Source organism: Levilactobacillus huananensis (assembly GCF_003946145.1).
Lineage (GTDB): Bacteria > Bacillota > Bacilli > Lactobacillales > Lactobacillaceae > Levilactobacillus > Levilactobacillus huananensis.
The window spans coordinates 1-57671 of the sequence record NZ_RHOC01000004.1; the positions used below are offsets into that span (position 1 = coordinate 1).

At 48.1% G+C, this 57671-nt stretch carries 51 protein-coding genes and 1 pseudogene (1 of these 52 running past the window's edge); 6 read left to right on the forward strand and 46 right to left on the reverse strand.

Annotation, left to right across the window (positions count from 1 at the left end; genetic code table 11):
* Positions 1–113 precede the first annotated feature (113 nt).
* The 6 genes from EKM71_RS04510 to EKM71_RS04535 form a co-directional block, all read right to left on the reverse strand.
* Positions 114–386 (reverse strand): DUF3781 domain-containing protein, encoded by a 273-nt coding sequence (locus tag EKM71_RS04510; protein WP_125573467.1) that lies wholly within the window; start codon positions 384–386, stop codon positions 114–116.
* Complete coding sequence (locus EKM71_RS04515; RefSeq protein WP_125573468.1) at positions 370–621, reverse strand: hypothetical protein; 252 nt, start codon at positions 619–621, stop codon at positions 370–372. The genes EKM71_RS04510 and EKM71_RS04515 overlap by 17 nt, the downstream gene beginning before the upstream one ends.
* Before the next feature lie 123 nt (positions 622–744).
* On the reverse strand, positions 745–1437 hold the full coding sequence (locus EKM71_RS04520) for a 2,3-diphosphoglycerate-dependent phosphoglycerate mutase (protein ID WP_125573469.1): 693 nt from the start codon (positions 1435–1437) through the stop codon (positions 745–747).
* Positions 1438–1624: 187 nt separating this feature from the next.
* Positions 1625–2731 (reverse strand): AI-2E family transporter, encoded by a 1107-nt coding sequence (locus tag EKM71_RS04525; RefSeq protein WP_125573470.1) that lies wholly within the window; start codon positions 2729–2731, stop codon positions 1625–1627.
* A gap of 190 nt (positions 2732–2921) precedes the next feature.
* Positions 2922–4106: an ROK family protein gene (locus EKM71_RS04530; RefSeq protein WP_125573471.1), complete on the reverse strand. Its 1185-nt coding sequence runs from the start codon at positions 4104–4106 to the stop codon at positions 2922–2924.
* Positions 4107–4600: 494 nt separating this feature from the next.
* Positions 4601–5476 carry a hypothetical protein gene (locus EKM71_RS04535; protein ID WP_125573472.1) on the reverse strand — a complete coding sequence of 292 codons (876 nt, stop codon included), beginning with the start codon at positions 5474–5476 and terminating at the stop codon, positions 4601–4603.
* Positions 5477–5690: 214 nt separating this feature from the next.
* Here EKM71_RS04535 and EKM71_RS04540 point away from each other — a divergent pair, with 214 nt between their 5' ends.
* Positions 5691–6893: an SAM-dependent methyltransferase gene (locus tag EKM71_RS04540; protein ID WP_125573473.1), complete on the forward strand. Its 1203-nt coding sequence runs from the start codon at positions 5691–5693 to the stop codon at positions 6891–6893.
* A gap of 268 nt (positions 6894–7161) precedes the next feature.
* Here EKM71_RS04540 and EKM71_RS04545 read toward each other — a convergent pair whose 3' ends face one another.
* From EKM71_RS04545 to EKM71_RS04670, 26 genes are all read right to left on the reverse strand, one after another.
* Positions 7162–7506 carry an AzlD domain-containing protein gene (locus EKM71_RS04545; RefSeq protein WP_125573474.1) on the reverse strand — a complete coding sequence of 115 codons (345 nt, stop codon included), beginning with the start codon at positions 7504–7506 and terminating at the stop codon, positions 7162–7164.
* 17 nt (positions 7507–7523) lie between these two features.
* Positions 7524–8276, reverse strand: a complete 753-nt coding sequence (locus EKM71_RS04550; RefSeq protein WP_164504729.1) for an AzlC family ABC transporter permease — start codon at positions 8274–8276, stop codon at positions 7524–7526.
* 261 nt (positions 8277–8537) lie between these two features.
* Positions 8538–9044, reverse strand: a complete 507-nt coding sequence (locus EKM71_RS04555) for a GNAT family N-acetyltransferase (protein ID WP_125573476.1) — start codon at positions 9042–9044, stop codon at positions 8538–8540.
* A 93-nt stretch (positions 9045–9137) separates the two neighbouring features.
* Positions 9138–12077, reverse strand: coding sequence for a YhgE/Pip domain-containing protein (locus EKM71_RS04560; protein ID WP_125573627.1), 2940 nt, complete (start codon positions 12075–12077; stop codon positions 9138–9140).
* A 398-nt stretch (positions 12078–12475) separates the two neighbouring features.
* Positions 12476–13804, reverse strand: a complete 1329-nt coding sequence (locus EKM71_RS04565; RefSeq protein WP_125573477.1) for a D-alanyl-D-alanine carboxypeptidase family protein — start codon at positions 13802–13804, stop codon at positions 12476–12478.
* 52 nt (positions 13805–13856) lie between these two features.
* Entirely contained in the window at positions 13857–15032 is a 1176-nt protein-coding gene (locus EKM71_RS04570) for a sensor histidine kinase (protein WP_125573478.1), read from the reverse strand.
* Positions 15033–15103: 71 nt separating this feature from the next.
* On the reverse strand, positions 15104–15793 hold the full coding sequence (locus EKM71_RS04575) for a response regulator transcription factor (RefSeq protein ID WP_125547110.1): 690 nt from the start codon (positions 15791–15793) through the stop codon (positions 15104–15106).
* A 388-nt stretch (positions 15794–16181) separates the two neighbouring features.
* Entirely contained in the window at positions 16182–17321 is a 1140-nt protein-coding gene (guaB, locus tag EKM71_RS04580) for an IMP dehydrogenase (protein WP_125573479.1), read from the reverse strand.
* A gap of 146 nt (positions 17322–17467) precedes the next feature.
* On the reverse strand, positions 17468–19114 hold the full coding sequence (locus tag EKM71_RS04585) for a teichoic acid glycosyl transferase (protein ID WP_125573480.1): 1647 nt from the start codon (positions 19112–19114) through the stop codon (positions 17468–17470).
* 628 nt (positions 19115–19742) lie between these two features.
* Positions 19743–20387, reverse strand: coding sequence for a hypothetical protein (locus EKM71_RS04590; RefSeq protein WP_125573481.1), 645 nt, complete (start codon positions 20385–20387; stop codon positions 19743–19745).
* 362 nt (positions 20388–20749) lie between these two features.
* On the reverse strand, positions 20750–21475 hold the full coding sequence (locus EKM71_RS04595) for a DUF1129 family protein (RefSeq protein WP_125573482.1): 726 nt from the start codon (positions 21473–21475) through the stop codon (positions 20750–20752).
* A 17-nt stretch (positions 21476–21492) separates the two neighbouring features.
* Positions 21493–22593, reverse strand: coding sequence for a redox-regulated ATPase YchF (ychF, locus tag EKM71_RS04600; protein WP_125573483.1), 1101 nt, complete (start codon positions 22591–22593; stop codon positions 21493–21495).
* 5 nt (positions 22594–22598) lie between these two features.
* A complete protein-coding gene (locus tag EKM71_RS04605; protein ID WP_057877410.1) occupies positions 22599–22805 on the reverse strand; it encodes a DUF951 domain-containing protein in 207 nt (68 codons plus the stop codon).
* 18 nt (positions 22806–22823) lie between these two features.
* On the reverse strand, positions 22824–23708 hold the full coding sequence (locus tag EKM71_RS04610) for a ParB/RepB/Spo0J family partition protein (protein ID WP_125547421.1): 885 nt from the start codon (positions 23706–23708) through the stop codon (positions 22824–22826).
* The gene (locus EKM71_RS04615; RefSeq protein WP_125573484.1) at positions 23698–24465 is read right to left on the reverse strand and encodes a ParA family protein; all 768 of its coding nucleotides are present in this window, start codon (positions 24463–24465) and stop codon (positions 23698–23700) included. The genes EKM71_RS04610 and EKM71_RS04615 overlap by 11 nt, the downstream gene beginning before the upstream one ends.
* 13 nt (positions 24466–24478) lie before the next feature.
* Positions 24479–25309, reverse strand: coding sequence for a nucleoid occlusion protein (noc, locus tag EKM71_RS04620; RefSeq protein WP_125573485.1), 831 nt, complete (start codon positions 25307–25309; stop codon positions 24479–24481).
* A gap of 19 nt (positions 25310–25328) precedes the next feature.
* Positions 25329–26057 (reverse strand): 16S rRNA (guanine(527)-N(7))-methyltransferase RsmG, encoded by a 729-nt coding sequence (gene rsmG, locus EKM71_RS04625; protein WP_125573486.1) that lies wholly within the window; start codon positions 26055–26057, stop codon positions 25329–25331.
* 375 nt (positions 26058–26432) lie between these two features.
* Positions 26433–27314 (reverse strand): metallophosphoesterase family protein, encoded by an 882-nt coding sequence (locus EKM71_RS04630; RefSeq protein WP_125573487.1) that lies wholly within the window; start codon positions 27312–27314, stop codon positions 26433–26435.
* Positions 27315–27948: 634 nt separating this feature from the next.
* A complete protein-coding gene (rihC, locus tag EKM71_RS04635) occupies positions 27949–28863 on the reverse strand; it encodes a ribonucleoside hydrolase RihC (protein ID WP_125573488.1) in 915 nt (304 codons plus the stop codon).
* Positions 28864–28944: 81 nt separating this feature from the next.
* Entirely contained in the window at positions 28945–30258 is a 1314-nt protein-coding gene (locus tag EKM71_RS04640; RefSeq protein ID WP_125573489.1) for an NCS2 family permease, read from the reverse strand.
* A gap of 252 nt (positions 30259–30510) precedes the next feature.
* A complete protein-coding gene (locus tag EKM71_RS04645) occupies positions 30511–31764 on the reverse strand; it encodes a NupC/NupG family nucleoside CNT transporter (RefSeq protein WP_125573490.1) in 1254 nt (417 codons plus the stop codon).
* Between the two features lie 289 nt (positions 31765–32053).
* Entirely contained in the window at positions 32054–32878 is an 825-nt protein-coding gene (locus EKM71_RS04650) for an alkaline phosphatase family protein (protein WP_125573491.1), read from the reverse strand.
* A 1956-nt stretch (positions 32879–34834) separates the two neighbouring features.
* Entirely contained in the window at positions 34835–35476 is a 642-nt protein-coding gene (locus EKM71_RS04655; protein WP_125573492.1) for an SDR family oxidoreductase, read from the reverse strand.
* Between the two features lie 463 nt (positions 35477–35939).
* Positions 35940–37103, reverse strand: coding sequence for a hypothetical protein (locus EKM71_RS04660; protein WP_125573493.1), 1164 nt, complete (start codon positions 37101–37103; stop codon positions 35940–35942).
* Positions 37104–37241: 138 nt separating this feature from the next.
* Positions 37242–37841, reverse strand: coding sequence for a hypothetical protein (locus tag EKM71_RS04665; RefSeq protein ID WP_125573494.1), 600 nt, complete (start codon positions 37839–37841; stop codon positions 37242–37244).
* A gap of 950 nt (positions 37842–38791) precedes the next feature.
* A complete protein-coding gene (locus EKM71_RS04670; protein ID WP_125573495.1) occupies positions 38792–39058 on the reverse strand; it encodes a hypothetical protein in 267 nt (88 codons plus the stop codon).
* A gap of 442 nt (positions 39059–39500) precedes the next feature.
* On the opposite strand from EKM71_RS04670, the gene EKM71_RS04675 reads away from it, so the two are divergent.
* Positions 39501–40094 (forward strand): hypothetical protein, encoded by a 594-nt coding sequence (locus EKM71_RS04675; protein ID WP_125573496.1) that lies wholly within the window; start codon positions 39501–39503, stop codon positions 40092–40094.
* Between the two features lie 136 nt (positions 40095–40230).
* A complete protein-coding gene (locus EKM71_RS04680; protein WP_125573497.1) occupies positions 40231–40494 on the forward strand; it encodes a hypothetical protein in 264 nt (87 codons plus the stop codon).
* Between the two features lie 254 nt (positions 40495–40748).
* On the opposite strand, the gene EKM71_RS04685 is transcribed toward EKM71_RS04680, so the two are convergent.
* A complete protein-coding gene (locus EKM71_RS04685; protein WP_125547434.1) occupies positions 40749–41135 on the reverse strand; it encodes a MarR family winged helix-turn-helix transcriptional regulator in 387 nt (128 codons plus the stop codon).
* 223 nt (positions 41136–41358) lie between these two features.
* The gene (locus EKM71_RS04690; protein WP_164504721.1) at positions 41359–42159 is read right to left on the reverse strand and encodes a hypothetical protein; all 801 of its coding nucleotides are present in this window, start codon (positions 42157–42159) and stop codon (positions 41359–41361) included.
* Between the two features lie 300 nt (positions 42160–42459).
* Between EKM71_RS04690 and EKM71_RS04695 the strand changes: the two genes are divergently transcribed.
* On the forward strand, positions 42460–43113 hold the full coding sequence (locus EKM71_RS04695) for a hypothetical protein (RefSeq protein ID WP_164504722.1): 654 nt from the start codon (positions 42460–42462) through the stop codon (positions 43111–43113).
* A 153-nt stretch (positions 43114–43266) separates the two neighbouring features.
* On the opposite strand, the gene EKM71_RS04700 is transcribed toward EKM71_RS04695, so the two are convergent.
* The 3 genes from EKM71_RS04700 to EKM71_RS04710 form a co-directional block, all read right to left on the reverse strand.
* Positions 43267–44568 (reverse strand): hypothetical protein, encoded by a 1302-nt coding sequence (locus tag EKM71_RS04700; RefSeq protein ID WP_125573500.1) that lies wholly within the window; start codon positions 44566–44568, stop codon positions 43267–43269.
* A 172-nt stretch (positions 44569–44740) separates the two neighbouring features.
* On the reverse strand, positions 44741–46180 hold the full coding sequence (locus EKM71_RS04705; RefSeq protein WP_125573501.1) for an S-layer protein: 1440 nt from the start codon (positions 46178–46180) through the stop codon (positions 44741–44743).
* A gap of 193 nt (positions 46181–46373) precedes the next feature.
* Positions 46374–46904, reverse strand: coding sequence for a hypothetical protein (locus EKM71_RS04710; protein ID WP_125573502.1), 531 nt, complete (start codon positions 46902–46904; stop codon positions 46374–46376).
* A 337-nt stretch (positions 46905–47241) separates the two neighbouring features.
* On the opposite strand from EKM71_RS04710, the gene EKM71_RS04715 reads away from it, so the two are divergent.
* Positions 47242–47451 carry a KTSC domain-containing protein gene (locus EKM71_RS04715; protein ID WP_125573503.1) on the forward strand — a complete coding sequence of 70 codons (210 nt, stop codon included), beginning with the start codon at positions 47242–47244 and terminating at the stop codon, positions 47449–47451.
* Between the two features lie 97 nt (positions 47452–47548).
* Here EKM71_RS04715 and tnpA read toward each other — a convergent pair.
* The 3 genes and pseudogenes from tnpA to EKM71_RS04730 all read right to left on the reverse strand — a co-directional run bounded on the left by tnpA (position 47549) and on the right by EKM71_RS04730 (position 51698).
* Positions 47549–48013 (reverse strand): annotated as a pseudogene (gene tnpA, locus EKM71_RS04720) (IS200/IS605 family transposase).
* Between the two features lie 194 nt (positions 48014–48207).
* Positions 48208–49518 (reverse strand): hypothetical protein, encoded by a 1311-nt coding sequence (locus EKM71_RS04725; RefSeq protein WP_125573504.1) that lies wholly within the window; start codon positions 49516–49518, stop codon positions 48208–48210.
* Positions 49519–50486: 968 nt separating this feature from the next.
* Positions 50487–51698, reverse strand: a complete 1212-nt coding sequence (locus EKM71_RS04730) for an aminotransferase-like domain-containing protein (protein WP_191986180.1) — start codon at positions 51696–51698, stop codon at positions 50487–50489.
* A 205-nt stretch (positions 51699–51903) separates the two neighbouring features.
* Between EKM71_RS04730 and EKM71_RS04735 the strand changes: the two genes are divergently transcribed.
* A complete protein-coding gene (locus EKM71_RS04735; protein ID WP_125573506.1) occupies positions 51904–52824 on the forward strand; it encodes a LysR family transcriptional regulator in 921 nt (306 codons plus the stop codon).
* A gap of 123 nt (positions 52825–52947) precedes the next feature.
* Here the strand turns inward: EKM71_RS04735 and EKM71_RS04740 are convergent, their stop codons facing one another.
* From EKM71_RS04740 to EKM71_RS04765, 6 genes are all read right to left on the reverse strand, one after another.
* A complete protein-coding gene (locus EKM71_RS04740; RefSeq protein ID WP_125573507.1) occupies positions 52948–53217 on the reverse strand; it encodes a hypothetical protein in 270 nt (89 codons plus the stop codon).
* A 491-nt stretch (positions 53218–53708) separates the two neighbouring features.
* Positions 53709–53948, reverse strand: a complete 240-nt coding sequence (locus EKM71_RS04745) for a DUF2922 domain-containing protein (protein WP_125573508.1) — start codon at positions 53946–53948, stop codon at positions 53709–53711.
* Between the two features lie 34 nt (positions 53949–53982).
* Positions 53983–54180 carry a hypothetical protein gene (locus EKM71_RS04750; RefSeq protein ID WP_125573509.1) on the reverse strand — a complete coding sequence of 66 codons (198 nt, stop codon included), beginning with the start codon at positions 54178–54180 and terminating at the stop codon, positions 53983–53985.
* A 104-nt stretch (positions 54181–54284) separates the two neighbouring features.
* A complete protein-coding gene (locus EKM71_RS04755; RefSeq protein WP_225417991.1) occupies positions 54285–54845 on the reverse strand; it encodes a sigma-70 RNA polymerase sigma factor region 4 domain-containing protein in 561 nt (186 codons plus the stop codon).
* 432 nt (positions 54846–55277) lie between these two features.
* The gene (locus EKM71_RS04760) at positions 55278–56228 is read right to left on the reverse strand and encodes a nucleoside hydrolase (RefSeq protein ID WP_125573510.1); all 951 of its coding nucleotides are present in this window, start codon (positions 56226–56228) and stop codon (positions 55278–55280) included.
* A gap of 28 nt (positions 56229–56256) precedes the next feature.
* Positions 56257–57671: the 3' portion of an MFS transporter gene (locus EKM71_RS04765; RefSeq protein WP_225417992.1), read on the reverse strand. The gene runs 25 nt beyond the window's last position; the window shows 1415 of its 1440 coding nt (coding positions 26–1440); its start codon lies beyond the right edge, outside the window — the gene reads right to left on this strand; the stop codon is at positions 56257–56259.

Here is a 57671-nt window from a genome sequence, read left to right on the forward strand (position 1 = left end):
TAGTTCTAGGCATAATAAAGTCCCCTCAAAGTTAACAGATGAATTATACTTTTTCATCTGTCAACCTTAAGGGGACTATAGCACTTCAATTAGGTCTGACAGTATTTTCACTTTTATTCAGTTACGTGGTTCGCAGTAATCAATCGGTAGTTAAATGAATTAATCACTAACTGCACCTGACGAGACGAGTTAGTCACATAGTAGTTCTTCCCCACCTTCTCAACGTCAGTAGCACTATCATCCAACACCGCAGTGACTAATGCTTCTATCTCTGGCTTCGACAGATCAACAGCCAGCTTCTTATTCACCCGCTGATACACCAGCTCGGTATAGCAGACATATTCCTTGATTCGCGCCAACAACTCGCGCCTAACTAGCTTCGTCATCTTCCGTCACAAACGTATGCTTGTCATCCAACACATACTGGAATTCCACAGCGTTCAACATCAAGCTCGCCCGGAATAGTGCTTTGATCCCTTGTTCATTGCTCATCACCACAAAGAATTCCCGATCGGTGCCACTGACCCGTTGGAAGCTGTCATACTCGCCAGTGAAACCTTCTTTGCGAAACAAGCCGATAATCTTCATCATTTCAATCTGGGTTACTTCTTTATCTGCCAAATTCAATCTCTTTTCTCTTATTTAAATTTTCGGTCACTACCGGCCCCTCTAGTGACCGCTAGTGACATTTTTTCCACGAAAAAGCCGCCCCCAAAACGAGGCGGCTCTGACGCAAGCAGGTAGTTACTTACCTAACTTCGTCTTGTTAGTCATGTTCAATTTGTCATCAAAGTCGTAGACAACTGGTTCACCGGTTGCCATTTCGAGGTTCATGATGTCATCGTCGGAGATCCGTTCGATGTACTTGCTTAAGGCACGTAATGAGTTACCGTGAGCGGCGATGATGACGTTCTTGCCGTCAAGCAACTTAGGTGCAATTTGGTCTTCCCAGAATGGCATAACGCGTTCCAGGGTAACCTTCAAGTTTTCCCCACCAGGCACGATGTTAGGGTCCAAGTTAGCGTAACGAGGGTCCTTCACAGCTGAGCCTTCAGCATCTGGGGCCAGAAGTGGTGGTAAAACATCGTAGGAACGACGCCAGATGTGCACTTGATCGTCACCGTACTTTTCAGCGGTTTCCTTCTTGTTCAGGCCTTGTAAAGCACCGTAGTGACGTTCGTTCAAACGCCAAGTCTTGGTTTCTGGAATCCAGAGTTGGTCGGATTCTTCCAAAACGTAGTGTAACGTCTTGATCGCACGCTTCAGAACTGACGTGTAAGCGTAGTCGAAGGTCAAGCCAGATTCCTTGATCTTTTGACCAGCGGCCTTGGCTTCTTCAACACCCTTTTCACTCAAGTCAACATCAACCCAGCCGGTGAACTTGTTAGCTAAGTTCCATTCACTTTGTCCGTGGCGAATCAATACTAATTTTGCCATCACTGATAACCTCTTTCTGTTGTAGAATACCTTGTCATTTTACACCATCTCACCCTAAATTTCAGCTTAATTCTGCCGTTCGAGCCATGTAATCGTTTTCCATTACTCAATTAGCCATTTGCAGGTCCAGCTGCCCGCACTGTTAACTAAAAAATCAGCTTAGCGCTTCGGCTAAACTGACTTTCTTCTATTTCTGATCACTATCACTATCGTTATCTTCATCATCACTTTGACTATAATTACGCCGGATTTCTCGTAATTTCTCCAGTTGTGGGGCCTGATGCAAGCCATGTACCGGCCGAACTCCCAAAATATCCAGGAAGAATGTGAAAATTGGCACCCCAACGATCAAGCCCCAAACGCCGAACAGTGCTTCGCCGGCTAATAAGACCACAAAAGTGTAGAAAATCGGCAATTCTGTACGGCTCGACATGAACTTGGGGTTCAACACATAGGCCTCGAGCGCGTGAACCACAACGATCATCACCAGAATATAGATAACATAGCGGAAACCACCCACGGTATAGCCGAGAATTGTCAACGGAATGACCGACACAATCACGCCGGCCACCGGAATCAAACTCAGGATGAAAATCATAATGGCTAGCGTCGCCAATTGTGGCATCTGCATGATGGCCAAGATAATTGTCGTAATCACCGTGTTGCAGAGCGCGATGAAGAATTGTGCCTCCAACACCACACCGAAAGTGTTAACGAACTTCGTGGCAAAGAAGTTAATATCCTGGAAGAACCACCCATACGTACTCGTGAGGAAACGTTTAGAAAAAGCCGTCATCTGTTTCGACTCAATCGTGAAGAAGAAACTCAGAATCATCGACATAAAGACCGTGAATCCGAACGACCCAATCGTCGACAGATAGGTCAGCACAAGCTTGGCACTGCTCTGAACCTGCGACACGATATTAGAATTACTGATATAGTCAGAGATCCACCGAATAACCTCATTATTCTCATTAGCGGGATTCTCATAGAAGTTAATGAGCCCTTCAATCCCCCGAACTGATGACGTGACAATGGTTGGCAGATAAGCCGTAATCACCCAATACAGGCCACCCAGCACCGCAACATAGGTCACCGTGACAATCAATGCCGGTGGCACCTTCACAAAGCGCCGCACGGCCTTGACCAGTTGCAACACCAAGAAGGTAAAAATGAACGTCAATAGAATCATGTTCATTTCACTTCTGATCAGCCACAGCACAAAGATTAATAGCACCAGGATAACGAAGCGTCGTAGCCGAACATTGTCGATAAATCGTTGCCAAATACTCAAACGTCATTCCCCCCATTTCATCTGCTTTTTATTATACCGCATTGCTTCCAGATCCCTAGCACTTTCCACCAGTTAACGCCGTAGCCTGCCGTGATGGGTCATCATCTACCGGCAACCCCACCGAATTTGAACCACACAAAAGAGCGTGGTTGCAACCACGCTCTTCTGACTTAATTTTAGATTTTTTCGCCTAAGATTCCACACTCTCGAGCACTGCCGAGCGCTCATTGGTGAAGGTTAATTGCAAGTCGTCTAATGCTAAGGCCCGGTGAATAATCGCCGAAGCCCCACCCTTTAAGGACGCCTCACGGGAATTCTTGGTTAACAGGAGTGGCGCCTTCCGCACAATCGCCAATTGGTCGACGTAGTTGCGAACGGTTTCCATTAGTTCTGGCAACAACTCCAGGATTGGAGCATTGACGATAATGGCATCCGGCGCGAACGTATTCGACAAGTTCCCCAGGACCTTGGCGAGATAGTAAGCAAACTCGTCAAGAATCGACAATAATTCTGGCCGGTGACTCAGATAATCACGACGGATCCGGTTCACATCGACCCGATCAATCTTCTGGTAGGCCATAATCCGTTGCAGAACTGTTCCTTCTGCCACATAGTGATTAACTGTCTCTGAATTTCCTTCCTGATAGCGATCGGCCAATGGACAAGTCCCAATATTGCCGGCTTCACCATTGTGTCCGCGATACAGATGGCCTTCGGTGATAATGCCGGCGCTAACTTGGTCTCTAATCGTCACTGAAATCAAATTACGATAAACGCCTTCACCGGAGAAGTCTCGTTCAAAGATTGCCGATTGATTGGCCAAATCTTCCAAAACAACAGGAACTTGGAATTTATCACTAAAGTACTTCGCCAAATCAAAGTTTTTGAAGCCTTTCAAACAAGAATCCAGAATCTGGTTGTCATAAATCGTGCCATCCAAACCAAATGAAATTCCTAACAGTCGCGTGTCACTATTCGCCACTGTCGCCACAATCTTTTCATCAATCATATCCAGAACTGTCGTCAGATCAACGCCTCGCGTTGAAACGCTTGCATAATTCTCCGAGCGCCCATCTAGTTGACTGGTAATCATCGAGAACCGTGACCGCAAAATATTAATGCTGATGACATAACCATACCCCACGTTTAGCAATGCCATGACCGGTTTCCGACCGCCGTTACGCGTGCTGACACCGTGACCAACCTCACGGATCAACCCTTCATGCAGTAACTGACTGTAAATATCAGAGACCGTCACTTTGTTTAAACTCAGGTTACGAGAAATTTGACTACGCGAAATCGGACCAGCGTTGACAATCTGCTGTAAAACTTGTTTTTCATTCGTCGTACGCATGATATGTTTGTTGATAATCATAATTTTCTTGCAACGCCACTCCCCCAATAGCCTTGTGGTGATTTGGGAATCAAATCAGTTCAGGTCGCCCTATCCCCCAAGATCGGTGCTCACCCAGCTATTTTCAGAGGCAGCGTTGCTCTACCCCCCTTGTAGATTTCTGATTCTATCTATATAGTAAGACACCCTTACCAATTTAGTGTAAATAATGACTTGTGAAATATTTTAGGATTTAAGTTCACAAAGTTGTCTAAAATGCCTTGATGACGGCGATTAGGACAGTTAATTTACCTAGATATCCCGTGGGTGAAGTAATTAACTTACTAACTTATTTGTTTGCTAACCTTACCATCATGTCAAGTTTTAAGACCGTTAGGATAGATATGGTAAGTTTTCCTACCAAATTGATCGGCTTGACTCGCAAACGCCTTTTTTTTCTGCTAAGCGTCGCTATCTTTCGAAGACCGCTATGCAAAAAAAAGAACCCAGACCATCGTCCAGGTTCTTCTCCTCATTTACTTTAAGTTTTGCTGGGTGTATTGTGTCAACGAAATCTTTTGCTTGCTGGCTTGTTGAATGGCTACCCGCACGTCCTGGTCACTCATGGCATCCGAGTGTCCACCGGCCGCACTGATCGTCTTTCTCGCATTAGCAATCTGAGCCGCGGTAATGACCTTACCGTTAACCTCTTTCTCCTTTTGTGTAACCGTGTATTCGTTACTTCCGGAGTAATTGCTTGCGGCCGCCTGTTCAGACGACGTCAGAGACGCGCTAGAGCTGCTAGCGGTGCTGCTACTCGAGGAAGCACTCGTTGCAGAACTCGTGTTGGCCGCTTGACCCGCGTTGTTAGACTTCCGTAATGCCAGCGCCTGATCGTACAGGTTTTGGTAATACTTCTGACGGAACTTCGCGTTGTTAAATAATTCGTCCAAAGTTGTATTGGATTGACCATAGTTCAGGGCCTGATTCTCACCCGTGGCCTTGGTTAAAATCTTCTTGAATTCCTTGACGTTGGCCAAAATTCCCTTAACTTGCTTGACCTTCGCCGTCGCCCGCGTCACGAGAACTGACGAGCCTTGGGTCGTCGCCTTAACGGCTTCGTAATGCTTGCGGGCCGTTGTAAAGTGCCGTGCATCCAAGGCGTTTTCCCCAGAAACGAATTGCTGCGTCTGCGTCAGGTACGTCTGAGCTGACTCGTCATTCAAACGCCGCTTGAGCGCGTTCTGGAAATAGCTCTCCGCCTGCGTATAATGTTTACTTTGAATAGCAGTCCGACCATTGGTCATCGCTGCCTGGTACTCTTTAGCTGTCGCATGATGATTTGAATAAGCATAACCACCAATCAGCAGTGCCACAACGACTGTCGCTACGACCCATACCCATTTTTTCAAAATGAAAGACCTCCGCTGGTTAATTGTAAACTCATTATACCATGCTTAGCCGGTAAATCGGTCAATTTTACCGAGTCCTCGCAACCAAAAATCCAGGTTAACCGTTTTCATCCGAATCCTTTCCTTACGTCAAACAGGGTGAAAGGCGTATAATGATGAAGTAATTTTGTTTTTCGACTATTATATGGTAGAAAAACCGGAAAGGACCCCTGTCATGCTTGAAAAAACATTCTACAAGACGTTTCTAAGCCACACCTTTAACATCCCCGTCCGTGTCAACTATTGGGACGGATCCAGTGATGTTTATGGGACTGGCACTCCCGACATCACCATTACCTTCCACGAAGCCATTCCGATTAAGGAAATCTCCAGTAATGCCTCTATTGCACTGGGCGAAGCTATCATGGACGGTAAGATTGAAGTCGACGGCAGCATCGAAGACCTGATTACTGCGGCCTACGAAAACACGGATTCCTTCTTCCACAACAAGAAGTTTATCCACTTCCTGCCAAAACAAAAACACACGGTCAAAGAAAGTAAGTCCGATGTGCAAGACCACTACGATATTGGGAATAACTTTTACAAGTTATGGCTGGATGACACCATGACATACTCCTGTGCCTACTTTGAGTCACCCGATGATGATTTGCATACCGCACAGGTTAATAAGGTTCATCACATCATCAAAAAGCTGAACCCTCAACCCGGGAAGACACTTCTCGATATTGGTTGTGGTTGGGGTACCCTGATGTTGACGGCGGCCAAGGAATATGGCCTGCACGTCACTGGGATTACGCTGAGCCAAGAACAATATGACTACGTGAACGCACGCATCGAGGAGGATGGCCTCCAAAATGTTGCTGAAGTTCGGTTGGAAGACTACCGCGAATTAGGCAACGAAAAGTGGGACTACATTACCTCTGTGGGGATGTTCGAACACGTTGGTCAAGAGAATCTGGGCCAATACTTCGAGTGTGTTCAAAAGTATCTGATGAATGATGGTGTCGCCTTAATCCACGGGATCACCCGGCAACAGGGTGGGGCCAACAATGGTTGGTTAAACAAGTGGATCTTCCCAGGTGGTTACGTGCCTGGCTTGATTGAAAACACCACCCACATCATCGAGAGCGGGTTACAGATCGATGATCTGGAGCCTCTGCGTCGCCACTACCAAAAGACGGTAGAGATTTGGGATAAGAACTTCAACGACCACCGCGATGAAGTCGTCAAGATGTTTGACGAACGCTTCGTTCGGATGTGGGATCTTTATCTTCAGGCTTGCGCAGCATCATTCAAGTCTGGTAATATTGACGTGATTCAATATTTGATCTCAAAGGGCCCTTCAGCCCGGATGTTACCTATGACGCGGGACTACATGTACGATGAGACTCACGACAAGACAACGGTAACAGACTAATCACCAGGCCAGAATGACCGCGGATCATTCGACCGACTTAAAAGCACCACTTACCTGGATTGATCACCAGGTAGGTGATGCTTTTTTGATTGACTTAATTTTTCTCATAGCTAAATTGACGAGGTTCTTAACCATTGTGTCTGATTTTCATCTCTTATCGGCCTGCATGACGAAACGTGGTATGGTTGAGCCAGTTCAAATCGTTTCGATCAAAAAAGAGGTCCGGCAAGAACGCCAGACCTCAGCTGATTTAGTTAGTCATTTAATGTCAGAGGAACATCGACAAGAGGAACACCCCTGCCAGTCCGACAACGACGGAAACGGCCATCGACCGCGTTCGATAGGCAATGTAGATCACAATCACTGCCGCAATCATTAAAGGATAGTTGGTCAGAACCAACCCGTAGCTAGAGCTATCAATGAAGATATCTTTAACCACCAGAGCCGTAAACAATGACACCGGCACAAACTTCATCCATTCGTTAAACCATTCAGGAATGGCCCGCTTGGTGAACAGCATCAGCGGCACGAAACGGGGAATGAAGGCGACAACAAATCCCAAAATAATTAGCCAAAAATGTTGCGTACTGTTCCAGTTATTAACTGCATTCATATAGTTCTCCCTGCATCCTAATTAGCGTCTGAATGTTCCACAACTGATTTCTTTGACCCTGGACTATGTAACCGTCGCAACCAGTGACTGTCCGGCATCTTCTTTTGCAGAAGTTCTTCCAATCCAAACCCAATTAACGAAGAGACAATCGTCGCAATGACTAGTCCTAACGTACTCTTGGTTATAATCATGAAGAAGGCAGCCAACACTGCCGAAACGAGACAAATCAGAACCGTCAAGTGACTCTTAAGTTGCATCACAATCATGTAGAGGAACAAGGACGTCAGCGCAAAGTGCACGACGCTCAAATCAATCTTCAACGCGCTACCGATTAGACTACCGATAACGTTACTCGTTGCCCAGAACAACAGCGAATAGTGTTCGACCATCAAGGCCTCGCGTACCGTCCACTTCTTATCCGTCGCAAATTTTAAGTAGTTAATCGCATAATTTTCATCATTTAACGAAACCGCAAAAATAAATAAAAAGCGGTTGGATTGGCCTTTTAAGTAAGGCGATAGACTCGAACTCAGTAATGCATACCGAAGTTCCAAGAAAAACAGCATCAAAACAATTGAAAGTAATGGGGAATTAATAGTCAACATCGTGGCAATTAAAAATTGACCCCCACCAGAAAAGACCAGCAGTGAAACTAATCCAGTAAGGAATGTATTGAACCCTGCCGCGTGTAGCAAAATCCCACAAGCCAGCCCGATAGGTATGTAACTCAAGTTAAGGGGCATGGCTACCCGCAAGGTCGACCGCCACATGGGTTCTGTGGGGTCCGGCACCTGCTTGGGGTTTGGCCGTCGTTTATTCAAGAATGTCTGCCTCCGTCGAATACTCTGAGATATGAAGCACGTTAATGGATTTACCACTTACGAGTAAAACCACACGATGATATTTTAACATGTTTCAGCCCATTTTCATATAACATCTCTGATATTTATCAAGGGTTATCCCTAATCTAGCTAGGATCTATGAAACGTTTGTGAAGTTCCCCAGGAAGTTTTCATAACTTTCATTACTTTTTAATCTGTCGTCGTGAAATGACGGCCGTAGACTTCCAAGTCGGCGGTAAACCCAGGCATTTCCGCAATTTGGGGCAGATGGCCCCACTGCTCATAGCCGGCCTTTTCAAAGAGGTGCCGGCTGGCCTGATTGTGACCGAAGATCCGCGCAATCACCGTCGTTAACCCTAGCTTTGGGGCCTGTTGGGCAATCCAATCAACGGCCTGTGACCCAAGATGCTGCCCCTGCTGATCACCAGCCAGGTAAAGGGCCGCTTCGGCTATGCCCCGATAACCAGCACGGTCACTGTAAGGCTCTAGGCCGATAAAACCGGCCACCCGGCCCTCATTTTCAATCATCCATAGTGGGAAACGTAATGGATCAAAGGCGTCAAACCAAGCCTCCCGCTGCGCGACGGTTACCGGTTGAAGGTCCGCCGTACTTTGCTTCGTGGCGACCGCTTCATTATAGATGGCGACGATCAATGACAGATCAGCCCGCTTAGCTGACCGAAATTGGATACTCATTCTAAAATCCCCTTTTCTCATACATACTCCTTTATTATACGCAAAAAGCGACGCGAAACCAGCGGTCTCGCGTCGCTTCTCAGCAAGTCAGGATTAAGAATGACTATTTGTATTTGGGTCTTCGACCTCTTGGAGTTTTTGATTATCATCCAATTGGGAAACGCCCATTAAATGCTTCTTTTGAAGCCACCACATCGTTGGCCAGAGTAAGGCAATCGACCCGATCGTAAACAAGATCAGGACCCAGGTTGCCAAGCCAACCATCCCGGTCATCCCCGAAGTAATTGCTTCACGGAAGCCTAAGATGGAGTACGTCATTGGCAAGAATGGATGAACGACATTGTAGAAGTGGTTCGTGACTTCCATTGGGAACGTCCCACCAGAACCCCCGAGTTGAAGCATCAGGAGAACCATGGCAAGGAATCGTCCTGGGTTGTCCAGGAGCATCGACAGGAACATGACAATGAACATCGACGCCTCCGCAAACAAGACGGAAATCAGAATCATTTGCATTGGGTGGTCAACGGACAAGCCGGCGAGCATCATCAGTGATGGTTCGATGATCCCCATGGCTAATCCTTCAACCGCACCGATCGACAGCTTGCTCAGGTACCAACCTGAAGCGGAACCGCCGGCCATCGATACCTTCCGAATTGGGAAGGCAAAGTTGAAGACCAACGCCCCAACGTACAAGGCCACGGACAGCACGTAAGGTGCTAAGGCATGTCCATAGTTTGGCACGTAGCTGTAGCTTTCGTGCTTAAGATGCGTTGGTGCCGCAAACATATCGGCCGTCTTGCTGGTCAATGGTTGCGCATTAATTTGGTCAGCCCCTGACTTCAGCGACTTCGCTAAAGTCCCGGACCCCTTGCTGAGCTTGTTGGTTCCTTGCATCAGCTTGTTGCTGTTGGCGTCTAATTTTGCAGACCCGTCGGCCAGCTGGTTAACCCCACTGGTTAAAGCAGGAACCTTACTGTTCAACGTCGACAAGCCATTGCTGATTTGACTAGCACCACTGTTCAATTGACCAGACTTGCTGTTCAATTGTGAAACGCCGCTTGCAACTTGACCGATACCAGAATTGAGTTGTGACGTCCCACTCGTCAATTCAGAGCCCTTCTTAGCCAGTGTATTGCTACCGTCTAACAATTGCGCCACACCGGACGTTAAGGCTGGAATCTTGGCATTCAGGGTGTTCAGGCCACTTGAAAGTTGCTTAGAACCACCTAGTGCTGTGTTAACTCCGGCCGTGTAGGTGTCTAATCCAGTTGATAACTTGTTAGCACCAGTAACCGCATCGTTAATCTTACCAACAGATGACCCAAGACTTGAAATCAACGCCGAATTAGCCTGAAGTGTGCTCAGGGCACTTGATAACATAGTCAGATCAGAAGGTGTAAATTGTGATGTTGCAGTAAGCAATGGACTTAATTTGTTAATAATGCCACTCTGTTGTAACGTTATTAACCCAGACAAACCGCTGGTAACAGAACTTAATTGTTTATTCAGTCCTTCTACCATAGCCATCAACTTGTTAACTTCTGTAACATAATTTGAAGTTGCATCCCCTGCGGTATTGCTACTTCCCTTAGTTGCAGCATCCTTTTCGTTAGCTACGGCAGTCGAAACTGCAGCCGTCGCGTCAGAAATTTCTTGTTCCGATGAAGTCTTATTACCAACAACATCTTTTAATTTATCCACCGCATCGTCAGCAGCCTGCGCTGCACTTGTTACATCACTTGTGTTAGTACCACCAGGATTATCGTCGCTCGGTTGAGCAGCTTTAACGGCTGCCATCTGTGCACCAATAGCCTGAACTGCAGTTGGCAACTGTTCCATTGATGAGAGATCCATATTTTGCAGACTGTTCAACTGAGCCTGCAACGCACTAGACGTAGCGGCATCCATGCCAATCAATCCCGAACTACTTAAGGAAGTTAGCATACTGTTCAACGCCTGCAATTTAGCCGGTTGACTCGTCAATGAAGATAACGTATTTAAACTAGGCCCTAACTTAGTTAGCAAGGTTTGCATGTCACTAAGTCCATTTGCCAGTTGTTTTGCCCCACCAGTCAATTGACTAGAGTTAGCATCCAACTTCTTCAAGCCCTTAGTTAAGTCTGAACTTCCAGACTTCAACTGCGTAACCCCACTGGCCAAAGGTCCAACTTTACTGCTCATTTGACCCAAGCCACTGTTGAGCTTGTAAACACCATCAACGTAGCTGTAAGTCCCACTGTTCAGCTTAGAAGCCCCAGCCTGTAAGGTTGGCATGTTACTGTTCAACTTCGAAACTCCGGCCGTATATTGGCTGAGTCCGGCCGTTAACGTTGCAGAACCGGTACTGAGCTTCTGAATTCCGGTAGCCAGCGGCGTCACGGAGGTCTTCATTTGTTGCAGACCATTGTTTAACGTCTTAACCCCAGTGGTATACGTGTTTAACCCATCGGTCAGCGTAACGGTTCCGTCCTTCAATTGGGCAGACCCCTTAGCGGCCTTCTTCATTCCTTGACCCACGGTGTAGATCTGCTTGAACGTCGCCTGTGCGTAGGCCTTCGTAACCTTGGCACGGATCTGACTATCCAGCTTATCTGACCCAACTTCACTCATAACTTGGGCAATGTAGTTCGCAGAGCCGTTCGTCTTGTAAGTAAAGGTCATCTTCTTAGGATGCTTGTCCAGCGCCGTAGCGGCGTTAGCGGAGAAGTTCTTTGGTAAGGTGATCACCGTGTAGTACTTATGGTGCTTCAACCCATCCGCGGCGGTCTTCGCCGACACAAACTTCCAACCTAATTGACTGTTCTTCTTCAAGTTGGTGACGGTCTGGTCCCCAACATTTAACTTCTGTCCTTGGTAAGTGACCGGTTGGTCTTGGTTAACCACCGCAACGGGTAATTCACCGGTTTCACCATATGGATCCCACACTGACTTCAGAAAGAAGATACAGTAGAGGAACGGAATGAACATAATGGCCAACACGGAAATCAGAATTAACCGGTTGTGCCGAATGTAATCCCATTCGCCTTTAATCATCTTCACGAGTTTCAACTCCCTTTTCCTTTAAAATTCCTCAAAATAATGGCTAATTATTATAGAACATAGTCGCACAACATTACTTGACTTGTCAAAAATGCAACAGGCCATCGACAATTTTTCAAATCGCCGTCATCCCTTGTCATGACTGGTTTTCACGGCTATCTGGGCTGATTAAAGAAAATGTTTCACAGTACAGACTCATCAGACTTTAACCTTAAAAAGTCCGTAATATCGGGATTTTCCCGACCTGGTTTACTGAAAGCAACTGCCTGTTTTAACACAAATGAAAGCCCTTTTTCATTCGATCCCGGCCACAATTTATCGACCCTCGACCCGAAAAAATCGCCCACCCCCGTAGGGATCGGCGACAAAACTTATCTCAGGATTAGCTGGGGTTAAAACAGTGAAACAATTGACCGCCACAGACGGACAAAGATATTGGCCTTTTCAACGGCTTGGGTCACCTTTAATGGTACCTTGGTCGTCTTGGTATTCCCTAAGAAGCCTAATTGGTCCCCCTTCAAGGAGACGTTTGCGGTCCCAATCGTCGCATTCTTCTTAACTGGTGCTTCCAGTGCCTGGTTCTTTTCCAACTTGGCCTTTAACTGTGGCTTGGCGGAAACGTTGCTGGCAATTTGGTCATTTCGAATCCAGAGCTTAACATTCTGACCCAGAACCGTCTTGGCTGTCTTCTCTTTAGCATCGTTAGTCTTGATACTCTTGGCACCCTTGATCTGGTCACCAGCCTGGTAGCTGACCGTCTTGAAGTTGTTATAGACATAAGACATCATCTTCTGTGTCTGTTGGAAACGAGCTGGGTCGGTTTCAGACTTGTGAGAAGCGTGAAGCACCACCGTCACGATCCGGTTGCCATCATTATCGGAAGTCCCGGTAAAGTTGGCCCCAGCGGCATCGGACGTCCCCGTCTTCAGCCCGTCAACGTGAAGCTTGCTGTAAGAAGCGGTGAGCCCCTTTAACATCCAGTTCCAATTGTCCATCTTCGTGGCATCTTGAGTGCCCTTCTCAAACCACAACTTGTCAATCTTCGTCGTTTGAAGCACTTCTGGGTACTTGTTCAGTAAGGCGACCGCCAATTTAGCTTGGTCGGCTGCGGACCATTGGTTTTCAGCTGAACCCGCCACGTTTGAATAGCCCAGGTTACCCACCTGTTCATTGGTTAACCCACAGGCGTTGTAAATCTTGACGTTGGTCATCCCCAACTTCTTCGCCTGCACCTTCATCTGGTTGACAAACGCATGCGGTGATCCGGCCACGGCACTACCGAGGGCTTCAACCGCCCCATTGGCCGAATAAATTAATGACGCTTGATATAGTGACTTGACCGTGTAGCTGTGACCGGCCCGCAAAGGCACGTTGGATAATTTGGTGTTCTTAGCGACCTTAGCCACATCCTTGCTCACGGTGATCTTCTGGTCCCACTTTAATTTACCGCTATGAACCGCTTGGAGGACCAGGTAAATGGACAACAATTTGGTCATCGAAGCGACTGGTAAGGCCTTATCGCTGTTCTTATCATATAGAATCTGACCCGTCTTGGCGTCGACGGCAATCCCAGCCTTCGCCTGCAGATTTACCGTGCTGGTCGTACTGGTTGCCGCTTGCGCCACAACCGGTGCACTGGCACCTAATCCACTTAACCCACCAGTAACCAGCGTGACCGCTGTCACTAGTCCAATCAAAACTTGCCGTAACTGTTTCTTCATGAGATTTAAAACTCCTCTATCATATGTAGTGTCGGCAATGCCGACGCTGAATCTATTTTGTCTTATCTGCTGTACGTAACCGTTCAGGAATGGCCAATGGGTGGTCATGCTTAACGGGTAAGTGAATCACAAAGCTGGTCAGCTGGTCATCCGACTCCACGTAAATGTAGCCCCCGTGAAGCGCCACAATACTCTGCGCGATGGCCAAACCCAACCCGGTTCCACCGGTCTCCTTGGAACGTGACTCTTCGACACGGTAGAACCGTTCAAAGATCAGTGCCAAAGACGCCTTAGGAATCTTCGGGCCATCATTGGTGACACGAACTTCCAACTCGTCGGGTGAGACCTGCTTGGCAATCAAGTTAATCTCGCTCCCACCATTCCCATACTTCAAGGCGTTCGACACCAGATTATTGAAGACCCGCACTAATTTCTCGGGGTCAGCCTCCATCATCAGGCTAGCCGGTGTGCTTGAAGCCCCCACCGTCATGGCCTTCTTCTGTCCTTCCAGTTCAAAGCTGGCCGCCAGTTGTTCCAACATAGCGGCTAAATCAATCTTAGTGATACTAAGTGGCGTATCGGTCTGCCGGACCTTGGTGTACTCGAAGAGGTCGTCCACCAAGGATTTCATCTGTTTAGACTTCAAAAACGCCGTGTGCGTGTACTTCAGCAGGTCTTCCTCACTGTGATACTGCTGATCTTCAATGAGCCCCAGGTAGCCGATAATCGACGTTAATGGGGTCCGAATATCATGACTGACATTGGTAATCAACTCATCCTTGGACTTTTCAATCGCCCGTTCTTCATTCATCGAGCTAATGACGGAATCCACCAAGGCATTCACGGAATCGACCACCCGTTGAACGTCACCGCTCACGCGAAAGGGAATTCGGTGGTCGAAATGACCGTTGGCAATGTAATGCAGTTCGCCAATGATATGGCGTAGTTGCATCTGCCGATAGCGTCGAATCAAACGCCACCAGACCACCAATGCATCCGCGATCAGCATTAACCCAATAAATAAGTTTTCCCAACTCCACAGCTGAAAATTATTCGGACCAAACATGACAGAACGCTTAATAATGAAGATCCCGTCTCGCAGGCCTGGATTACTCTCGATAGCCTGAATAATGAGCACTAGCAATGCTAGGTTCAGCATCAGCAGAAGGATCACGGTGACGACCCCTTCCATGAAGAGCGCACTCTTCTCCCGGGTGGTTAGCTTCATGATCTAGCCTCCCCGTATCCTGATAAATCGTCATTTCTAAACTGTAACATGGTTATCCTCGATCTTCTTGATTAATGGGATTCAATCTTGTAGCCGACACCCCAAACGGTTTGAATGACCTTCTCACCGTTCGTCGCGTCCTCGATCTTATCGCGCAAGTGACTCACATGGACCATGACGGTTTTGGCCGACACGATACTCTCTTGACGCCAAACGCGTTCGAAGATCTCATCGGCTGAGAAGACCCGGTTCGGGTGACTCGCCAACAGGTACAGGATCCCAAATTCAAGCGCAGTGAGTGAGATTGTCTTACCAGCAATCGTCTTCACTTCATGGGAATCCTTGTTAATCGTCAACGTTCCGATATCCAAGATATCTGGGGCATCATCGGTCACTTGATCTTGACTCCGCCGCAACAGTGACTTCACACGCGCCATAACCTCTAATGGGTTAAATGGCTTGGTTACATAATCGTCCGCCCCAGTGATTAACCCTTGAATCTTATCCATGTCGCCGGTCTTCGCCGAAAGGATCAGAATTGGAATTTGAGAGTCCTTCCGAACTTCCTTCACGACTTCAATCCCACTCATTTCGGGCATCATAATATCCAGAATCATTAAGGCAATATCCGGCGTCGTGTGCAGCTTGGTCAACGCTTCCTTCCCGTTGTACGCGGTCAGAGGTTCATAGCCTTCATTTTTAATGTAAATTTCAAGTAATTGTGCAATTTCTTTATCATCATCGACAACTAAAATTTTCATATTCGGTTTATTCTCCTTTAACAGCCAGGTTAGGTCGCTAGCGGTCTGCCCCCAAGGGTACTTTACGTCTATTCTAGCAAATATCTTCGGTGAGGCGACGTCAAAGCCCGAACCTTTAGTCGGGCGTAAGGCACTTAACCATTCCTTAATCTTACACTATTTACCGGCCGCCCGCCAACCTGTTGTTTAAGGCCTTGATAAGTCTTTTTGACCTAATAGCCTCGTTCAACGATCTCAGGGGGAAAATCAGCAACGTCGATTGATCGGTGAACCTTCGGCCTTCAAGCGAGGTGAGAAACCACTCTTCAGGCCGTCCCCCATCCTTGGCGGCCAACCCTAACACTAAAAGAAAAGGAACCAGCCAAAGAGCCGGTTCCAGTAAAACAACTTATTTGTAGTTAGGTGCTGCCTTAGTGATTTGAACATCATGTGGGTGAGATTCGATCAACCCAGCGTTGGAGATCCGAACGAATTGCGCGTTGTCGATCAGGCTCTGGATATTGGCACTACCGGTGTAGCCCATCCCCGAACGGAGACCACCAACCATTTGGAAGATAATATCGTTGACGCTTCCCTTGTATTCCACTCGGGCTTCGATACCTTCGGGAACCAACTTGTTCGCTTCATTAACGCCACCTTGGAAGTAGCGGTCAGCGGAACCATGCGACATTGACGCCAGGCTCCCCATCCCACGGTAGGTCTTGTATTTCTTCCCGTGGTCTTCGATGACGTCACCAGGTGCTTCATCGGTCCCGGAGAACATAGACCCGAACATCACAGCATTCCCACCGGCAGCCAAAGCTTTGACGATATCACCAGAATACTTCATACCACCATCGGCAATGATCGGCTTCCCAAATTCACGAGCGACCGAAGCGGCATCGTAAATAGCGGTAATTTGAGGGACCCCAACACCAGCGACGACCCGAGTCGTACAGATGGAACCGGGCCCGATACCCACTTTGACCACGTCAACACCGGCTTCGAACAAGGCTCGGGTCCCTTCACCCGTCGCAACGTTCCCGGCAATCAACGTGGCATCTGGCAATTGTTTGCGGATTTCCGCAACCTTGCGCAGTACCCCAGCGGAGTGGCCATGAGCCGTGTCAATGATGATCGCGTCAGCACCCGCATTTAACAGGGCTGTCGCGCGGTCGAAAGTATCGGAAGTCACCCCAACGGCTGCGGCCACAACCAAGTGGTTGTTGGCATCAACGGCTGCGTTCGGATGCTTCGTGGCATCATTTTCGATGGCCTTCACATCGGCGACCATCTGAGCTTGGTCAGTGGCGCTCATGTTCTTGTGGATGACCCCAAGGCCCCCATTTTGTGCCATGGCTGTGGCCATCTTGGTCTCGGTGACGGTATCCATCGACGCACTGATAAACGGAACGTTCAACTTTAAGTTTGGCGCTAATTGGACACTTAGGTCGACTTCATTCGGCAATACATGACTTTCTGCGGGTATTAACAAAACATCATCAAACGTGATTCCTTCTTTAGCAAACTTCGTGTCCCAATTAGACATAGTTGATATCGCTCCTCTTTAATTGTAGTCTCAGGCTCGGTTAGGAATCCTGGGAGATATTGTGTTTAAATTTACCAGTCTAGGCCACTCAGGTCAAGGACTCTCATTGAACTATCATAGTTCTCTTAGCGTCACTTGTTAAATGCCTACCGCCGTTTGAATAACCAGTAGGTCTCGTTCACCCCTTCAAATATCTGGGTGTGCTGGGCAACCGGTCGGTAATTTCTGAGGAGTATTTTGGCCATCTTGGCCGTCCCGGGATTCAAATCACCACTACTGATTCGGCCGTCTACGCCTGGCCACTGCTTAATCGTCTTACCAGCGGGCGTATTCAAGACGACCCATTCAACGTCTTGATCACGAATGACGGCCTGCTGCGATGCCAAGATCTGGGGCGCCGAGCTCTGCGGAATATTGTAGTTTTGGAAATAATAAGTGTTTGGCACCGCTCCCGACGCCGTGTAGAACCCCATATCAATCGACCCGTAGTTCAGTAGCGTCAGCTTGGTATCCGCCGGTGTCTCCGTACGCATCAATCGACCGAAGACCACCTGGGCAGGCTGTTGCGGCCGAGTCGTTGCGACCTCCGTAATGGCCGAATTATTCGGAAAAACCTTGGAATTCGTCACATTACTGTTGACCCCTAATACTAGAAGCAAGCTGAAGACCAGCGTTGCTAGAATTGGGAATGGTGCATCCCCCGTCGGTAGCGGCACTCGTTTGAAGGCCCACTGACACAAGTAGACAAAGGGTAGAATGAAGAAGGCAAAATAGATCAGCTGATAATACTGATAAACCGCGTTGGCTTGATAGCCATAAAGGGCAAATAGATCGGCACCTAAATTAGTTAACAGGTATGTCCCTCGCATGAACGGATCGTGAAAGAGTGCCGGTTGAAACATCACCACTAACGTTCCGACAATCCCTAGAATAAAGAAGATGACGTTACTCAGATAGAATTGCGAAACCAGCGTCGTGGATTGAACCAAGTTAGCGAAGAAGGCCACCGACGAGGTCAAATAAACGTGGGTATTGAACAAAACATAAACATTGATGAACGCCGCCAGCGACCCGGTGACCAGAAAGTAAACCAACCAGGGCAGGGTGGTCACCAGAAAGCCGATGGCACTCCAGGCCACCAACTTTCCCAGTTCACGCCACCGCTTAGTCACCATCAACCGACCCATTAACAAGAGGTAAAAGACGATCCACGCACCGAGTAACGTGTACTTCGATAGTAAGACCACGCCCACGATAGCCCCTTGAGCGGCATACATCCCCCGACTTCCTGTCAGCTGTGTGCGATCAAGCTTAACCATGACCATCACCAACGAGATGAGTAAGGGGAACGTGAAGAACTCTACCGTGTCCCCATAATCATAGTACGGGTGGTAAAGTAGCAGGCTTGGGACCAAGATCCCCGTCAACAGGGCTGGCAACGATGGGGTTCCCAATAGCAAGGCTAACCGATAGACCAGAAACATCGCGGCCACCAGGGTGATAATTTCGACAATAAAAATTAATAGGAAACTCCGCGACGATACTAGATAGGCTAGGCCATGCAACAGATAGACGTAGGGGCCCTTCTGCTCGAAGATATCCTTGTAAGGGACGATGCCGTGCATCATGGCCTTCCCCACCGTGAAGAAGGCATTATTGTCGGGTGACGTGTCGAAGTAAAAGGCCGGCGAGGTGTAGGAACAGAAGGTCATGATAAAGGCCCCAATCACCGCAAACAGCCCCAGCACCTGCAGATTACGCTCGTGAAGTTTGTCTCTGAACCACTTAATCATGTGTCCTCTCCCCTATCTCTGTTGTGTCGATACAGCGAAATATCAGATAGCGCTGGTATTAACCGCTATTTTCGCAGAAGGTCTCGGCCAGCGAAAACACCGCCGCACATGGCACCTCCCTCCAGGCCTAATATTAGCCACTCCAATAACGAGGCAGGGCTGACAACACTCCAAACCGTCCCGTTTTTCCCGTCAAGTAATTATCGGGATCAAGGTTGTCGGCAGTGATCAATTGACGGGTAGACACGTCTCGGCCGGCAATCCTATTCCGACACGGTATGACTACATCCTTGAAGTTTCCGACAACGCAACAGATAGCCCCGGCTTCTGTTGCCTGCACCAATCAGTAAATTGACTGACCGTTCTCAGCGAAGGGACGCAGTGCCTTTAAAAACCAGCGATCAAAAAAAGAGGCCGTAGCCGACACCACGGTCTCTCCAAACACAGGCGGTCATTTTCCGGTCTCAATCCCCGTCACGACCTTCCTGTGGCGTGTGCCCGATTACTCGAACACAACGGGTGTCTTCAGGTTACCGTTAAGCCACACCCGGCCAACGATTGACCCAGGCGTCTAGCTCAGCTTAACAGCTCCCTCAGACCACTCGACTAAATACCCCGAATTACCGTCTTATTTGTAAAGACGGTAACGAACGGTGTAGGCACGATAACCCTTTTCGTGGACAGTGAAGGTAAAGTACTTGCCCCCCTTGCGGAGGTCACGTGCTTCACGCTTCGAGAGTTTGATTTCAAAACGGCCGTTGCGACGAATCCTGAAGTGTTCAATCTCGCGCCCTTTGCGGTTACGAAGAATCACTTCAGATCCCTTCACGCCCTTCTTGAAACGAATAATGCGGCTGCCATCGCGATAGTGATCGTGACCGCGCATCTTCTTGTCAGCCCGCATGATCTTTTCCTTAGCCACATGCCGACGAACGACGACGCGTGGGTGACGGACCCAAGTCCGAATCACAATCTGCCCGGATTCGGAAGTCCCAGATCCGGCTTCGGGTGCCCCCGATTCACTTGCCCCGGCAACGGGTGCTGCGGCGCCAGAAGCGCTCGCGGCACTCGTCGCACTAGCTGCACTGGCTGATCCGGCAGCGCTGGCTGCACTAGCAGCCTTAGCAGTTCCGGCAACACTCGCAGCGCTAGCCGCACCACTACCACTAGCAGCACTGACACTACTTCCATCGGCATTTGCGGTCGTTGCAATTGCCCCTGCGGCACCTAAGGTCGCAACCAATCCCAAGACATACCCCATGATTTTCCTCATAATAAATCCTCCCCACGAAATGAAGTTATCAGAGTGGTCATTTGCTTGGCTACTCGAGTGCATGATAGGGCCAAACGACTTCGGCAACAAGGGCATTTTTTAGCTACTTTATCCCAAAATAAAATCAGCGGGAAACGCAGCTAATCGGGCAATTGGCGTCCCTTATCCATGATGTTGTGGGATCATTATTTTGGACTAGGAAGTCTGGTCTTCTGACGTGCTAGCCGCGAAATTCACCACTAAAAGAATCTGGAACATAACTCAAAAATCAGCTTTTTCAGAAGAATTCCCCTCTGAAAAAGCTGATTTTATTTTTTGCTATTATCGTGTCGAAACGTGCGCCACAAGGCAGTTTATTGCGCTTAACCGAGTAACCCACCACGAATGTTGTAATGACGACGCATCCAAAGCATGATAGCGATGGACAGGAGTCCCAACGCGATGCTTGGCTTGGGTTGTAGAACAGGGTTGATCATTGGTGGTAAGAGTTGTGCTGAGAAGAACAACACCATCCACACGACGAAAACCAAGACGACCAGTAAGGTTCTCAACCACCCGTTGTAACGATGCTTGATCTTCGGATCGAAGACCCGTGGCATCACAGGCAGGGCAAACCCTGCAATCAGGGCACTGACCGTAATGGCCGTAATCCCAACGGGTTGACTCGTATTCATCATCTTCGGTGAGAAGAAGTAGATCAAACCAAACATCAGGTTGAAGATCATGAAGAATGTCAAGGCATTGTAGATCATGTTAGGCCAGTAATCCCGGCCACCGAACAGGGAATCCGGCTTCTGTGGCCCTTCAACGACGAGTTTCACGCGTGCGTCGATGTCCCCATACGTATTCTTACCGGTCATCCCTGACTTTTGACCCTCCAGAAGTTCATCAACCATGGCCTGCACGGCCTCAGCCTTCCGTTCTGGTGTCAACTTGGTCTTTTCCAAGGCCTTGTTGAAGCGGTACATGTATTCGGCGTTACGCTTGGTCAACCCAAGGTTGTCAAACGCTGCCCGTTCGTTGACCGCAACACTGTTGCGATTCTGACGAACGCCCGCATTCCGCGGAGTTTGCTTGTTATCACTCATCTAATTTCTGTTCCCTTCTAAACGTTAAACCGGAATTCGACGATGTCGCCGTCTTCCATCACGTAGTCTTTCCCTTCGACCCGTAGCTTGCCGGCTTCCTTAACAGCAGCTTCAGATTCGAGCTTGTCCAAATCATCAAAGGCCATGACTTCTGCCCGAATAAAACCACGTTCAAAGTCAGAGTGAATGATTCCGGCCGCTTGAGGGGCCTTAGTGCCACTTCTGTACGTCCAGGCACGGGTTTCCTTGCCACCAGCCGTGAAGAAGGTCTCGAGGCCTAAGAGGTGGTATGAGGCACGAATTAAGCGATTCAATCCGGGTTCTTCCACACCCTCGGCTTCGAGGAAGTCCTGCTTCTCGTCATCGTCCAATTGGGCAATCTCTTCTTCGGCTTCGGCAGCCACGGCAATCGCTTCGGCGCCTTCCTTGGCAGCATAGTCCTTGATCAGACCGAAGTACTTGGAGTTTTCGGGATCAGCCATGTCGTCTTCGGCAATGTTAGCCACGTAAAGGACGGGCTTGGATGTTAACAAGAAGAGTCCCTTCACAACCTTGGTTTCTTCCTCGTCAAAGTCAATCGTCCGAACGGCGCCACCAGCCTCAAGAACGGGTTGGATCTTTTGTAAAACGGCCAATTCAGCCTTAGCTTCCTTGTCGCTCCCCTTAGCCGCACGTTCAACTTTAGCCAAACGCTTGTTAACGGCTTCTAGATCGGACAGGCCTAATTCCAAGTTGATCGTTTCAATATCCTCAATGGGATCGATCTTCCCAGAAACGTGGGTGATGTTATCGTCGTCAAAGGCGCGGACAACGTGAACGATGGCGTCCACTTGGCGAATGTTTTCCAGGAACTTGTTCCCCAGACCTTCACCCTTGCTGGCGCCCTTGACGATCCCAGCGATGTCGGTAAATTCAAACGTCGTTGGGACAACCTTCTTGGCTGGAATCAATTCTTGAATCCGATCCAAACGGTTATCAGGAACTTCCACCATACCCACGTTCGGATCGATCGTGGCAAATGGGTAGTTAGCCATTTCGGCCCCGGCCTTGGTAATCGCGTTAAATAAAGTTGACTTCCCGACGTTCGGCAGGCCAACGATTCCTGCAGTTAATGACATAGCAATTATTCACTCTTTCCATTCTCGGCGTCGGCTTTGCGAACCAATACCTTTTTTAGTTTCTTTTCAAATTCACGCCGTGACAACATCACCACGTGACCGCAATTGGTGCACTTGATCTTAATATCCGCGCCCATTCGGGTAATCTCCCAGCGGTTGGTTCCGCATGGATGGGGCTTCTTCATTTCTACCAAATCACCTAAATCATACATGGTCATGCCTCCCATGAGTTAGTCCTGGTGGATATTCAGCAGGTCCAAGATGCGGTTCAGATCATCATTGGAGAGATAGTCAATCTCGATCTTTCCTTGTTGATCCTTGCCAGCAGTCTCGTTAATCGTGACCTGCGTGCCAAAGTGTTCCTGGAGTTGATTCTCCGTAGAACGCAGGAATGGCGACTTCTTCTTGGCTGGTTTCTTAGCGAGCTTCTTAGCCGCACCATTCAGCTTACCAACCTCGGCCTCCAAGGCCCGCACGGTCATCCCCTCGCTCACGGCACGCTTGGCTAACGCCACGAGCTTGGTCTTATCCTTCAAGGATAACAAGGTCCGCGCTTGCCCCATCGACAAGTCGTTCTTCTGTAACATGTCTTTAACCGCCTTAGGCAGTCCCAATAACCGCAAATAATTGGCGATGTAGGGGCGACTCTTACCGAGACGTTCGGAGACCTGGGCCTGCGTTAAGGTGAGCTTGGTCATCAACGTATCGTAGGCTTCGGCTTCTTCCAATGGGGTTAAATCCTCGCGTTGGAGATTTTCCAACACGGCGATTTCCATCATCTGTTCTTCAGTCACATCACGGATGATCCCAGGAATCGTGGTCTTTCCAGCTAAGTTAGAGGCCCGGAAGCGTCGTTCACCGGCCAGAATTTCGTAACGGTTCACGCGTTTGTCTGGTTGGCGGACGATAATCGGCTGGAAGACCCCAGTCTTTTCGATCGAGGCAGCCAAATCGTCCAGGCCCTTCTTATCGAACTTCTGACGAGGTTGGTACGGGTTAGGTCGGATATCGGCCAACGTTAAATCAACCACTGTTTCTTCGCCGGCGTCGACGCCATTTTCGGCAAATAACGCGTCAATTCCGCGGCCTAAACTTTTTTCTTTCTTACTTGCCATGGGCTGCTAGCACTTCCTTTGCGAGTTCAGTGTATACTTCGGCACCTTTGGATTTTGGCGCATAATCAATGATTGGCATCCCATGACTCGGTGCCTCCGCTAACTGGACGTTACGCGGAATAATGGTGGCATAAACTTTATTTTGGAAATATTTTTTAACTTCTTCATTAACCTGTTTTCCAAGATTGGTCCGGGCATCGTAAAGGGTCAGTAAGACCCCTTCGATCTTCAGGTCACGGTTAAAATGCTTTTGAACCAACTTCACCGTATTCAACAGCTGGGTCAGTCCTTCCAAGGCATAGTACTCACTTTGAACGGGAATCAAGATCGAGTTCGCCGCGGTAAACGCGTTGATCGTCAAAAGCCCTAACGAAGGGGGACAGTCGATGAGAATGTAATCATACGCGTCTTTAATCTCATCGAGGGCCGCCTTCAACCGGGTTTCCCGTGCCATCATTGGCGTTAATTCAATTTCCGCCCCGGAAAGCTGAATGGTTGCGGGCACGATATCCAGTCCTTCATGTTCCGTATGGATAATCGCCTCTTGAATTGGCGTCTCATTCACCAACACGTCGTAGACTTCACGTTCAATGGTTGCCTTTTGAATGCCGACCCCACTGGTCGCATTTCCCTGGGCATCGGTATCCACCAAGAGGACGTGTTTGCCGGCCGAAGCCAGCGCTGCGCCCAGGTTAACCCCGGTCGTGGTCTTCCCTACGCCACCCTTTTGATTGGCTAATGCGATGATATAGCCCATATGTCGTTCACCTCTAGCTTTCTTTTGGAATGTCAATGATGATCCGGTAACTGTCTGGTGTTTCTTCTTCCTTAGTCGTCAACGTCATGCCGGCATCCTGAACCATCTTCACCGAATGACGAATCGTGTTGACCGCCACGCGCGTGTCCTTGGAGACCCCGTGCTTGGTGACTTTGCGCCGCCGCTTAGGCTGTTTGCGTTTGGTGATCGCCGCTTCAGTCTCCTTAACCGTCAACTTATCGGCAATGATCTGTGCCAACAGCTCGACCTGACCGGCATCGTCCAAGGCCAATAAGGCCCGGCCGTGGCGTTCAGTAATTTGACGATTCAAGATGGCGTCACGTACGGGTTCAGCCAGCTTCAAAAGTCGCAGCTTGTTGGCCACGAACCCCTGACTCTTGCCAATGCCTTCTGCCAACTGCGACTGCGTCATGTGATTGAGTGCCATCAGCTGTTGATAAGCGTGAGCCTCTTCAATAGCGGAGAGTTCCTCTCGTTGAAGGTTTTCGATCAGCGCCATGGAAGCCGTCTCGTCGTCACTCATCTCTTCAACGATGGCCGGCACCGTCTCCCATTTCAGTTGATTAATCGCTCTAAACCGCCGTTCACCGGCAATGATCTCGTAATGATCGGTTTCAAATTGACGAATCACGACAGGCTGTAAGAGGCCATGCTCCTCGATCGTCTGTGCTAACTCGGTAATCGCGGTGGCGTCGAACCGTTGCCGCGGTTGAAACCGGTTGGGAATGATTTGGACAACCGGAATCATAACGACGTTTTGTTTCACGGGATGTGTCGGCTGAACCGCCTTCTCCCGATTATTTCCAAATAATGAAAATGGCAATTATCTTACCCCCATCCCATTAATCTTCTAACGGTTCCTTATTAGGCGTCCCCGCCTTACGCGGATAACGCTTTGGTGTATGTCTAACCTTGTCGATAACCACAATGTGGCGTTGGTCACCGCTCACTGGTAGCGCGAAGGCCTCATCGGCTGCGAGCTTGCCGCCCAGAGTCGCAATAGCCGTCTGGCTCACCGCGAGTTCATCTTCCGTCTGCGCGGCCTTCAAGGCCACGAATTGACCCCCAACCTTAGCGAGTGGTAAACACAATTCGCTCAAGACGGACATCCGCGCTACGGCTCGAGCCAAGACGAGGTCAAAGCCTTCGCGATTGGCGGCACGCTTGCCACCAAATTCTTCGGCACGGGCATGATGAAAGGCCACGCCGGTTAGGTTGAGCTTAGCCGCCAGTTCATTTAAGAACGTGATTCGCTTGTTCAACGAGTCCACGATCGTCACTTGGAGCTGTGGGAACATAATCTTCAAAGGTAGCGACGGAAACCCGGCACCTGCCCCGACATCACAGACCGTTAACGGTTCCGTGCGCATCGCGTCCACGTAAAAAGCAGGGGTCAGTGAGTCGTAAAAATGTTTCAGGTAGACGTCTGGCTCCGCGGTAATCGTGGTTAAATTTACGTGTTCGTTGGTCGCAACTAAGAACTCATAGTAGGTTGCAAATTGCTGTTCCTGTGTTGCGGTTAAATCAATGCCTTGCGCTGCTAACGCGGCACGAAACTCTTCTGGATTCATACGTTAATCTCCCAGTTCACTTCTGTGAAACAAGATTGTTTCACGTTTGGTTATACTTTACCTTACTTACTAGCGAAACGCAACTCGTCCCCCACAAACTCGCGAGGTTTCCTGCGGCGTTTCGCTCACACGTCGATACCTATTATACCGAAAACTAGGCTCACATGAAACGCCTATTCCTGAGGAAAACTAACAGAGGGGTGATTCCCGCCTTGCCACTGGGAATCACCCCTCCAAAATTTGTTTTTATGGGTTTAATTTGCCTTTGACTTCAATAGTCTGAGGATTGCCCTGGTGAGGCTCTGGGGCGTCCTGAATTATGATTGGCAATTATGTGGTCAATCATCCCCATATCCCATGATCAGACAGCAACACTCAGGCAAACGGCCCATTGGCAATCCGCCGTGAACTGGTCAAGCGTGGTCGGTGTTTGGCAAAACCTGTGTTGTTCACCGTAACTGTGTCGATGATAGATTGCCCCAGATAGAGGGGATGGCTGGTAATGCTGGCTAGCCCGCGCTGAATCGTGATGACGTTGTAGGTCACCGCATCGTGGACCTCATGATAGTGGGGATCCTGACAGTTAATATAGGTCGAAGCCGACCCCACGGCCGTGACCGGAATGGTACTTTCAACTAAGTAGCTGGCCGCAAAGTGTAAATGGCCAGTAAAAATCCCACCAATATTGTGGCCGTGTAGAATTGCCAGGAGCTCGCGATTATTTTGGAGTAAGGCGTAGCGCATCGGTCGTAAGGCCGGCGCATCCAGCGGATGATGGAGGAAGATGAAGGCCCGACGGCGTGGTGCGAGATGCAGATTCTTGTTCAACCAGTCTAGCTGTTCTCTGTCTAACCATCCCGCCTCCTTGTTCTCCTCCCATTTGGAATCTAAGAAGTAAAAATCCATATTTTGATGGACTTGCTTATAGGCGTAGTACGGCAGAGCGGGCTGGGATAAGTAGCCGTTGTTAAAGGCCTCACGATCATCCTGGTCCCCTAAAACCACTTCAATTGGGGCCGCCAATCGTTGCGATTGTTCACGCAGGTAACTGTGAAACCGAGCGTAGTCCCCGGCCGTACCACTCTGTAAGAGGTCGCCGCTCAAGACGATGAGGTCCGGCTGTAACTGGTGTTCCAAGACATCGTCGAATACCCGCTGGAGTTTCTCCTGCGGCAATAGCCGTTGGTGATACTGTGGGTCGACCCCTGGTGCCGTGAGTTCTGAATCCGATAAATGGATAATGGTAAATTTATTCATGTCCCCGTTGCCCCCCAAAACAGATGATGGCCGCCGGGAAATCGGTCACCCGGTGACGGTAAAACGCCGATAATCACTAAGTTAGGTCTAGCATAGCGATCCTATGTAAATTAACCATGTGATCCACGTCAACATCTTGTAAAGTTTCCGCAAATAGTGAGCAAGCAACCCGATTCTGTCTAAATTTCTTTTGCTATCGTCAGCCTATCTGATAGTTTATGGTCTAGCGCGACGATCAAAAAACGGCCTGAATTCACACTGAATTCAGGCCGTAACTGTACAAGTTAGTTGTGACGCTTTGGCGGTCGGGAAAACCAAAGCATCGGTAACCACGTGATAATCAGTAAGATTAAGGTATCGAATTCCGTAGCGGACATACGATCATCCTCTTCCCCTTGATTTACCTCTTATCATACGCGGTCAATGTATCGGAATCGTATGGAAAACCTACTCGTTTGTGTAAAGTTTGTGTAATGAAAATGAGGCCTGCGTTTGTCTGCCTGTGACCGTCGCGCTCACCTCAAGTCCCTACCACATCGTTCGCACCAGCCTAACGACTTTTCTCCAATTATCTCAAAAGAAAAAGAGCCCAGGATTTCTCCCAGGCTCTTCAAAATTCTATTCGTAAGAAAGACTAGTTCTTAATGGCGCGAACTTCTTCAAGGAACCACTTGTTGAAGGCAGCGGCATCAATGTCAACGGAAACCTTGGCATTGGTCTTGCCATCATGGTAAGCACCCCGGATGTCACCGACCGTTTCACCAATGGCAGCGCCAGTGGTAACCACGTCGATCCACATGTCTTCAGTCTTGATTGCTTCTGGGTGAAGCAGGTAGAAGATGGTGTTCACATCGTGCATCGCAATCCCGTTGCTGTTGTTATCACCATCTTGGACGATGATATCATGCAACATCTTACCAGTCTCGCTAATCTTTGGTAATTCTTCGATGCTTTCGTGAGTTAAGAGGGCCTTCATGGTAATGTCCAGACCAACCATGACGATTGGAATACCGGACTTGTAAACGATAGCGGCTGCATCTGGGTCAGTGAAGACGTTGAATTCAGCGGCACTCGTCATGTTCCCTTTACCTAAGGCACCACCCATGGCCACGATCCGTTCGATGTGGCTCTTAACTTCTGGGTATTCAGAGAAGAGTAAAGCAATGTTGGTGTATGAGCCGGTTGGAACCAACGTAATTGGTTCGTCACTAGCCATGATTTCATCATGGAGCGCTTCGACGGCCGTCTTGTCTAATGGCTTAGGCAGGTCGGTTGGGAAGTCGTAACCAGGCATCCCTGATTCACCGTGAATCCGAGCAGCATCTTCAAAGTCCTTGAAGAGTGGTTGTTCGGCACCGGCGGCAACTGGGATGTTCGCATTGAAGAAACGGACAATCTTTTGTGCATTGATGGTGGTCTTGTCGACCGTAACATTACCGGCAACAGTCGTGATCAGCTTCAAGTCAATACTTGGGTCGTTGATCGCCATCGTTAAGGCAGCAGCATCATCAATTCCTGGGTCAGTATCCATAATAATCTTTGTAGTCATCATTATTTCCTCCCAATGAAAATTTGGTTTTTAACAGCGGTCGAAACCGCTTACGTTTAACCCTTGTGTAAAACCCTGTCATTACAACAGGGCACTAAATACCAGATCGACTAAGAACAGTCCACCCAGCAGGTAGACTGGCCAGGACAGGTTCTTTCCCTGACCCAAAGCCACCTTCATCACCGGATAACACACGAATCCGAAGGCTAAGCCGGTCGAAATACTATTGGTAAATGGAATCAGCACAATAATCAGAAAGGCTGGAAACCATTCGGAGAAGTCTGCCATCTTAATATTTCCGATAGCAGCCATCATGATGGCACCGGTGATGACAATCACTGGCGCAATCGCCGCGGAAGGCACATAGGCCAACAGCGGAACGAAGATGAGTGAGAGACCAAACATGACCGCAGCCACTAAGGCCATCAGCCCGGTCCGACCCCCACTCTCAATACCCGAGGCACTTTCTGCAGCGGCAACAGTTGGGCTGGTCCCCAAGAAGCCGGAGAAAAAGGTGGTAATCGCGCTACCCTCGAAGGTCTTCTTGAACTTCTTTTGGTTGGGTAGGAGGCCCTGTAAGAGCCCCATCGACTCAAAGACCAGAATCATGGTCATTGAGAAGGCCGCCAGGATGAAAGGAATACTGAGCCAGTGCGAGAAATCATTCTTAAATAAGATCTCGTGGTACTGAGCCAATCGTGCCAGGTCAACCTGCGGCGTGTCACTGTCCTTGACCCCCAAGAAGAAGGCCAACAGGCTGGTCGCAATGATCGCGATGAAGAAGTTTCCCTTCACCTTACGGATGTAGAGGACCAGACTCAACACCAACCCGAACAAGGCCAGGAGTGGCGTGGGTTTGGTCAGATCTCCCAACACAATCAGTGACGATTTGCCCGCCACGATGAGACCCGCCTTCTCCAGGCCAATTTCGACCAAGAAAAGACCGATCCCCGCGGTAATCCCACTCTTGAGGGACTCGGGTATCGCCGTGGAGAGAATCGTCGCCACCTTCGTAAAGGCGATTAACATGTAGACAAAACTCGCCACGGCCGCGATCCCGAGGGCCTCTTGCCAACTCAATCCCATATTCACCACAACGGTGTAGGTGAAGAAGGCATTGACCCCCATCCCCGGGGTCAGAATGATTGGTGCATTGGCCCAAAAGGCCATGACCAAACACCCGATCACCGAGGAGAAGATGGTCGCGAAGACACTGAGATCCGTGGGGATCCCAGCGTCCTTAAGAATCAGCGGATTAACGATAATAATGTAGGAAATGGCGAAGAAGCCCGTGATCCCCGCGATTATTTCGTTACGGACGATATCCTTGTGTCGCAAGGCTTCGCGTAACGTCATGTCGTTCGCTAAGTCAGCTTGCGCTTGTTGCTTATCCATTAGATTAATTTCCTATCTTTCAATACGTCATTACCCGACGTACGTACTTTATCGGGCATTGCAACCGAATGCTTTCACCCATTCGGCTGGGTTTCACTCCCGCATGGAAGGTCGGCACCCGGACGGACATCCCGGGAAAGTCCCGTTTTGTCGCTGTCCTTCTAGTATAACCTAGATTCGCTGACACAGATAGCCCAGAAGCCAATGGCCCTGGGCTATCAATTTTAAAACGTTAAGCTATTTGACTCAGGTTTACCAAACGAATAATCCAACCATACCGGCTGAAAGTAAGGAAACCAAAATCCCGGAAAGAAGCATGTAACCAACGTTCTTGGAGATAAGTTCGTTGTTTTCGCGGTCAACGATCCCCTTGAAACAACCGATAATCATCCCAGTCGTTGAGAAGTTAGCGAATGAAGTCAAGAAGACAGTCAAGATGGCACGGTAGTGAGGTGAGAAGGCGTTCGTGTTGATCGTCCCGGCAATCTTACCCATGACAACGAATTCGTTGGTAACCAACTTCGTCCCCATGTATTGGGCAAAACCGAAGGCATCGTGCACGTTCAGACCCATTAACCATGCAAATGGGAACATGATTACCCCTAAGATGTGTTCCAGGGATAATACTGGGCTAATCAAGCCAAGTAACTTGTCAATCAAAGCAGCTAAGGCAACGAAGGCAATAACGTTACCAGCGATGATTAAGATCAAACGACCGGCACCCATGATAGAGTCACCCAAGAATGAGAAGAAAGGTTCCTTCTTGCCATCGGATTCAACTTCGCCCTCTTCAGCAGCAACACTGGAGCCACCGATCTTAGCGATCGTGTCTTCTTCAAGTGTGACTTCGACAGGGTTCAAGATGTTCGTCACGATGATGGCATTCAAGATGTTAATTGGAACGGCCGTCAAAACGAATTGACCTGGAACCATTTGGGTATATGCACCCAAGATGGAAGCCGTGATACAAGACATGGACATCATGGCAAGGGTTAAGTTACGTTCCTTACGCATTGTCTTTAATTGTAATTGAGAAACGGCGAGGGCTTCAGTGTTCCCTAAGAACATCATTTCAACAGAGAAGAATGATTCGAACTTAGGTTGGCCAGTAATGAAGGATAAGCCACGGCCGACCCACTTGATGATCCAAGGCAATACCCCGATGTAAGTCAAGATATCGAACATTGGCACAACCAAGAGGATTGGTAAGAGTGAACTGGTAATGAAGTTCATTGACTTAGCAGTCCCACCGAATTGTGGCGTTACCCAGTTAGGTAAGGCGAAGACAATCCCTTGGTAGGCAACTTGGACTAACCAGTTGAAACCATCGGCGGCACCCTTGACGATGTCTTGTCCGATTTGGAAACTCGTGAAGAACCAAGCTAAGACAAGGTTCAATACTAAAACAATAACCGTTGACTTCCAGTTGATCTTTTTCTTGTTCTTCGAGAACAAGAACGCAATGGCGAGGTAAACAAGTACCCCTAACATGTTAATAAAAATCATTGGTCGAAATACCTCTTTCCGAATTTTTTAACTGACGACCCGTCAGTTTTAAACAAACCGTGAAGTGGTCGCTAAGAATCTATGTACCACAGTTGTTGAAACGTTCATCGCGGTGTCGACGCCCGGATCGTATTCGTCAGAGAATTGGTGAATAGATCCCTGCGAAGGAATCTGAATAATTGATGAATCTTCTTCTGACGATCTACACGACCCCTGGTTGGCCGAAGATGTTCCTGCGATGCTGTGCCCCTCACCTCCTTTCATGATGCCTAGTTTGTGTGGCGTTTTATTATTGCGTTAATTCATTCATAAAGCTATGTCCAGCGGCATTACGTGCCAAACCGAAGTTCTCAAGCACCGTCGCCCCAACATCAGCCAGTGTGCGGCGAATCCCTAAGGCATGGGCACTAGGCCGTGATGGCGAATAAGCTATCAACGGCAAATACTCGCGGGTTGGTTTACCCGGCATAGTCGGATCACCGGCATGAGTAGCGGTGAGAATGAGGAGGTCGTTCGCCCCCATGTCATTCATAACCTGAGCCAAGTAGTGGTCGGCATTCATCAACGCCTTACCAAACTCACCGACGTCCCCTTCCTCACTGGCGAAGCGAAACTCTGGGAGCATCACTGTGGCCAATCCAGAAGCTGGTCGATAGAGCTGGTCATACAGAACACGGAAGGCATCCTGATTGCTCCCAAGTTGGAAGCGTTCAACGGTGTCCTGCGTTTGTAGATAGCTGAGGAAAGGACCGGCAACAGTTACGGGATACCCTGCCGTCGGTAACGTATCGAACACGCTACGGGTCCGGATCTCTCCGGTGTAGTCCCACATCTCCCGTAAGCCCGTGGCTCGGCCATTATCGCTGGCAGCCATGTGTAACCGACCAAAGAATCCATCTGGATGATCGATCGGGGGCACACCTGGAAGTGGATGGTCAACCCGAATATTTCCGAGACCCAAGCGCTGTAATGTTGGAAGTTTTAGCTGACCTGACCAACTAGCCGCAACGTGACCAATTGTATCTGCGCCAACGGATTGAAAACGGTTAGCGTCGGGGGCTTCACCCAAGCCTAAGCCGGCAAAGTCAATGACAAAGATGCGATGAAAAGCCATCATCTCTCACTCCTTCGTAACCACCCCATCAAAAATGACGTTGGCAAAATTTCGGTCTAGTAATAATATACCGTTTCCATCGCCGCCTGTAAATGGCTGATTGCATAATTTCTAAGAAACTCATTCCCGAACATTACGCCCCTTAACGATCCTTGAGACTCTAAGAATCGCGGCAGATTACAGTTATTGGAGAAACCGTTTTCTTTTTCGTTAAACGGTTTACGTTCCATTTATACATTTATAATGGCGATGTCACCCCTCTAACTTCCGGGATCGGGCTAATTTAAACCGATAAACCGGTCAGGTGGTGGATAACTGAACGATAAGCCGTTGCTAAAAAATAGGCGAACAAAACTGATATTACCGGTAAGCGGTTCCAATTGGTCTAATGTCCCCACCGCCTCCTCAATTGATGACCCGTCAGGGCTCCCCGACACTTCAGTAGCTCCCAAAGTGAAGCGGCCTACTGACCTACGCTGGGTTACGATACCCGCTGGTTACCCGCTATCGCAGCCAAAGCAGTTATCCCGCGTTCCAATCAATTCACACCGGTAATGGACCTTATCAGGAATAGGTCTCCCTATAACCAACGGATAGAGCGGACTGTTACAACCCCCGACGATGCAAATCCCCGTCATGACAGGTGCACGCAGACCACAGCGTCTTAAGACAGACCCCTTTAAGGCTTAAAAAATGGCACAAAAAAACGAACTTCAAGTTTGAAATGGAGATGACTTGAAGTCCGCTAACTCACGGAAAGGAGGTTGTGATTACTACTAAATTTCCGTTTCGTAATCAATTTAATTCTTAATCGCCTCATAACTATATTTTTCCAACTGAGCTGTCACAGCCGTTCTCATATTATTTAATTTCTGGCTATCGTCTCAGCTTGAATCAATTTCTTAATGCCTTCATTACCCTAACAGAACACGCTCTATCGACTCTTGTTGAAATCCTTGCATGACCTCTGTTACCGTAACATAGGAGCTCTAGTGAAACTCTGGAACTGTCGTCTAATCTTTTGAAACAATTACGCTTTCGTCAAACGCTAAGCTTGAAACAGATATTAAATTATTTGTTGATGAAATGTTGCCTGGTACCTGAAGCTACTAGAGTTCTTTAGAAGGGTTATCGGAGTTGTCAAAAACTTTTTTTCACTGGTGCGGGAACCTGAATCTAAAAACCTGTCTCGCGTCAAAACGGAAATCGGTTTCTTGAAGCAGTGTACCAACTAGATTTGAACCTGAAAAACAGAATCTCACAACTCTTAATTCCTTTCCGCACCTTTATAGTATCACGAGTTGTAAGCGTTTACAACAAAAAGAATGCCGAAATTAAAATTAATTTTTAAGCCGAATCCGTAATGAAAAGTCAAGTCTTATGCTCAACAACAAATGCCGTTATATCGGGTCTGGCGGCTTGTTGACAAGACAATTTCAGTGGGCCGTTCCAGACATGAAATTGGCTGCCCAATCTAAGCACAACTGGCGCCCGAAATTTCCGGTTGAACTTGCTAAATGTGCAATCAAAATTCTAATGAATCACCCTGAAAAAAGGCCGTTAAGCCATCAAAATTGCCCAATCACCTGCCCAGGAGGTTTCAAAAACCGTCCTGAGGCCAAAAAAAGCACCGCCAGCGGGTCATGACCGCCAACGGTGTTACACAACATATGAATCAATTCCAGGCAAATCCATGGGTTCTTGTTTGGAGGAAAAGTTTCACAGAATAGCTTAGTAAATTGATTCCAAGTTAAGTAAAAAACAAGTCTCTGGCTTATGCGCCATACTCAGCGCACACCATAGTTATACCGCGAATCGACGCCTTTTGCACTCTTTTTGACCTGGTCTTTTCTGTTGTCGCCAAGCGAACGCCGTTAAACAGGCTTTTATAGGAAGAAATTATTTTTAGCCTAATTCAAAAAGCCCGTCGAAAGACGAGCTCCTAAATGAACTTGTTTAGTACCAAACAGGCTTATCGCCATCGGTGTTGGGCTTGTTGACACCCAGAGAAGCGTGAATCGATTGGGTCGGATCAGCGACCAACTGGGTAACCAAGGCCGCAATACTCTTTCGTGAAACTTCGGTCCCCTTGAAAGGCTCACCCTTCTGCGTCGTTTCGTAGTCAATCTCATCACGGTTGCTCAACCAGGCTGGCCGAATAATCGTGTAGTCCAGGTCGGAACCCTCGATAACCTTGGCAGCGGCACTGTAAGTTTCGAGGTAGCCCCCATCGAGCATCTTGTGGTTGAATTCACCGTACTTGCCAGGCACTTCATCATAAATCCCCAGTGTGGAGATCCAGATCAGGCGCTTTACATCGGTGGCATCCATGGCAGCCACTACCGTCTTGGCTTGGTCTTCGATGTTATCTCCGGCTAAGTTGGCGTAAACGATATCGGCGTCGACCATAGCGGCCTTCAAGTCGGCCTCGTTGTCGGCGTCCCCATCAACCACCTTCACCCGGTCACTGGCAGCGTCGGCCAAGCGGCTAGAGTTACGCAGGAACAGCGTTAAGTGATTCCGATCATTGGCTAATAATTGTTTGGTGGCCAGCTGTGCGATACGACCGTTGGCACCTAATACTAAGACATTTGTCATCTTAAGACCCTCGTTTCTTTTTAGTTTACAGTTATACTGTAATACTAGTAATTACATTAAGCAAGCCAGATGTTTTCGCTCCTAATCACTTCATGCAAGACAGTCGCCATAAACCAATCCATGCCAACGTTCGTTATTAAAACGGATCTTGGATATCAAGTGTTCCCAAATTACGCATCAGTCCCTTCTTGTATAAAAAAGGACACATCACAATTGCGTCTACACAATCTATCAGAAATCAGTAGACAGCAAAAATAAGTGATGTGTCCGAAACCTATACAATTTTAGAAATACAAATCATCATTGAACGAGTTTCAAAAATAGAGTGGCAAACATTGTTCCCTACATCAATTGCGAGTTATCCTAAACCATCACCAAATGAGGCCACTAAAAAACAACCTTTTTTCGAAATTTTTAAAATAATTGACGCTAGCATACTGTTTTCAGTAATGTCAGCGACCTACTATTTGATCTGGATACCATTCGTTTTGAAATTGTGCTCAGCTGTCTTTGCATTGTCAACAATTTGAATCGAAGAATTATCATCCGTATTTAACTTAGAGATGTTGATATTCCCCTTGGAATCATACTTAAGTTCGGTCAAACTTACCTTGTACGTATCCGGTTTGGCATCTTCATCATCCTTATCTAACACGCTGTAAAGAACATCGACTTCTAAAAGCTGTGTACCACTATAGTCACCAATGCGATTAACCGTAACGTCTTCGCTAAGTGCATCCGCGTCATCATCCGTATATGGCACTAGATACATAGACTGGAAAGTATTGACATAATCCGAAAAATCATCAGATGAGTACTCCTTGTCAATTAAGGCGTCAGTCAATTTTTGAACTTCTCGGATATTTTTGAATTTGGTCAGTGGCTTGAGACCATGGACTTTTACAGTGAAGTAGTCATTACCCGTGAAGTTTTTATCGTCATCATCGAAGAAGCCATCAGGAGCTTTAATCTTGACCTTGTCTCCATTAGAAAGATGCCCATTATTTTCAACCGTCAAATCATTGGCTGATTTCCAATCCGAATTTTGACTCTTAACCACCGTTTGTCCTCGGCCATTAAAACCAGTGAAAGAAACCTTCAATTCTTTGAAAAGGCTACTCGTCGCAATTGTCTTGATCTTTTCCAAGCCCTTCACCTTGAAAGTTTTACTTTCTGGTTTAATCGGGTTACTTTTATCATTACCCGTGTCAACCTTCAGAGTGACCGTATCGCCATTACTAAGATTACCAGATTTAGAAACAGTTACCGAGGTTTCCTTATACCATTGGCTAATCTTTGAAAGCTTCTCGCCATCCTCAGATGATGACGCATCGCCATCATTCTGCCAGTCTTCAATATCATCTGGTCTGGCCAATAGCTTATTTGTCCAGTAGTCCCCCAGCTTGACGCGCTTGACCATGGTTTTCATCATGACATTCCCAGAGTTGAAGGCGACTTCACCGGAACCATTGTACCCAGTGAAGTGAACATTTGACGCATTATGACTAAGAACACTAATCTTACGGTTATTCCACAGGTGCACGCCACCAAAAATTATAATCAAAAGTATTGCAACGATACCAATTCGGGTCCAGTTTTTCTTTGAAATGTTTTTTAGGGCATCCATATTGAACTCTCCTGTATTTAGTTTAGTTTTGCTAGTTGACAAAAAGAAAGCCCGGAGCCTTGACGACCAAAATGACACAGTATCGTCGCATCTTGGGTACAAGATAGCTCTAGGCTATGTGCCTGAGAATTTAAGTAACTATTTCCGCGTATTGAGTGCCGTAAATACATTGGCCGCAGCGGAAATCGCAGACAGCTTATTCGTGGATTGATTAACGGACAAATTTTCTTGCTGCAAAGCCAGCTGGTCATTCTGAAAGTCTTGATTTTCGGCAACGTTAAAGGCTTCCTGTAAGGTCGTTGCGCGATTTTCATTAACTAAATGAATCAAACGATCAATCGTCCAGAAACTATAGAACTTATCAGGGAAATCAGCTTTGCCGTCAATGTAGGACTGAGCTGACATCTCCTGCGTGATCTTTTCATTGGCCTGTTCCACAATCTGCGCAGCTAACTTCTTTTTCTTGAAATAGAGAATAATGGCATAAACCATACCACCCCAGCATGCAAACATTGCAATCACCCCAAGCACATTACCGGCAATATTGGTAGCAGCACCGGTAATAAATGGTAGCAGAATCATCAATCCAATGACAATACCGATTGTTTGTCTTTTGAGCGACTTGGTTTGAGCAGCAAATGCCTGCTTAGCCTCATAAGCATCGTGGCGAGCATCCTGCACGCCAGCAGTTAAATCGCGCTTTGCAAATAAATACTTTAAAATTTCTTCTTTTGTCAAAATGTCATCTTCTTCGTTTTTTATGTAAAACTAATCTCCAAAAGCATCCGTTAAATTTGTCGTGAACGTAACCAATTCAGACTCGGAAGTGACCACAGTCAGCCGTGCTCATCTGCCAGTCCTACACTGGATAACATCAAGAATAACCATCAGAAGTTTACTATCAGTCCGGTAAATTTCTGCGGCCCTTTCCCCATCTCGGTATTAAACAATCTGACCAAATCACAGATGAAGTTTAATCTATTCCTCGATTCGATAAATAATGCGCCACCTCCGGAAGATCAATACCATTGATCTTTATAGGAATTCTGACGCCTGATAACTTCATCCTGAAAAATTTGACTTCATCTTCACCACTCCAATCTCATTATTTTATTTTTTTAACATCATAACAGACCATACTCTACACTAATTAGAGTAGCAAATGTAGTGCCAAGGATCAATATCAACCATCACTAATGATCGACCAACATGCATTTGAGACGAAGTTACAATTAAAAAAGCATTCCTAAACTTAAGTAACAGGCAGGTGCTACCAACCCCCAAAAGAAATATACGCTATAGGGTGTGGATGAACAATTCACTGACACCATTTTTATTTACCAATCGACTAAAACCAGCCAAAACTGCAATAAGCGATATGTCTCTCCAAAGTCAGTTCACCAGGACTGAAAAAAAGATGCGGAATATTCTCCACACCTTTCGTATCTTATTCCATTTCATTACTAAATGTCACATTGGGAGTAGCTTAAGAACTTATGGTGGCACTTAGACCGTCACAATTCAAAAAAATGCCGTCAAATCGAGAAACAGCCAACATGGAATTGATAGTAACCAAGTACTTTTCTTGATTGTTGCGTGATGGTACCCGCTAGGAAAACTCTTATCCAATTAACATTTAATTTTAATTAATAGAAAAAGCGCTACGACCAAAGCCGCAGCGCTTCCGCTTAGATTAACATTAACGTGACACCTTTGATTGGCGTTAAGCTGTCGCCCAGGTCACCGAAAACCAGTTCCTTCTTGAAAACCGGTGAGTCGAGCGCAACCAAATTGGTTTTATCAAGGCTCAGATGATAACGGCCATGCTTATCCCGTTCCAAAGTATAATTAATAAATTCCTGTTCAGGGGCGTAAGTCGCAAAGTGGGCAGCGTAGTGACCGGTCTGATGGGAAACGACCAGACGAATCCCGTTTTCATCTCTAAAAATGTGCAAAATTGTTCACTCCTAAATTGATTGGAAATTATCTGGCTTTGGCAGAAAATAAAAAAGGAAGGGTCGCGCTCAGGTGCCCCCTTCCGCTATCAACACGTGGTCGATCGGTGGGGAGATCCGTGGCACGACTGGTGGCAACCACGGCCCAGCAGCAATCTTCGACGACCTCCGGGTACACAGTGATGCCAGCCCTACCAAACGTCAAACACGCTTGGCATCACCAGATAATTCCTCTATGTACTTCGATTGTACCATACTTACCCTGAAAAGATCAGTCGGGAGCGAAATCCCAATCACCCTCTCATTTTAGCTGCCCCTTGTCTGTGTGCGACAAACATGCTTCAATATGAATAGCGCTTGGCGACGGCTCACAGCCCGCCAGCAGATTCACCCAATAAAGACTATACTATTTCATAACGATTACACGTATGGAGGCCCTACAATGGCAAACACAAAAAACAGTCAGGCGGCAAAGATTCGCCAACAGATCATCAGCTGGCTTCAAGATCCGGCAGAAACAGAAGTCGTCTCCCAGGAAAAGTTTCCCGGGATTCGCGGGATTAGAGCCGTCAGCCTACGCCAGAAGCTAGGCGATCTTGGCTACGTCAACTCTGTCGTCATGGGGGCCGTCTCCGCAGCACCTTCGATAGACACACGCATCAAGAAAGCCGCCCGTAAGCCGCGCCAGGTCTTCTATTATTTCGACGGTGACCCCGATACCACCCCAGCCCCAACCAAACCGGTCGTCAACGCGACGACAAGCCAGCCTAAGCTAGCTTCGACTCCCGCAACACCACAGGCCGTGTCACCGGCTGTTAAAGGTCTCAGCGGCACCAGCGCCTTCCAGGACCTCTTGGCAACCAACCAAGCGCTCCACAACCAGGTCAACGACTTGTTGGATGCCGCTCAGCAACAGCGCCCCTTAGGCGACCTCGAGCTCACCTTCTTGACGGACTTTACGGCTCAGGTTGCTAAGCAAACCGAACTATTAGATGCCTTGGCGACCCAAGAACGTATCGACCAACTGCGACACTAAGCGCTTGCTCAGTCGTTAGCACACTGAACAAGGCCCTAAATAATTCGGTTTTTGAAACTTTTTCTTCAAAAAGTCTTGACTTTCCGTCCCGCAACCCTTATTCTTTTATAAATTACTTTTAAGGGGGACGATTGCTGTGGCATTACATGAAAACGATCGCGTCTTTTGTGAAAAGACCGAGCTCTTCTCAAACTCATTTTACGGCACCATTACCAAGATGTATGAACACTCTGCGATAGTTAAGGTTGAACCAAACCAGCTGTCAAAGAAAGAAACAGACAAAATCGACTCCTTCGGCGATCTCGTTGTGATTCGCCAAGCCGAACTTCAATTGGTCGACGCTGAGGGTCATCCCATGGATGAGCCTGAAGAAGACGAACCTTTAGAAGCAGCAGAATAGGACGTTAAGCAAGGGAATGTGGCAGCGGCCATATTCCCTTTTTTGTTTGCTTTTTCTGGCGAAGAAGCCCCTAACACCGCCTGACCGGAAACCAACTAGACAACTGGAATAGGTTTCCGAACCAAAGCCGGCCTTGGTGTAAATGCCGGATTCTCTAACAGCAACAGACGACTACGCCAAACTCAAGCCCAAAATAAAAGAGGTGTCAGTAACGACACCTCCCTCTGCACAGAACAGAGATTCCTTTGAGTCGTTTATTCGGGTTCAATAACACCAGCGATCTGTCGCATGAGCTCTGGGAGTTCTTCGACCAGCACATCACTAACGTGTTCCTCAACCTTTCGACCTCTGGCCGTGATTTGAAAAACATGGTAGCGGCGATCGGTTGGCAAGGTCTCATCCTGAATGAACCCACCATTCAACAATCGGCTAATCTGAATCGACACCATAGATTGGCCGACATTCAATCGCCGAGAAAGTTCACTGGTACTGATCTTTTCCGTCGCGAGTTCATGTAAAATCCGGTACTGTTCAAACGTAATTGCATCTCCACTGCTCGGTCGCTTGATAAAGGGACGCAGGAGCGAATTCAACTGGTGAATCCGGTCGACGTCCATGGCCAACTTATTGGCTTCCATCATGATGCTCTTCCTCCTCGTGACCCGGTGATATGCCGCACCGGTAGTCCTTAACATAGTCATAGGTAGTTGGCGATTCATGGGTAAAAAGCATAATCCCTTAAAGTTACCGCCCCTAAACATCCTACCATAGATAACTGACTATATTATAAACAAATCACATCTTAGCCAAATTTCTTTATTACCAAACTAATATGACCGGCACCGTTAGTGTCGCTAAACCCTATTATTCCGCCGTATGCCGCTCATCCTCGTACCTGTATTTACGGGTATCCCCATCGAGAACTTGACGGACCAGTTCTTCAACCTCTTCATCCGGAAGAATCATACCAACCTTACGCAAGAGGTCTTGGGCCAACCCAGCGTGGTGGGCCAATCGTTCTGCCATAACCTCTTCGGAAGCCATCACATAATCGAATTGCTTGTCGTTGTGATGCTGGTTGTCGGCGAAGTCTTGTCTGCGTGACTGGGCCTTGAAGAGGCCCCGGGCCTCGTTGATATGCGTCCATAGTCTGTCTTTGGTATCGCAAACAATCATCTCCATTCCGTTCTTTAACTGGACCTTGACCTTCCCCTTGACGCCAAATGAATTAATCTCGTCAATCAGGTGGCCGTTAATCCAGCTGTGATGACCGCCCTTCTGGGGCTTGTCGGTTGGGACCATCAAGAAGCGGCCGACAACGACTGGGTAGGGTTGCGTCAGGTGATTTTTCTTAGCCTCATGCGCAATGTCAAACCTCGTCTGTCCAGCGGCCGCACGCCCTTTGTTAATCACCTTCGTGGGAGTCATATCCGTCCTGAAGATGTGATCATTCGCCCAGACGATGGTTTGACGCTGTTGTCGCGTGGTACACATGTTCTTGGCAAAGACAATATTGGGCCAATCAAAATCACTATCGGTGCCTGGATAAACATCGATCACATCATCCAGGGTTAACTTGGTCGTATCAAGGACGCCTGTCTCTTGAATCTGCAGCCGTATCTCGGGCCGTAGACCCTTGATGTGACTAAGAGGTGAATACTTCAATGGCTTGCTCCAGTGGTCATTTTGGCACCTTAAATAATTACCATGGTTGGTCCCTACCCACGTACATAATGGCATGAAACACGAATGATAGCAAGAAATATACTCAACTTGTATATAAAAGAAATATCAGCGTAATAACTGACATAAAGCGGTCTAAACGATGTCTACCGGTAATTATTATGCCAGTTATATACGAACTATAATCTATTTTATACAATTTAAATCCGTTTTCTCACCTAATCTTCACCCAACTCTCGCATTCGCTTGGTATACTCGACAAAAATGAAGGGACTGGTCATCATGCAAGACCCCAAAACACCCGTGAATTCGCTAGGAAAAATACTGACTCTAACACGTCTGATTCCCGGGAATGGTGTTCCCGTGTTCTTCGTCGCACGCAACCTAGACATCCCCGAATGGTACCTGCAAGGCCTCGAGGACGATAAGATCCCCCGGCCTAACATTGACCGCCTCGCGCTGGTTCTGTTGACTTATGGCCTCACGCTCGACCTGCTCGATACCTACCAGATGGACCCGGATCTGACCACGACCCTCTTCAAACGCGGACTGCGTCATAACCAAGAACTCCGTAACATGGACCTGGGCGAAGAGATCGACTGGCCCGACACCGCGGCTTTCGCTCAAGGCTACGGAATCATCAGTATGACCGACAAGGCTGATCGCCATAACTATGCCGATATTCTGCGCTGTCTACGTCAAGAATTCGACGCCACGTCGATTCCAACTGCCAGCCAACGCTATGGGGTCGCCCCAATCATCTACTGGCAGATCGAGGCTGCACGGATACCGACACCCGCCAAGATCATTGCTGATCTGAAGACACGCCTACACGCAGACGACCTGACCCCCTTCTTAACGACTTCTGACCTGTACCAGGCGATCTCCCAACAGTTAGAGGAAGACCAGGATAATTTACCAGCATCTCAGTCATAAGTGCTTAGACGCAAATTTAGGGGGATTAGAATCGACATTTGTCGATTAGTGTCCTAATTATTTATATATTCATAACTATGAAACATCATCTTTCGAAAAAATTTCGTAAAAAAAGGCCCCCCGCGGGGTGGCCTTTCAGTTTAGAAATTAGATTTAATTAGCTGGCGTAAAGTCACCAACAGAAGTCGTTGACGTTACGAAGCCCTTTTGAGCATTGTAATAGATAGTTGAAGCAGTACCACCAAAGACAGCATCCGTCGCATGGTTCAACGTGAATTTGTAAGCAATGTGCTTAGTACTATCCTTAGGATCTGTCTTCTCAGTGACAACAGTGAAGTCGCCAGCACCATCGGCCTTCAAGTGGGTTTCGATATCACTTGCAGTGGCAGCTAAACCACTAGGTTGCTTAAAGAAAGCGTCAGCTTGGATAGCTGTGTTAACAGCCGTAGGGAACTTCAGTGAAGTTTGTGCATCAGCATCAGCATCGCCGTTGTAAACCTTCAAAGTCGTTGAAAGCGTAACAGAGTTGTTGGCCGTAACGTAAACCGTCACAGTCGTATCCTTAGCATAAGTATCTGCAACATTACCAAAGGTTGTGTCAGCATCCTTACCTGCTAAAGTGTAACCTGCTGGCTTCAAGTTTTCAGCTTGAGTGTATGCATCAGCTTTAGCTAAAGTCGTAACATCCTTAGCATAAGCGTAAATCTTTGAGTCAACCTTTGTACCGGTACTCTTGTTAATGTAATTGAACGTTACACCATCTTTAGCAGAAGCGTCAGTAGCAGGCTTAGTCGCTGTCAAAGCCTTGTAGTAGATGTAACCATTAACTTCAGGGTTCTTAGCGTCCTTAACGTAGTAGTAAAGCGTACCTTCACGAGACTTCTTAACAGCCTTCGTCACTATCAATTCGTCGTTAGCGTAGGCCGTGGTGTCACTAACCTTCGTTGAGGCACCGTATTGGGTGTAACGAGGTGCTGACCAAGTCACGTTTTGAGTCCCTGGCTTAGCGAAGTACATCGTGGTTGTTGAAGGCATAGTAGCGTTCTTAGTCGTTGCGGCCTTCTTGATCCCACCGGCGAAAGTCCCCTTCTTCGTTCCACCGTACACGAAACCACGGTACTTACCATCCATAGAAACAACCTTGTAGTAGTATGTTCCCTTGTTGGTCTTAGCCATTTGGTAAGCCCGGAAGTATTGCTTGGACTTCTTGGAAGTTCCAAACTTCTTCATAGAAGTCTTGGAAAGAACCTTCTTGGCACCCTTTACAACACCTGGCTTGGTGTATAAAGCATTCTTACCATTTGATTGAACGTTACGCTTGGAACCTTTGTAACTCAGGTTAGTCGTCGACGTTACCTTGGTTTTCTTAGCAGCTTGAGCGGTCGTTGCTGAAACAGCACCTAAACTCAAAACAGCTAAACCAAGAAATAATGACTTGGTTAAACGTGATTGCATGTGTTTATCTCCTCTGGAATTAAGTAATTTGTTACCGCTAACTAGTATACCAAATTAAGCGCTTAAATTACCGATCATTCCCAAAAATTAATAAGTCTCGATGGCCTAGTGCCAGAACACAACAAAAAAGTGACCATCTCTGGCCACTTTTGGATCAGTCATTTGAATTAGATTATGCTTGCCAGCTGTTATCACCGGTCGTTGTACCAGTACCCTTACCTAACACAAGCTGTGCCGTGAAGGTTGCCTTTAATTCATCACCAAAGTGCTTGTTCCAGTTATCACCCGTGAAGCTCGTTGCGTCGATGCTGAATTCGTAGTGATACTCGACCCCAGCCTTATCTTTATAAGTCTGCAGGCCTTTAGCGCCGGTAGTAAAGCCACCTGCAATAACACCAAGCTTGCTTGAAACCGTTGCTGTAGGTTCTCCAGTCAAGGCTTTGATTGCATCAGCTGATAAGGCCATCTGAACATCCTTACCCGTTAATTTGGCACCCTTTTTCAATGGGTTAATCACATCAACTGCTGTCGTCGCATCAGCCTTAGGCGCTTTTCCATCTGATGGTGCAGCGGAAACCGTGTTCATCACATTACCAACAGCCATCGAAATCTTAGAGGTTGCCGCAGCCATAATATCCACATAGACGGTGTTACCGTAGCTAGCACCCTTAACCGCATCTGCAATCGTCGTGTCAGATTGCGCTCTGTACCCACTAGGTAACTTGCTCTTAAGGACGTCAGTCAGTGTTTGACCAGAAGCGTTCTTGGCATCATTAACCGCTTGCCCAGCCACAGTCTTCTTATCCGCCGTCGTCCAAGTAGCCTTAGCCACTTCTGCCTTCGTCTTAGCATCACGGTATTGAATCGTCACGCTGTTGTCATTCGTGGCTGCTTGGTCGGCAACGTTGACCGTCAAGCCACCGAATTCAGTGGTCGTGGCGTCTTTGTAGCCTTCACCAGCGTAAATCCAACCAGAGATAGAAGAGTCGCTCTCAGCGGTCACGTAGTAGTATAACGTGCCTTCCTTACTCTTCGTCACAGCCTTAGAAACCTTGAACGTGTCGTTCTTGTTCAAACCGTAAAGACTAACACGATGGGCTTTGTATTCAGTGTTCTTAGGTGCTGTCCACAGCGTGTTCTTGTTAACGTTACGCAAGTGGAAGCCAGTCGTCCGTGTTGGCATCGTAGCCTTGTGGGTCGTCGTTGCTTCTTGAACACCACCAGTAAAGGCCTTTTGGACGCGACCCCCATAGATGTAGCCACGGTACTTGCCATTCATGGAAACGACTTTGTAGTAAACCGTGCCCCGGTTTGTCAATGCCATGTGGTAAGCGCGGAAGTAATCAGCGGAACGCTTGGAAGCGGCGAGATTTTTCGCTTTGGCTTTGGAAACTACTCGCTTGGCACCGTTCACCGTTCCCGGCTTGGTGTAGATGGCATTCTTTCCTGTTAGTTGAACGTTTTGACCATCCTTACCCAGTGAAACCTTAGACACAATCTTGGCCTTAGAAGCGGCATTTGCCGTAGTCGGTGCAATAACGCTGTTGGCAACGCCACCCAGACTCAGTGCGGCCAGACCAACGTAAAGTGATTTTGCTAGAATCGATCTCATTGTATTTTTCTCCCCTAGAAAAGTAATGTGGTTGAACACGATTTAGTATAGCAGGTGCCCCGATCAATGGAACCCTTGCGGCAAAATTCACTATGTTAATCATGATATCAACTCAACGAGCCTTTCATAAAAGTCGCAACTAACGCCAACAAAAAAGGCGATCGCCGCCTGGCAATCACCCGTAAATTTATTTTTAAATATGAGAATTACTCTCATACATGGCAAGTTTTCCCAGGAGACTTTCGGCATTAACCTCAGTCTGACGACAATGTTCTCGAATGATTGCTGGGTGCCGCCGCACCATACCCGCAAAAGCCTCTGGATTCAGTAACCAGCGAAGCTTAACCTCCTGCTCATACGGTTGAAGCGCCATATTGGCCTCAATATCTGCCAAGAGACTGATATCCAGGCCTAAGGCAATCGCCGCCTCCGCCTGTGTCAATCCCAGATGCTCGCGGGCCTCACGAATCGCCGCAGGCTCCATGAAATGATATTGACGGCGATAGATGGCAAAATCTGTGCGGAAATTGTAGTCAGGGTCGTCCACCGGTTCTAGGTATTCCTCCTCGTCCTCAACATCTGCACTCACCGGTACCCAGTAACGGTGAATATTGGCAATTGGCTCACTAAAAATCATCACCTGTTCCGCCACCTCGATCACGTGAAAATCCACTGGCGCCCCGGTCGTATCCGGATGGCTGACCTGCGCAATAACTTTAACCATGACTCTGACTCCCCTTCCCAAAGCTCCCATCGTGTCCGTGTACATTGCTTGCGTCTTCCGATCAGTAAGCAACTTGACCCCACTATACAGGAAAATTCCCGAAGACTGGTCAGCTATGCCCTATAAATAAATTTATCGCTAAATAACCTCGTCATACGCCAATTACGACATTCATGCCAATAACTTTATCATGTTGGGTTAATGACCCCACGCAACTAGCGTTTAGTAATGGTTCCCTACGCCAAACGTGTTACGCTTCAATTGCTCCTACTAAGACCCCCAAACGGGCAGAGCATGGCGAACTATCACGAGCTAAAACGGGAAAGAAAGTGATTTTATGCCTCTGACCATAATCAACAGTGAGGTAGTAACCGCGGTATCTTATGCCGAAGGCTGCGGACTATTGGAGGTACGCCTCAAGAATGGTCAAATTCGCGTCTACTGCAATGTTACCGAAAAGACCTTACTGGAGTTTTTAGATGCTGATGATGTCGATTATTTCTATGACGACGTGTTGTGTCACCATTCGTATATTGTGATTGAATAATAATTACCCATTCTAAAAGGGCTAACTACACGCAAAAAGCCTCTTAAATGGGCACCCCAAAAAAACTACCAATCGCTGACCCTTGCCTTGGTAGTTTTTACTTCTTAAATAGATCTTGATATTCACGCTTCGTCATGCTGTCATTTACACGATCTTCAGTTTCTTGATTGCGAATATATTTTTCTATTGTCCTTTGGTTCAAACCAACTGTACTCACGTAATATCCACGAGCCCAAAACTTTGATTTACGTAATTGTACTTTAAATTCGTATGGCGTTCATGAATTATCACGGCACTTCGCCCTTTCAAATACCCCATAAGACCAGCGACACTCATCTTAGGTGGAATTCTAACCAGCATATGGATATGGTCTGGCATTGCATGTGCTTCAATAATCTCAACATCTTTTAACTCACACAACCTTCTTAATATTATGGCCAATATCTGCTCTTAACTCTCCAAAAATAACTTTTCACCGATACTTGGGGCAAAAGATTATGTGGTACTTACAATTCCATCTAGTATGTGCTAAGCTACTATCGTCTTTGGACTTCTTAGACATGTAAAACACCCTTTCGATACTATTTTTTGTTGGTTTCTGTTAAATAGTATATAGAAAGGGTGTTTTGGGCCAAAGCCTTTTTCACCCCCCCACAAGTTTTACTTGTGGGGGTATTTAACCTAATTAATAGAAAAAACCCGATTCCGTATGGAATCGGGCCTTTCTCAATACAAGCACAAATCAATTATTAAAAATTAGTTTGCGGGAGTAAAGTCACCAGTCGAAGCTGGATTTTCAGTTACACTACCCTTAACAGCAGTGTAGTAAACGTTAGAAGCTGAACCGAAGGCACCTTGGTCAGCACTCTTGATAGTGAATTGGTATGCAGGTTGCTTACCGTTGACAGCTGCATCCTTAGTCTTAACAGTGAACGTGTTAAGCTTATCAGTAGTCAATTGGGCAACAATGTCAGTACCGCTCATAGTAAGGCCTTCAGGTTGAGTAAATGCCTTGTCCTTGGCAACGATAGTGACAGGGTCAGTATCTGCACCAGTACCTGCCCAGAATTCAGTCAACAAGCCTTGTGCATCGGCACCAGCACTTTGGTTATCAACAATTGGAGTAAAGGTCATAGCCTTGGCTTCGTTAGCAGTTACATATACGAGAACTGAACTGCCCTTAACAACTGAGTCAGTATCACCATTGACAGTTGCGTTGCCGTAACCAGCAGGGATATTGTTCTTGTCTGAAACAGCCGTAGCAAGATCTGCTGCAGTCATACTTGCAGCACCCTTCAAGTCAAGTACCTTAGAAGATACTTCCTTGGCAGTGTTCTTGTCAATGTACTTAACAGTGATACCATTCTCAGCTTGAACTGCATCACTAGCAGTAGTAGAAACTGCACCCGCGTAAATCCAACCACTTACAGTTGGGTGAGTAGCATCTTCAACATAGTAGTACAATGTGTTTTCACGAGTCTTAGTCTCTGCCTTAGTAACAGTTAACTTGTCACCGGCAAATGGAGTCGTGTTGATAACACGTTGTGAAGCCTTGTGTTCAGTGTACTTAGGTGCAGTCCACGTAACATTGTGAGTACCAGGGTTCTTGAAGTAAACCGTCTTGTTAAGCATTGCATCAGTAGTCTTAGGAGTAGTGGTTTCAGCCTTAACGATTCCACGGCTGAATTCGCCTTCCTTTTTACCAGCGTAAACATAACCACGGTACTTACCATTCATGGTAACGACCTTGTAGTAAACGGCACCCTTGTTAGTAGTAACCGTACGGTATGCCCAGAAGTAGTCAGCTGACTTACCTGAGTTAGCCAACTTCTTCATCTTTGCCTTAGAAGCAACTACCTTAGCACCCTTAGTAGTACCAGGCTTAGTGAATAAGGCGTTGGTACCCGTTGATTCAACGTTAGTGTCATCTTTAGTGACAGTCAAATCGGTTTCGGCACCGGCTTTAGCATATGACTTTGCAGATGCGTTAGTTGAAACAGCAGCTACAGAAGCAAAGCTAAGAGCAGCGAGTCCTAAATAAAGAGATTTCTTTAAACTGGATTGCATAATTTTTCTTCCTCCAAACATAATATATGTAATTTATCAAGCAAGAATAGTATAACTGAAGTTAGCGTATTTGTTAAGAATTATATTCCACAAATTGTTAACCGCCATTAGCTATCCCCTAACTACGACATTGATTATAGACGGATAAGTCCCGTTTAACAAGGATTTGCCCTTCTTTGTCGTTGGAATGAAACAATAAGCCCCTCTTTGTAATATTCTTGTCATCTAAGTTAAAGTTATCACACGTTATTAAAATATTAGTAACGCACTGGCTGATTCCATAACATATTTTGCATTTTTTTAAAGCTTAATGTGTCGTTAAGGAAAGTCACTTTACTTGCAAAGACTGTCCCTCGGATATACACTGTGGTCAATTAAATGAAAGGGGGTGATGCTTTTTGGCAACTGGAAATAGTTACCTCAAAGTGATCGCTTCCGCGGAGAACGGAAGCAATTAACCACTTTAAGGTGAGCGTCGGCGAAATCATTCGCCGGCGCTTTTTGCTATATAAAGAGTGCGCAAGCAGGCCGCTAGTCAGTGAGCATTAACGTCAATAACGTGAGTGACCCGGGCTTGGTTACTTGCGTTATTGGGGTTACGCGGAGCTGACTGCCTGCTGTAGCACGTTTCGACCATAGATACTGAATGCCACCCGTAAGGCCTGAGAGCACCAACTCTCAGGCCTTTTCTGATCCAAAGGTCACTCCCAATCCGCCTCCAAGTCAAAACCAGCTACCGTAATTTCTCTAAACACCTATCTAAATCCCACTATTTATAGCAAGTAACGGCGTCACGCCCCACCTCCAGCTAACTGATCCCTACGCCTCATCACCCCATCACCAAATCAGCACAACAAAAAAACGACCGGCACCCCTCACCCACCAATCTTCTCAGTGGGTAAAACGATCACCGAATCGTTCTATCTTTTCCTATATTAAGTTCATTTTCGGTACCACGTTATCACGTTCTAGACCACGGGCTTAGCCGTATGCAAGGCCGCCTTAATCTGATCACCCAACCGGTGCATCCCCTCATCAATCGTTTCGGGTGCCAGGCCAGTGAAGCTCAGCCGGAATCCATTACGCACATTGCGGTCTGGATAGAAGTTGGTCGACGGCACGTAGCTGACGTGTGCTTGCGGGATAATCGTCTCACTTAACAGCCTGTCGGCATCGAGTTCCTCGGGTAAGGTGACCCAGTTGAAGAAGCCCCCCTCGGGCCGCGTAAAACTAACCTCATCGGGGAAGTAATCCTCGAGAGCTTGAATCATAGCGGCACACTTCCGCTGATAGTCGGCCTTCAAGATCCCAACGTGAGCATCGAGATCGTTGGCCGTCAGATAGGCATCAACGGCCGCGTGAACGATGTTATTGGCCTCAAGGTCACTGGCCTGGCGTGCCCGCAGAATTGCCGTCAGGAGGTCCCCATCGGCCACCAGCCAGCCCGTCCGCAGTCCCGGCATCAGAATCTTAGACATACTGGAGACGAAGATCACGCGTCCCTCGGTATCGAAGGCCTTGATGGCTGGCAGTGGCAGGTGTTCATACCCGAGGTCGCGATAAGGCGAATCCTCGAGAATCACGAAGTCATACTTATTGGCTAAAGCCACCAACTGCTGGCGCTTGCCCACGGTCATAGTGATCCCCGTTGGGTTATGATAATCCGGCACGGTGTAGAGTAACTTGATATTCGGATGCTGCCTCAGGGTATCTTCCAATGCATTCAGGTCGATCCCATCATCTTGTAACGGCACGCCGTAATACGTTGGGGCATAGAGGTCAAAGGCAGCCAAGGCCCCGACATAAGACGGCGCCTCCACGACGACCTCATCGCCAGGATTCAACAATGTCTTGGCAACCAGTTCGAGCGCCTGTTGGCCACCCACGGTTAGGACCACGTGATCCCCGGTGGTCTGGACCTGGCCCCACTTGCCAATTCGCCGGGCGAGCTGATCGCGTAACCCAGCGTTGCCTTGGGCCGTCTGGTATTGAAATAGGTGCGCACCTTGGTTTCTAATCGCGGTGTCAAAGGCCGTGCGCATGGCCTGGACCGGGAAGAGGTCCTGGTTAGGACTCCCGGCTGCAAAGGAGATGGCGCGTGGGTCATCATCTTTCGTGAATAGGCCACTTAACGCCGACGGAACATCTGGATTAACGCGTTGTGCTAACAAGTCTTTCATCATTGAGCTCACCCTTTCTAGTCGCGTCCAGCCCCTACCAGACACGCTGACTACCCCTTAGGTGTCGGAATATCCCAACCACCCAATAAAAGCTTCCTGGCTTTCACAGAGTATGATAGAATACCCGTGACAGAAAAACGAGTTCAACTATCTCGAAATTGCGTGAATGTAATTCATCTTAACCAATCGGAGGGGGTCACGCACCATGTTACCATTTGCATATCGGGTCTTTCAGGCCATTGTTCAAGAACACACTTTTTACCGGGCCGCACAGACACTCAATGTGACGCCATCGGCCATCAGTCACTCGGTCAACCAACTGGAGAAGGAACTGGGCTTTCCCCTCTTCATTCGGAATCGATCCGGCGTCGAACTCACCACAGACGGCCAGAGCGTCTTACCACTGATTCAAGCAATCATCAATGCCGAGGATCGGCTCCAACAAGCCGCCGCTAATATCCACGGTCTCAATGCGGGATCGGTGCGCATCGGGGCGTTCTCCTCGGTCTGCATCAACTGGCTGCCACCGATCATCCGCCAGTTCCGTCAGGACTACCCGCAGATCGCCATCAACGTTGAACAGGCTGGCTTCGGGGAGATTGCGGCGGCCGTCAAGACCGGCCGTCTCGACCTGGGACTGTCGGCATTACCCGTCTCTGAGAAGCTGACCGTCTTACCCCTAGTCAAGGATGCCATCTACTGCATCACGCCCAACGACTTCGTTCCCGCTAACCACACCACGGTGACGGCGGCCGACCTGGTCGATCAGAACTTCATCCTCCAACGAGGCGACTACGACAAAGATACCAAGGCCGCGTTGGACCACTACCAGATCCGGCCAAACGCCCTGCGCTTCTCAATCGACGACCAATCGATTCTGGCAATGGTCGAGGCCGGCATGGGCATGGGGATCTTGCCCGAGCTAGCTCTTGAACGCGTCACTGGGAACGTCAACGTCTACCCCTTCGACAAGCAGTTCTACCGGACGATCTGTCTGGTCGTCAATGCCGAACAGGCCAAGGCCCCATCAACGGCCAAGCTACTACGAGCGATTAACGACTATGTTGAAGCCACCTACCCGGATAAGGTCTTGACGCATAGTGCTGGGAATAATGACGCTATGTAGAAAAGAACAGTTTAGCTGATAAGCCAACTGCCTCTTAGCACACGTTTCAGCCATATACCTTTAGAAACACAGAAGCGCCTGGGACAAAATCCCAGACGCTTCTTTTAGTTTGTGCCGTGTAGCTTACCGGGCAGCCAGAACCAGGTTGGTGAAGGTGGTACGCTGGTCGATCGTCATCTTGTGCGTCTCCACCAAAGCGCTGTCCACGTCGACCCAGCTATTCCCATCATTGTTGGACCAGATAATGTCAGGCTCGGTCATGGGGTCTTCGTCGAGGCCTTCAGGGGTGAAGATGGTGAGATCTTGGGCGAGACGCGTGACCTCGACATCGGTCAGCGTGCCGGATAACCAGGCGGTGGCTATGGAGAGTAGGGAAAGTTTGGTGTTTTTCATTGCGGCACTCCCCTCTTTTAATTTTGCTTATGGATTAAGTATAGTTTTTTGACTGACCAATATAATTATGTTTGGTCCCCACTACGGTCAAATCAACAGACCTTAGACCCGAAGATTTACCAGACAGCCTAGGGGGTGGGGTCCCTACTACAGTCAAATCAACGGACCTTAGACCTGTTAAATTTTATTCACTTAACCATAGCGCTTACGGTGAACAATTGTCCTGGATAAGCTCAAAGTACAAACCTAAACGGTGGCAGTTTATTTTAACCGTCGTTAACGACCGGATCGGCCGTAGTAATAATTCATTAACACTTACCCTTAGCTTACTACCACTTAAAGAGTTGAACAACACTCAGACATCCTGAATATATACATTTTCGCGTTTTACAACTATATTGAAATTTTTCTCCAAAAGCCAAAAAGGCGACCGCATCCCTCTCGGAGACCGGTCGCCCTTTCAGGTTGTGATTCAGCTAGACAGGGTCAGGTTAGGCCGTTGGTGCGGGCACAACCGGCGCGACCAAGCTGGTCTTGGTGGTTTCAATCATGTCGGCACTCACGGGTTCGGCGTACAGGTCACCGCCATCCTTAACGAACAACCGAGCGGCCGCAATCTTAGCCATGAGGGCTTCGATTTCCTTAGGCTTCAAATCAGTGTTGATGTACTTCAACCGGAGATGCTTGACGCGCTTATCGGTACCCTTAAAACTCATTTCTAGTGCTTTCATTGATGGAGGACTTCCCTTCTTCGTTGGCTAGGCGTTAGGCAACGGTGCTTTGCGTGGAGACGGTGGCAGTGCGAAACGTGAGGCCGGTTAAGGTCGCGAGCGTCGCGCCAAAATCAGCAATCTGCGTGGCTTCCGGGGCGCTGATGGCGTTTTGTAACGCGATCTTGACCGGATGGTCGCCGTCGTCGATGAAGATAAAGGTGATGGTCGTTTTCTTCCAGTTCGTTTGCATGGTGGTACTCCTTCCGTGGGACTGAATTTTGTAGGAGTTGGCTAACCCTTACACGACTACTAACGAATTTCGGCCCGATTTTTTCGCACCTTTTCGCCAATAACTTAAAGAAATCGGTCCGGTGGGGTTAACTGTTCAACCAATCGTCGGGTTAGTGAACGCCGCCAGCGATACACCGTCGCGACATTCACATCATGGCGCGACGCGATCTCGGCAATCGTCAGCTGATCAATTAAAGTCCCTACCAGAAAACGCCACTCGCCGGTCTTGCCGGCCGCCCCAATCAGCTTCACCAGATACATCCGATAGTCACTCAGGCCGATCTGCGCCAACACATCTTCATCCTTCGCCAGCGTCGCCAACAGTGTCGCCTGATCGCCGGGCGCTTGATAATCGTCTTGACGCCGATCCCGCCGCAGTTGGTCCGCCAGCTTCCACGTGATTTTCTGTTGCGCATAAGCCAAGAACTGGTGCGGCTTAGCTTCCGGATCATCCGGGAACTCGGCGTAGACCGTCGGAAAGAGTAGCCGAGCCTCTTGCAGGTAGTCCTCGTAATCCGCATGAGTGGGTGTCAAGTGCAGGCGTTTCAAGGCCCCATACAGGATCGCCTCGTGGTCGCCAGTAAATAAGAAGCGGTAAGCCGGTGTCACATCGTTGTCCATCATGAATCATCCCTTCTCGGTGGTGATCCATAGCGCTATGGTCAAGGCTTACCCTAACGGATTCCCCGAGCGTTGCCAAACAGGGGTTTGACGGTGATCTAGACCAATTCTGAGGCGACCAGTGGCAATGACTTACCCCACAAACACTCGTTCGCGGTGGTACGGGGTGAAGCGATTATTTGTCGGTCTGACGTTTGGCGACGTAATTACGTCGGAATTGCGCTGAAAATAAAGTTTAATTTTAACGCGGCACATGAAAACGGCACCCGAGAAGTTACCTCGGGTGCCGCTTTTTCGGGTGTTGGTGGTGGTTCTGAAACGTGCTTCAGGAGGCAGTCAGCTCCGCTTAACCCCAATACCGCAAGCGTCCAAACCCGGGACGCTCACGGTATTGACGTTAATGCTCACTGACTAACCGCCTCCTGAACCACTCTACTATGAGAAGAACGCCATCGACTGATAAACCAACTCACGGAACCGTGGCAAGTCAACGTCAAAGGCTACCGTCACGTTCTTATCCTTACCGGACACCTCGTCGTAATCGACGACGGTGCTCCCTAAGGACAAGCCATCCTTGGTGTCGATCGCAACGTGTTTCTTACGCGTCGTGAACAGCGTCGGGTCAATGATATAGGCCATCGCACAGGGGTCGTGCATGTGCACCCCTTCGACGTGGTCGGGACCCGCTAGAAATGGTGGCGTCGTGGTTAAGGCGAAGAATTTCAAAAGATCGGCCATGACCTTGGCGACGGGATTCCCGATATTTTCGATATGCGCGATATCCTCATCAAAAAGCTGTGCCTTCAGCGTGACATCCAACCCGAACATCGCCAGAGGAACCCCAGATTGCATCACAACTTCAGCCGCTTCTGGGTCGACATAGATGTTGAATTCGGCTTGTGGCGTAACGTTCCCACCGAAGCAAGCCCCACCCATGTAAGAAATCTGGGCAATCTTGGACTTCAGTTCTGGATGTGACAACAGGAAGATCGCCATGTTTGTCAGCGGACCCGTCGCAACCAAGGTGATGGGTTCATCTGAATTGCGCAACGTTTCTGCCAAGAGATCGTTAGCCGACTGCGTCAATGGTTCTTGGGTAGGCTCCGGTAATTCCGCCCCGTCGAGTCCCGTCTTCCCATGAACGTTTTCCGCAATAATTAGATCACGCAAGAGGGGCTTAGCGGCCCCCATGGCAACGGGAATATCCTCGCGGCCAGCCAAAGCCAAGAGTTTTCGGGCATTGTGGAAGGTCTTCTCTGGTCTTTGATTCCCAGCAGAAGTGGTCACGGCCACCAACTCAATGTTGTCGGCGGCTAGGGCCATCAGTAACGCCATCGCGTCATCGTGTCCTGGGTCACAATCTAAAATGACTTTTTGCTTTGCCATAACTTTAATTCCTCCTTGATTTCAGTGACTATTCAGCGTCTTTGATCTCTTCACGTGTCCGACTGTAGATGGTCTTGTGGAAAATAATGTAGATCGCTAAGGCGGCCAAGACGATGAATCCACCAATCATAAAGATGTTGGCGTAAGTCGACGCAGCGCCGGCCTTGGTCCCAAAGAGACTCCCACCGGACATCACGCCGGAGGACATCATCCCACCGAAGAGGGAAACCCCGATGGATCCCGTAATCGCTTGAATCAAATCATTCAGACCCAAGACACGGCCAGACTCTTCGGCTGGCACCGTTAACGTGGCCGTATCCACGATTGGGGAGTAGAAGAATGACGTCCCGAAGTAGTAGATACATGGTGCAATCAACAAGGCCGCAACCTTCCCGTAAGGAATCGCAAAGGCAATGGCGATTAACCCCAGACCCATGCTGGACAGGGCCAGGATAATCGACGTTGTCCGACCCATCTTCTTAATCAGAGGGCCACAGAAGCCCAGAACGGCGGCTAACAGAATGGACCAAACCAGTAGGGTTGAAATCTCGGCAGAGTCGATCCCGTAAACATTCAATCCAATCGCGTTCACCCCAGCATTTAGCGTGTAACTGAAGAAGTAACCGATGAAGATCACAGACATCGTCGCAATGAAAGCCGGATTCTTAAAGAATTCTGGCGTGATGAAGGGGTTCTTCGCCTTATTAATATAAACAATAAAGGCAATTAACGTGATCACGGATGCGGCGGCCCACCAGATGTTCATGTTGGTAAAGAACATGGTCACGGCACCGGCGAATAACCCAATCAGGGTAAACCCAATCCCATCGACCTCGGCACCTTCAGCGTGCTCATCTGGTAAGTTCCGACTCAACGATGGCAGGAAGAAGATCGCCACAATCGGCGCAGCGAAGAGCCAACGCCAGTCAATCTTTTCCACGTAACCAGCCAGCACAACCCCTAAGGCAGCGGAGAACCGGAACACGGCCACGAAGATTTGATAATAGATAACTCGACTCACTTTTGACACATACTTAGACACCAGCACCAGGAAGACTGACCCGGCCACTTGGCCCCCCGCCGACTGGAGGACTCGCGCAATCACCACAGCCCAGATGTTCACGGGCCCCAGGATAAACCCAATGGCGGACCCGATCACGAGGAGTAACGTCCCAAAGATCGTCATTTTCTTCAAGGAAACGAAGTCCCCTAAGGACCCATAAATCACACAGACAATCCCCAAAACAATCCCGGGAATCGACGTAATCAGTGGTGCCAAGGCTTCTGACCCCAATTGTTTCCCGATATTCACGAAGATCATCCCAAAGGCTTGTTGTTCCAAAATGCCTAACGTGAAAATAATTAAAATCAACGGAATGGCCTTTTTGGCCATCTTATTCATCTTTTCGTACTCTGCAGTCCCTTCTGCGGGAACTGGGATTC

Excerpts from the sequence above, each read along its gene's own strand:
- EKM71_RS04510 (WP_125573467.1), bottom strand. The coding sequence starts at position 386 with ATGACGAAGCTAGTTAGGCGCGAGTTGTTGGCGCGAATCAAGGAATAT.
- EKM71_RS04520 (WP_125573469.1), bottom strand. The coding sequence starts at position 1,437 with ATGGCAAAATTAGTATTGATTCGCCACGGACAAAGTGAATGGAACTTA.
- EKM71_RS04530 (WP_125573471.1), bottom strand. The coding sequence starts at position 4,106 with ATGATTATCAACAAACATATCATGCGTACGACGAATGAAAAACAAGTT.
- EKM71_RS04540 (WP_125573473.1), top strand. The coding sequence starts at position 5,691 with ATGCTTGAAAAAACATTCTACAAGACGTTTCTAAGCCACACCTTTAAC.
- EKM71_RS04545 (WP_125573474.1), bottom strand. The coding sequence starts at position 7,506 with ATGAATGCAGTTAATAACTGGAACAGTACGCAACATTTTTGGCTAATT.
- EKM71_RS04550 (WP_164504729.1), bottom strand. The coding sequence starts at position 8,276 with ATGTGGCGGTCGACCTTGCGGGTAGCCATGCCCCTTAACTTGAGTTAC.
- EKM71_RS04555 (WP_125573476.1), bottom strand. The coding sequence starts at position 9,044 with ATGAGTATCCAATTTCGGTCAGCTAAGCGGGCTGATCTGTCATTGATC.
- EKM71_RS04560 (WP_125573627.1), bottom strand. The coding sequence starts at position 12,077 with ATGATTAAAGGCGAATGGGATTACATTCGGCACAACCGGTTAATTCTG.
- EKM71_RS04565 (WP_125573477.1), bottom strand. The coding sequence starts at position 13,804 with ATGAAGAAACAGTTACGGCAAGTTTTGATTGGACTAGTGACAGCGGTC.
- EKM71_RS04570 (WP_125573478.1), bottom strand. The coding sequence starts at position 15,032 with ATGAAGCTAACCACCCGGGAGAAGAGTGCGCTCTTCATGGAAGGGGTC.
- EKM71_RS04575 (WP_125547110.1), bottom strand. The coding sequence starts at position 15,793 with ATGAAAATTTTAGTTGTCGATGATGATAAAGAAATTGCACAATTACTT.
- guaB (WP_125573479.1), bottom strand. The coding sequence starts at position 17,321 with ATGTCTAATTGGGACACGAAGTTTGCTAAAGAAGGAATCACGTTTGAT.
- EKM71_RS04585 (WP_125573480.1), bottom strand. The coding sequence starts at position 19,114 with ATGATTAAGTGGTTCAGAGACAAACTTCACGAGCGTAATCTGCAGGTG.
- EKM71_RS04590 (WP_125573481.1), bottom strand. The coding sequence starts at position 20,387 with ATGAGGAAAATCATGGGGTATGTCTTGGGATTGGTTGCGACCTTAGGT.
- EKM71_RS04595 (WP_125573482.1), bottom strand. The coding sequence starts at position 21,475 with ATGAGTGATAACAAGCAAACTCCGCGGAATGCGGGCGTTCGTCAGAAT.
- ychF (WP_125573483.1), bottom strand. The coding sequence starts at position 22,593 with ATGTCATTAACTGCAGGAATCGTTGGCCTGCCGAACGTCGGGAAGTCA.
- EKM71_RS04605 (WP_057877410.1), bottom strand. The coding sequence starts at position 22,805 with ATGTATGATTTAGGTGATTTGGTAGAAATGAAGAAGCCCCATCCATGC.
- EKM71_RS04610 (WP_125547421.1), bottom strand. The coding sequence starts at position 23,708 with ATGGCAAGTAAGAAAGAAAAAAGTTTAGGCCGCGGAATTGACGCGTTA.
- EKM71_RS04615 (WP_125573484.1), bottom strand. The coding sequence starts at position 24,465 with ATGGGCTATATCATCGCATTAGCCAATCAAAAGGGTGGCGTAGGGAAG.
- rsmG (WP_125573486.1), bottom strand. The coding sequence starts at position 26,057 with ATGAATCCAGAAGAGTTTCGTGCCGCGTTAGCAGCGCAAGGCATTGAT.
- EKM71_RS04630 (WP_125573487.1), bottom strand. The coding sequence starts at position 27,314 with ATGAATAAATTTACCATTATCCATTTATCGGATTCAGAACTCACGGCA.
- rihC (WP_125573488.1), bottom strand. The coding sequence starts at position 28,863 with ATGACTACAAAGATTATTATGGATACTGACCCAGGAATTGATGATGCT.
- EKM71_RS04640 (WP_125573489.1), bottom strand. The coding sequence starts at position 30,258 with ATGGATAAGCAACAAGCGCAAGCTGACTTAGCGAACGACATGACGTTA.
- EKM71_RS04645 (WP_125573490.1), bottom strand. The coding sequence starts at position 31,764 with ATGATTTTTATTAACATGTTAGGGGTACTTGTTTACCTCGCCATTGCG.
- EKM71_RS04650 (WP_125573491.1), bottom strand. The coding sequence starts at position 32,878 with ATGGCTTTTCATCGCATCTTTGTCATTGACTTTGCCGGCTTAGGCTTG.
- EKM71_RS04655 (WP_125573492.1), bottom strand. The coding sequence starts at position 35,476 with ATGACAAATGTCTTAGTATTAGGTGCCAACGGTCGTATCGCACAGCTG.
- EKM71_RS04660 (WP_125573493.1), bottom strand. The coding sequence starts at position 37,103 with ATGGATGCCCTAAAAAACATTTCAAAGAAAAACTGGACCCGAATTGGT.
- EKM71_RS04675 (WP_125573496.1), top strand. The coding sequence starts at position 39,501 with ATGGCAAACACAAAAAACAGTCAGGCGGCAAAGATTCGCCAACAGATC.
- EKM71_RS04685 (WP_125547434.1), bottom strand. The coding sequence starts at position 41,135 with ATGATGGAAGCCAATAAGTTGGCCATGGACGTCGACCGGATTCACCAG.
- EKM71_RS04695 (WP_164504722.1), top strand. The coding sequence starts at position 42,460 with ATGCAAGACCCCAAAACACCCGTGAATTCGCTAGGAAAAATACTGACT.
- EKM71_RS04700 (WP_125573500.1), bottom strand. The coding sequence starts at position 44,568 with ATGCAATCACGTTTAACCAAGTCATTATTTCTTGGTTTAGCTGTTTTG.
- EKM71_RS04705 (WP_125573501.1), bottom strand. The coding sequence starts at position 46,180 with ATGAGATCGATTCTAGCAAAATCACTTTACGTTGGTCTGGCCGCACTG.
- EKM71_RS04710 (WP_125573502.1), bottom strand. The coding sequence starts at position 46,904 with ATGGTTAAAGTTATTGCGCAGGTCAGCCATCCGGATACGACCGGGGCG.
- EKM71_RS04715 (WP_125573503.1), top strand. The coding sequence starts at position 47,242 with ATGCCTCTGACCATAATCAACAGTGAGGTAGTAACCGCGGTATCTTAT.
- EKM71_RS04725 (WP_125573504.1), bottom strand. The coding sequence starts at position 49,518 with ATGCAATCCAGTTTAAAGAAATCTCTTTATTTAGGACTCGCTGCTCTT.
- EKM71_RS04730 (WP_191986180.1), bottom strand. The coding sequence starts at position 51,698 with ATGAAAGACTTGTTAGCACAACGCGTTAATCCAGATGTTCCGTCGGCG.
- EKM71_RS04735 (WP_125573506.1), top strand. The coding sequence starts at position 51,904 with ATGTTACCATTTGCATATCGGGTCTTTCAGGCCATTGTTCAAGAACAC.
- EKM71_RS04740 (WP_125573507.1), bottom strand. The coding sequence starts at position 53,217 with ATGAAAAACACCAAACTTTCCCTACTCTCCATAGCCACCGCCTGGTTA.
- EKM71_RS04745 (WP_125573508.1), bottom strand. The coding sequence starts at position 53,948 with ATGAAAGCACTAGAAATGAGTTTTAAGGGTACCGATAAGCGCGTCAAG.
- EKM71_RS04750 (WP_125573509.1), bottom strand. The coding sequence starts at position 54,180 with ATGCAAACGAACTGGAAGAAAACGACCATCACCTTTATCTTCATCGAC.
- EKM71_RS04755 (WP_225417991.1), bottom strand. The coding sequence starts at position 54,845 with ATGATGGACAACGATGTGACACCGGCTTACCGCTTCTTATTTACTGGC.
- EKM71_RS04760 (WP_125573510.1), bottom strand. The coding sequence starts at position 56,228 with ATGGCAAAGCAAAAAGTCATTTTAGATTGTGACCCAGGACACGATGAC.